The organism is Herbaspirillum huttiense (genome assembly GCF_047300815.1).
GTDB lineage: Bacteria > Pseudomonadota > Gammaproteobacteria > Burkholderiales > Burkholderiaceae_D > Herbaspirillum > Herbaspirillum huttiense_A.
The window spans coordinates 2,956,629-3,011,668 of sequence record NZ_CP178608.1 but is presented as its reverse complement, the minus strand read 5'-3'; the positions used below and the strand labels follow the sequence as shown (position 1 = coordinate 3,011,668).

Genomic DNA, 55,040 nt, shown 5'->3' with positions numbered 1-55,040 from the left:
TGATTCTGGTCACGCATGACGTGAACATCGGGCGCTGGACCGGTGAAAGCGTGGCCTCGGGAGAAATGGTGCTGGTGCGGGTCGATGCCAGCGGCAAGCCGGTATCGCACAAGGTCTACGCCCGGCCCGACTGAGCCCCTGGCCTTCGCGCAGGACAACGGACGCCGCAGCGCTGCATGCCCTGCGGCGTTTTGTGTTAACGTGACCGGCTTCGTCGTCACGTCCGCCCGCGCCCATGCCCATCGTCTACCGTACCGACCTTCGCCTGACCGCCGATCAGTTCATCGACATTCTCTCCCGTACTTCGCTGGGCCCGCGCCGTCCGCTGGATGACCGCGAATGCATGGAGGCCATGGTCACCCATGCCAGCCTGACCGCCACCGCCTGGGATGGCGAACTGCTGGTCGGTGTGGCGCGCTGCGTCACCGATTTCGTCTACGCCTGCTATATGTCGGAGCTGGCCGTCGATGAGCAATACCAGCGCCGGGGCATCGGCAAGGAATTGATCCGCGCCGCCCGCAGCCGCCTCGGTCCGCGCTGCCGCCTGCGTCTGCTGGCTGCACCCGATGCGGCGGACTATTACGGCCATATCGGCTTCGCCCACAGCCCCCGCTGCTGGGAGCTGACGCCCGGGAATGAACTCAAATAACGCTATAAATCATTTATAAAGAATTGCCATGATCGAGATTCAAGCCTATCGCCCGGAACACGCACCGGGCGTGGTCGAGGTCATCCTGCCCATCCAGCAGGAAGAGTTCGGTATTCCCATCACGCTGGAGGGGCAGCCCGACCTGAAGGATATTGCCGGTTTCTACCAGAAGGGCCATGGCAATTTCTGGGTGGCGGTCGATGGCGGCAAGGTGGTCGGCACCATTTCCCTGCTCGATATCGGCAACGCCCAGGTCGCGCTGCGCAAGATGTTCGTGGCGGCCAGCCATCGCGGCAAGGAGCACGGCACTGCCGCGCGCCTGCTGGAAGGGGCCATCGCCTGGGCGCGTGCGCAGGGCGTGCGCCAGATTTTCCTGGGCACCACGGACAAGTTCCTGGCGGCGCATCGCTTCTACGAGAAAAACGGTTTCCGGCTCATCGAGAAGAGCACGCTGCCGCCTGCCTTCCCGGTGATGGTGGTCGATACCCGCTTCTACGCACTGGATTGCTGAAGCGCTTGCAGCGTCACAGCCGGCGTTGGCTGTCGACCCCGAAGTAAAACCATTCATTGCCCGGCAAGGCGCGCGGATTGGGGAAGACGATGTAGCCGTCGCCCGGTGCCAGCACCGCCTGGCCGTCGTGCCGGTGGCCGATCACTTCACCCTGCTGCACGCGGTCGAAGCTGGACCATTCACGGGTGAAGCGGTCCTCGGCATGTTCCATGTCGATCACGTCGACCAGGCGGATCAGCTGGATTTCCGCCACCGGGGGCTGCAGCGGCGCATCGATCATGCCATGCAGCGCCAGCGTCTGCAGGATGGCGCGATAGGCGACTTCCGGCGCTTGCGGATCATCGTGCTGGCCGCATTCCAGGGTCACGCCGTATAAACCCTTGCTGCGTGCGTATTCGGTGGTGCCGACGCCATATTGGCGGTCCAGCAGGTCGGGCGAGACCGCATGGCCTTGCTGGCGGCGGCGTTCGACCCCGCGCACATAGGCCCCCATCCATCCTTCCACCACGCGCTGGCAGCCCAGGTGCGCGACCATGCGCGCTTCGGCGGCAGCATGCGCAAAGGGTTCGACCTCGCCGGCATTGTCTTCCGGGCCGAGCATGGCGAAGGGCATGCCGCCGGTATGGAAGGAGTGCAGGTCGAGCAGGATCTCGTGTTCATCGATCCACGGGCAGAGCACGTTGCAGAGCTGGTCCTCGAAGTTGGCGGGGGCCGGATGCGGACGCAGGTTGCGGTTCAGGTTGCGGTCGCCCTGGCGTTGCCGTTTTTCATACGCCAGCGGATTGGTCACCGGCACCAGCGTCAGCAGGCCGCGCTGCAGGCGCAGTGCTCCGCTGTCGAGTTCACGCTGCAGGCGGGCGATGGCCTGGGTGCCGCAGGTTTCATTGCCGTGCACGGCGCCGAGGATCAGTAGGCGCGGGCCGGGCGTGAAGGCCGCATATTGCAGCCTGCGCAGGGAAGAGGGAGTGAAATCGGACGTCATCGGGTGGCATGTACGGGAAGCAGAAAGGGCAACGATACCCCGGTTCGGGCGGCGCTGCCAGTCGCCGCCGCCCGGGATCAGCGCAGCAGCTCCTGCCAGCCGGGCGTTACGGCCGTCGCCACGGCGTCGTGCGCATGCAGGCTTTCGAAGTGCGACACGCGTACCGAGCAGGCAGCGAAGCGCGCTTCCAGGGCTTGACGCAGTCGGCGCGCGGCATCTTCCACGTACATCAGGTTGGCGCCATTAACCAGCGCAAAGGCTTGCTCATCAGCGCGCCGTACGGCCGTCTGCACGGCCGTGCCCAGTGCGGCTTCGGCGGTATCGATTAAATCCAACAGCGGAAACCGCGCGGCAGCACCGCCGACCGCGATGTTCAGTTCGGCCTCACTACGCTGGCTGTGCGGCGTGGCCAGACTGGCGTGGCGCGCCAGCCAGCCCAGCGCGGCATCGCGGCCGATGGCCTCGTGCTGCGCGAAGTCGGCGGCAAAGGCATCCTGCAAGGCCTGGCGCGACAGTGCCGCCGAGCACGGACAGGTGGAAGAATAGGCGATGCGCACCTGCAAGCGCATTTCCAGCGTGGCATCGCGCAATTGCGCCGTCAGCGTGACCGGATAGCTCTTCCATCCGGTCAGTTCTGGCGTGACCAGCGCGGCTCGTTGCTGCAGCAAGGCGAAGTCCAGCCGCAGCAGGGCGGCGCGCGACTGGCAATCGGCGTGGCTTTCGCGCATCTGGCGCAGCAGTTCATGTACAGCGGTTGGCGTCAGGCGCGATCGAGTGGCGAAGGCGTCCAGCAGCAGGTACAGTCGCGACATGTGGATGCCCTTGGCCTGCGGATCGGGCAGGTCCACCGCCACTTCGGCGCTGGCCGGGAGTGGCGTGCCGTCTGCCAGCCGCAGCGGCAGGGCGATGCCGCACATGCCTACCCATTGCAGGGGCAGGGTGATGCTGGCGGGTTCGTTGCGGGCGACGTCGGGCAGGGTAGTGCGCTGGCTGATGAGGGTCATGCAGCTCACTCCCAGCCGGGGAAAGGATCGGCCATGCGCGCCCAGCCCATCGGACCTTGCGCCATCTCGGCATCAGTCAGCAGGCAGGCCTCCAGCTTGGCCGTCAATGCAGCCTGATCCATCTCCATGCCGATGAGCACCAGTTCCTGGCGCGCATCGCCGACATTGTCATCCCATTGTTCGAGGATGAAGTCGATGGACTCCTGATCCTGCGGCCACTTCTCGCGCGGCACGGCGGCCCACCATTTGCCGGCCAATCCGTGGCGGCAGACGGCTCCGGCCTGCGACCACGACCCCGCATGCGCCGGGCGGGTGGCGAGCCAGAAGAAACCCTTGGAGCGCACCACGCCCGGCCATTCGCTGTTGACCAGGTCGTGGAAGCGCTGCGGATGCATGGGCCGGCGCGCACGCCAGGCGAAGCTGGTAATACCGTACTGTTCGGTCTCCGGGACATGCTCGCCGCGCAGTTCCTGCAGCCAGCCGGGGGCCTGGCTGGCTTGTTCGAAATCGAACAGGCCGGTGTTCAGGACCTGGTCCAGCGCAACCTTTCCGAACTCCGATGTGACGATGCGCGCACGCGGATTGAGCTTGTGCAGGATGGCGTGCAGGCGCTCCAGGTCAAGCGGCGAGACTAGGTCCAGCTTGTTGAGCACGATCACGTCGCAGAACTCGATCTGCTCGATCAGCAGGTCGACTACGGTGCGGCTGTCTTCTTCGCCCATCGATTCGCCGCGTTCCTGCAGGCTGTCCTGGGAGCTGTAGTCCTTGAGGAAATTGAAGGCGTCGACCACCGTGACCATCGTGTCCAGCCGCGCCACATCGGCCAGGCTGGCCCCCTCCTCATCGGTAAAGGTAAACGTCTCGGCCACCGGCAGCGGTTCGGAAATGCCGGTCGATTCGATCACCAGCTGGTCGAAGCGGCGCTCGCGGGCCAGCTTGCGCACTTCCATCAGCAGGTCTTCGCGCAGGGTGCAGCAGATGCAGCCATTGCTCATTTCCACCAGTTTTTCTTCGGTGCGCGAGAGGTCCGCACCGCCATCGCGCACCAGCGCGGCATCGATGTTGACCTCCGACATGTCATTGACGATCACCGCCACGCGCCGGCCTTCGCGGTTGTGCAGGATGTGGTTGAGCAGGGTGGTCTTGCCGGCACCGAGGAAACCGGAGAGCACCGTCACGGGAAGCCGGCGGTCGCCGGGCTGGCGTTGGAGGGAGGTCATGGCGAGCGTGAAATCAGAAAAAGAGTGGGCGGAAGACCGGGGTCATCAGCAAAACTGATGACAGATTTGTCCAGGTAAATGCAACTGAGTTGCGAATATCTCATAAATGCAACCGTGTTGCAAATAATGGGTGCGGTGTTTCTGTGCAACGCGCTCTTGGGAGAGGCTTGCCAGTGGCGCGTCTCGGGTAGGAAAGTCCGGCTTGTGCTAGCATGGCGCCTCGCAACAAGGAGGTTTCATCACATGTCCCAGATCTTCCCGTACAAGGGAAACGCCGTCATCCCGGAGATCAAGAAGCTCGACAACGGCAAATTCATGGCTTGCTTCGTGATTCACGAAGGCAAGGATGGCAGCGGCAAGCTGCGCTACCAGCGCAAGGCGCCCACCAATGAGTTCGATACCGAAGACGAGGCGATCGCCTACGTCCTCGATTTTTCGGGCGACTGGATCGACGAAAATCCCATGTGATCCTGCCGTGCGCCGTTACCACGGCGCCGCAGGTCACAGGCAGGAAGAGCCGCACGGAGATTGATCCGTCGGCTCTTTTTCATTGGGGCTGCGACAAATTGCCACATTCGCAGGCACGGCCGCACGGCCTACAATCGCGAGCCTGTTTCCGTTTTCGGCGCTCCCCGCCCGCAGCCATGACCACCTCCTTCCAGCCCGCCGGCGATGGCACCGCCAACGCCGCCAGCTTGACCGTTCGTACGGGCGACACCCATCGCTCCGCCTTGCATGCCGTGCTGCTGCGCCTGCATTTCTACATTGGCCTCTTCGTCGGCCCCTTCATCCTGGTAGCGGCGCTGACCGGTACGCTGTACGTGCTGACCCCGCAGATCGAATCGCATCTCTATGCCGCCCAGCTCCATCACCAAAGCAGGGGCGAGGCCCGGCCGCTTGCCGAACAGGTGAGCGCCGCGCAGGCCTTCCTGGGGCCGCAGGCGCGGTTGTTCGCGGTGCGCCCGGCCAAGGCGGACGGATGGAATACGCGCGTCATGTTCAGCCAGCCCGGCCTGGGCGATTCTGAAAGCCGGGCCATCTTCGTCGATCCGGTCAGCCTGCAGGTCAAGGGCGACCTGATCGTCTATGGCACCAGCGGCGTGCTGCCTTTGCGCACCACGCTGGATTACCTGCACCGCAACCTGATGCTGGGTGACTTCGGCCGCAACTACAGCGAGCTGGCCGCTTCCTGGCTGTGGCTGGGGGCGCTGGGTGGGGTGTGGCTGTGGTGGCGCGCTCGCCAGCGCCGCGCTGGCAGCAAGGTGCGTACGCCGCGTCCGATGAACGCGCGCCGGCTGCATGCGTTGGTCGGGCTGTGGATCGTGCTCGGATTGGTGTTCTTCTCGGCCACGGGCCTGACCTGGTCGCGCTGGGCCGGTGAGCGCGTGAGCCAGATGCGCACGCAGCTGGGCTGGATCACGCCCTCGGTGTCGACCCAATTGCAAGCAGGAGCCCCGGCCATGTCCATGGGCGAACACGCCGATCACATGGGCGCACATGGCATGCAGATGCCCATGCCGCAGGCTAACGACCCGGCCCGTTTCGACATGGTGCAGCAGATCGCCCGCGCTGGCGGCATCGATGCCGCCGAGATTGAAATTCGCCCGCCGCGCGCGGCCCAGCAGGCCTGGGTGGTGCGGGAGGTGGATCGCTCCTGGCCGACCCAGGTCGATACGGTGGCCATCGATGCCGACCGCATGGCCATTACCAGCCGGGCCGATTTCGCTGATTTTCCGTTGATCGCCAAGCTGATCCGCTGGGGCGTGGATGCGCACATGGGTGTGCTGTTTGGCGTGGCGAACCAGATCCTGATGGCCCTCTTCGGCGTGGCCCTGACCGGGCTCATCGTGCTGGGCTACGTGATGTGGTGGCGGCGCCGCCCGGCGGCAGGGGCCAGCCTGGCACCACTGACGCAGGCGGTGATGCGCCTGGCTCCCCTGCAGCGCCTGACACTGGCGGTACTGGCCCTGCTGCTGGGCTGGAGCCTGCCCTTGATGGGGGCCAGTCTGTTGCTGTTCCTGCTGGTGGATGTGATCCGTTATTCCCGCGCGCGCCGCGTTGCGGCCTGATCATTCACTGAGCAGGCCATCGGCGGTCTGCTCGAACCACTCGCTGCCGCGTTGCACGAAGGTCTGTGAAGCGGCCAGCGCAAAACTTTTCACATCGGGCTCCCAGCCCAGCCGATGCACCACGATCTGGTGCGCCTCCACCTGCAGGACGTTGAAGGAATTGCTCTCGCCGCGTCCCCGGGTGGAGGTGGCCGTGCCTGCCTGCACCACCAGCGCCGAATAGCCGGGGATGTGATAGCGCCCGGCGCTGCTGACGGCTGAGCTGGTATGCACGTGACCGGCCAGCAGCAGGTCGGCACCGCACAGCGCGAAGGCGCGCATGGCTGGCACCGCCTGGCCGACCAGCCCGTGATGTTGCGGGCCTGGCGGCAGGTCGAAGGGATGATGGGTGACGATGATCTTGACCAGGTGATCGCCCACGCCGGCCAGTTCGCGCCGCGCGTGTTCGATCTGCCTGTCGTTCACGCGCCCATCCTGGATGGTCAGCGAGCGCGCGGTATTGATGCCGACCACGGCAATTTCCTCGTCCACGTACAGCGGCTGCAGATCGGCCGTGATGTGCCGCTTGTACTTGCGCAGCGGCTGCAGCAGGCGTGCCGCCACGTTGAAGAGCGGGACGTCATGATTGCCCGGCACCACCAGCTGGGGCTGCGGCAGCGCATTGAGAAATGCACGCGCCTGCTTGAACTGGCTGCTGCGTGCGCGCTGGGTGAGGTCGCCGGAAACAACGACCAGGTCCGGCTTGAGCTCGTGGACCTGGGCAATCAACGGTTCGATGATCTCGGGATCGGTGCGTCCGAAATGCAGGTCCGACAGATGGATGAGGGTACGCATCAGTTCTCCCCCAAGAGCTTCTCGATCAGGCCGGGTGCGCTGGTACCGTCCGCTTGCGGGGTGGCGAGCTGCGGCACGATCACGGTCAAGGAGGCCGCACGGATGCGGTAGTGCAGCGGTGTCTGCATCAGGTTGACCTCACCATCGGTGGCCACGCGCATGCGTTTCTTGTGTGTCTCGATGTGGATCTCGCTGCAGGTCAGCACGTCGAAGTCATGCGCTTCGCGCAGGCGCCCGAACAGCGCGTGCAAGGCCAGGCGCAGCAAGCCCCAGCGGCCGGTGCGGTGGCACACGTAGAGACTGAGCTGGCCGTCGGTCAGCGTGGAGCGCTTGCCGATGTCCAGGCCGCTCATCAGGTATTCATTGTTGCCGATGAAGACGAAGGGCGTGCTGCGCCAGTGTTCCTTGCCGTCGATGGACAGCCGCACGCGCAGGAAGGGATAGCGCCGCAGCGCGCCCATGGCGGCCCAGGTGAAGGCCAGCCATTTGCCACGGCCCAGGCGCGCCTGCTGCTTTTCGCGTTCGCGCACGATGTCGGGATAGAGTCCCAGGCTGGAATTGTTGATGAAGGGCGCGCCATTGACCTCGCCGCTGTCGACCCGGAGCTTGCGTCCGGTGGCGATGTTGGCGATGGCCCCATCGAGATCGAGGGGGATGTTGAGGTCTTTGGCGAAGTGATTCAGCGTGCCCAGCGGCAACACGCCCAGCGCGCTCTGGCAGTGCGGATCGGCCAGCAGGGTCGAGGCCACGGCATTGACGCTGCCATCGCCGCCGCCCACGGCGACCACCGCAATCTTGTCGCGCACGGCGTTGCGGGCGGCCTGCAGCATGTCTTCGCCGCTGTGCGCCAGATGCACCACGGCGTAGAGGCCGTGACGAGCGAACTCTTCGGTGATGTGGGCGGCCAGTTCCTCGGCGTGGCCGCCCCCGGCACGGGCGTTGATGGCGGCCACCACGTCAGGACGGCGTGGGGCGTCGGGCTGGCCATGGCGGGCGGGCAATTCCTGGGTCGTGTCTTGTTCTGTCATCCGCAGGTGAATAGGAAGGTGGTTTCAGAGCCCGTTGGAGCGCGGCGGCGCGTAATAGTGCCGCTGCCAGGTGAAAACCACGGTCGTCCACAGTGCGAACCAGGCCGTGCCCAGCAGCATCGCACCCAGCACGTCGCTCAGGAAATGCGCGCCCAGGTAGACCCGGCTGAAGGCGGTCAGCGCCACCAGCAGCAGGGCTGCGCCGATGACGGCGGCCTGCACGCCGCGCTCGCCGGTCTTCAGGCGCGTACCGATGGCGGCGGTCACCCCCGGCTGGTTGAGCAGGTAGGCGGCCAGCATGGCGTAGAGCAGGGTGGCGCCGATGGTGTGTCCGCTGGGAAAGCTGTAGCTGTGCAACACCAGGATGGGATCGTCAAAGCTGGGACGCAGGCGCGCGAAGAGCTGCTTGAGCGAGAAGTTGCACAGCATGCCGCCGGGCAGCACCAGCACCAGGTCGGTAACCCAGGCCCAGCGCTGCTTGCGGACCATGTGCCACAGCAGCAGTGCGCCCATGACCAGCACGCCGATGGTGCCATGCAGATGGGTATAGCCGAGGACCAGTTCGGTCAGGGGCGAGAAGGCATGCTGGTTGAACCAGTCCGCCAGTTGCTGATCCAGTCGCGTGAGCGCCCCCTTGCTGCTGACTTCGTAGGCGATCAGCCCAAAGAGCAGGACGGTGGCCAGCGCGGCCATCAGGCCCGTGGTGAGCGGCAGTCCGAGGTGATGGTCGCGCGCCACGCGGGCGCGCAGGAAACGCTGGAGGGAGGGGGAGGAAGAAGGCTGTCGTTCTGTCATCCGGCCATTCTAACCTCAGCCCCCCGTGCCCCGGCAAGAACGGGAGGCGCTGGTCAGATCTGATCAGGCGCAGGGATCGTTGCCCAGCGCGATGGCGCGCAGGGCTGGCAGGTCGCACAGCTCGACGTCGCGGTGGTTGACCTCGATCACGCCGGTCTTCTTGAAGTTGGTCAGCAGGCGGCTCACGGATTCCACGGCCAGGCCCAGGTAGTTGCCGATTTCCTCGCGCGTCATGCGCAACTGGAAGCGGGTCGAGGAGTAGCCCCGGCTGGCGTAGCGCGAGGACAGGTTGAGCAGGAAAGCCGCCATCTTTTGCTGCGCGGTCATGCTGCCCAGGGTCAGCATGACGCGTTGCTCGCGCGAAATCTCCAGGCTCATCATGCGATGGAACTGGCGCAGCAGCGTGGGCATGTCGCGGAACAATTCCTCCAGGCGCGTAAAGGGAATCTCGCAGACTTCGCTGTCTTCCAGTGCGACCGCCTCGCACAGGTGGTGGCCGGCACCGATGGCATCCATGCCCAGCAGTTCGCCCGCCATCTGGAAACCGGTGATCTGCTGGCCGCCATTGGTATTGCCCTGGAAGGTCTTGAAATGGCCCAGGCGGATGGCATAGAGCATGTCGAACTTGTCGTTGAGGCGGTACAGGCTCTCATCGCGCTTGACCTTGCGGCGGCGGTTGATGACCTGTTCCAGCCGCTGCATGTCGCCCTGGTCCAGCCCCATCGGCAGGCACAGCTGGTGCATGCTGCAGGCCGAACAAGAGGCGCGCAGTGCGTGCAGGGTGAGCGGGGGCGGCGATTGAATGGGCGTAGGGGCAGGTAAGCTGGACATAAGCGTTGGAGATTCCTCTGTGTTGTGGCGGCGTCGGCTGGCCAAGGCTTGGCGTGATGATATGTGATGCGCCACATTGTCATGCGGCCACGCTGCGATTTTTTTCGTTAATTTTACCACAGTTCTCACCTGTGAAACGCATTCGCAAGGGTGGCAAGCAAAACTTTCATCGGAGCAAGGCGCAACGTGCTTTTCGGTTACGCCAGCCGTTTGCGCATGGCGGACCAGGCTATTTCACCAGTTTCAGGACCGCCCGGAACTGCGGATGCGCGCTGTGCTGCAGCCATTCGTAGGCCACCATCTCCAGCGTGACGGGAACGGCGCCAGCCGCACGCAGGCGTTCGAAGGCCGCATCGCGGTCCACCGCACGGCGCGAACCGCAGGCCTCCAGCAAGGGCAGCACCGTGTAGCCTTGTTGCAGCAGGGAAAGCGCGGTCTGCAGCACGCAGATGTGGGTTTCACAACCGGCGACGATGATCTGCCGCACGGCTGGCGGAATGACTGGCAGCAAACCATCCGCACAGGCATCGAAATGCTGCTTGGACAGGGTCTTGTCGCACAGGCGGGCGATCTCCGGATGATTGGGCCCGAGCTTGTCGGGCGCCTGTTCGGTGGCCAGCACCGGCACGCCCAGCAGGCCGGCAATGCTGGCCATGCGCACCATCTGCGCCAGTACGGCCGGGCCATCATGGATGGCGGGCAGGAGTCTTTCCTGCGGATCGATGACCAGCACGGCGGATTGATGGGCCTGTATCAACATGGGAGTCCTGTTCATGATGGGCTTGGCAGGAATTGAACGTCTTGTGTCATTGACGCCAAGCGGGTGGGAATTCGACAATTTTTCCATCATTGACCCTTCGGAGCAAATCCATGCGCTTCTCCTTGCCTGCCCCTTCCCGTGGCGGTAGCCGCAATGCCGCTATCCTGGCGTTGTGCCAGGGCCTGTTCACCTGCGCCATCTCAATCGACCTGACCCTGACCGCGCTGACCGGCTGGCAGCTTGCGCCAGACAAGGCGCTGGCGACCTTGCCATTCGCCCTCATCACGGTGGCCGGTGCGGTGGTGACCTGGTTTGCGGCTTTCCTGATCCAGCGCGTGGGCCGCCGCTGGTCTTTCGTGCTGGGCGCCGCAAGTTGCTGTGTCGGCGGGCTCATTTCGGTGTGGTCGGTCTGGCATGGGCAGTTCTGGACCTTTTGCGTTGGCACGGCGCTGGTCGGTGTATTTCAGGCGTTTGCGCAGTATTACCGCTTGGCCGCTGCCGATGCGGTCGCTGAAGCGGCCAAGAGCCGTGCCATTTCCACCGTGCTGGCCGGGGGCGTCATCGCCGCCCTGGTCGGCCCGGCGCTGGCGGCCTGGAGCAAGGACTGGTTTCCGGCGGCACTGTTTGCCGGGGCCTATCTGGTGGTGGCGCTCATGGGGTTGTTGTCGGTGGCGGTACTGGTGCTGTTCTATTGGGATCAGGCCGAACCGGTAGCCGTTGCGCAATCGCCATCCGAGCTCGCACCCGCGCGCCCGCTGTCGGCCATTGCGCGTACGCCGGTGTTCATGGCTTCGGTCGCCAACAACGTGGCCGGGTCCATGGTGATGATGTTCATCATGACGGCCGCACCCCTGGCGGCGGTGGCCTGCCATCACGGCATCGATGATGGCGCGGCCATCATCCAGTGGCACCTGATGGGCATGTACGCGCCCTCTTTCTTTGCAGGGCGCCTGATCCAGCGCTTCGGCCTGGGGCCGGTGCTGCTGGCAGGGCTGGGCATGAACCTCGGCTGCGCCGTCATTGCCATGCTCTCGACCACGCTGCCCGCTTTCTACGTGGCCTTGCTGCTCTTGGGCGTGGGGTGGAATTTCATGTTCGTCGGTGGCACTACCTTGCTGGCGCAATCCTATACCCCTTCGGAGCGCGCCAAGACCCAGGGGCTGGCCGAGCTGATGCGCTATGCCGCCACAGCCCTGGCTACGCTGGGTGCCGGTCCCTTGCTGGCCCGCTTCGGCTGGGAAACGCTCAATGCGGCCATCCTGCCGGTGCTGCTGGGGTCGGCGCTGGTCACGCTGCGCTGGATGTGGGCCCAGCGTGCTGCGGGCACGGCGCTGGCAGCGGGCCTGCGCTAACATCGGAGGATGATTCCAATGACCCCCGAGCTTGCCGCGCAGGCCACACCGGCCCCGCGCAATGTGGTGCTGCTGGCTTACGCCGGCATGAACCTGCTGGATCTTGCCGGCCCCATGCAGGTGCTGGCGACCACCAACCGGCTGCAGGGCCGTGAAGTCTATCGCCTCCATGTGGCCTCGGCAGAGGGCGGGGCGGTGACCACCAGCGCCGGCCTGCCGGTGTTCACGCTGGCCCTCTCTGCGCTGGATGCGCTGCTGTGCGCGGAGGAACTGCACACCTTGATTTCGCCCGGCGGCAGCGTGGGTGAGGACTTTTGCATCGATACCGCCCTGGTAGCGTGGATCCGCCAGGCCGCGCCGCTGGCCCAGCGCGTCTGTTCGGTCTGCACCGGCGCTTTCCATCTGGCCGAGGCGGGCGTGCTGGACGGCTTGCGGGTGACGACGCACTGGGACTCGGCGCAAGACTTGCAGCAGCGTTATCCCGCCCTGGAAGTGGATGGCGAGCCCATCTACATCCGCCAGGGCCGCATCTGGACCTCGGCGGGCGTGACCGCCGGTATCGACCTGACACTGGCGCTGGTCGAACAGGACCTGGGGCACGCCGCCGCCATTGCGACGGCCCGCCAGCTGGTGATGTTCATCAAGCGGCCGGGCGGACAATCGCAATTCAGCACGCCGCTGGCCTCGCAGGCGAGCGGGGCGGGGCGCTTTGCCGAACTGCATGCCTGGATCGCCGGCAATCTGGAAGCGGATTTGCGGGTGGAGAACCTGGCGCGCCAGGCCAACATGAGTCCGCGAACCTTCGCGCGGCTGTACGTGGCCGAGACCGGCCGCACGCCGGCGCGCACGGTCGAGCTGATGCGCCTGGAAGCGGCGCGCCGCGCTTTGGAAGAAACCCGCCTGCCGCTCAAGCGCATCGCCAGCCAGTCCGGCTATGGGGAAGAACAGAACCTGCGGCGGGTCTTCCTGCGCCAGCTGGGGGTGAGTCCGGGGCAATACCGCGAGCGTTTTGCAGCCTTGTGACCGCTACTGGCCTGCACCCCGCAGGAAACGCTGCTGGTGGTGGCGGACTCCTTCACTGATGCGCTCCCAGGTGCGGGCCGGGAAGTCATCCGGCAGTTCGCCTTCGGCCACCGCCAGGGCATTCTCCGCGCCTTGTACCAGCGCCAGCATGGCTTGCCACACCGGTTCCCCGCCGTTTTGCAAGGCCAGTTGCCGCCAGTGGCGGGCTTCGATGGTATGGAAGTGGCGATGCGGATTGCGTCCGCGCAGCAGCATGGCCGGACCCGCCTGCCGTGCGCGGAACTGATTCGGGCCTTTGCCGAAGTAGGGCCACATTGACAGCACGTCATATAGCGGCGTCATCTCGTAACGGCCGCCCGCATGCAGGTGCAGCGAGAAATTCTTGGCATGGCCGTCGGTGGCCGCCAGCAGGAAGAAGGCCAGTTGCGCCAGCAGGAAATACGTCTTGTCGCCGCCCCGGCTGCTGGCGTTGAGCAGGCCCAGGCACTGGTTCAGGCCGGGCCCGCCCTGGCTTTCATACTTCATCGTCGGTGGCAGGCCGAAGGCCTGGCAGAAATCTTCCTGCGGCAGGCGGGCGATCCACCCTTCCTTCATCCTGACGCGGTCGAAACGCTCCACCGCCAGCACCGTATGACGCCCGAAATGTTCCACCCGTGCCGGAGCCACCGGCAGACCCATCGCTGCCAGTATGCGCGAGCACAGCCATTCGTTGTAGACCGAGTCCCCCGCATCGACCCGCTGCATCACGCCACCGATGAGGCCCAGCGGTAGCTTGATGATGTGCGTGGTCGGCGTGGCACCGAGGGGACGGCACCATTTGCCGCGATGCCAGGTCAGTGCCGTCTTTTCCTGTGCACCTGCGATCGAGATGCGCAGCGCATCTTCCTGGGCGCTGGCCGGGGGTGAGGACAAGGGCAGGGCATACAGCAACTGTTCGAGCATCGCTTCATCCAGGCGCTCGCAGTGGATGCTGCGCCAGCCTTGCGGTTCCTGATTCGGTGGCAGCAGTTGCAGGGCGCCCACACAGTCGCGTCCCAGGGCCTGCAACAGGTCGAAGACATCGGTGGAGGGCAGACGATAGCGCTGCCGCAGCCGTTCCCGAATATCGGCGTTGTCGGGGAGCAGGTTGTCGAAGTAGTTGCGCACGCTGTCGCCACGCAGCTCGCCCGAGGCGGTCAGCGGCAGGGACAGAGAGAGCGGACGGAAATGCGAGGAGCGCACCCACGTTGGCGCATAGCGGAAGCGGTGCACCTGGCGTTCCACGCTCCAGGTGCCGACCAGCTCACCGTTCATCCAGGCATGCAGCATTACCAGGAGCCCTGTTTGCGGGCGGGGATGAAGGCTCCCCCCGGCTCAGCGACGCCGTGGATCGGCTTGTCGGCCGCATGGACATGCAGCTTGAGACCAGCCCCCAGCGTCGACAGGAGCAGCAGCATCTGCTCCACGCTGACGGCGCCCGGATTGGCTTCGATCTCGGCAATGCGCGCCTGGCTGATGCCGATGCGTTCGCCCAGTTGCGCCTGGGTCATGTGCTGCTGCTTGCGCAAGGCACGCAGATGCTCGCGCAACTGGATGGAGAGGCTGATGGGAAAATCGTTGGCCATGGAAATTTCCTCGGGGCAATAATGCAGCAGCACCGGTGTGCATAGCGGAGGGCCGGGCTGTGCGGCTGTAGAGGAAAATATAGGGCAAAAGCGATAAAACTACAATATAAGAAATGTCTTGTTTTTGGTATTTATCGTTCAAATCCTATAAATTGACATTATCTGCTTTGGCTTGTATTCATGTTGCCGACGGGTCGCCTGGCGACGACGGCGTCAACGCAGTCAATGCCGCCAGCGAATCCAGCCACCACGACAGGGCGGGGCCCGCCGGATGGTCGGGTTTGTAGACGCACTGGATCGGCAGTTCCGCCCCTTGCGGCGGATGGTGGATGGTACTGATGCTCACCAGCCGGCCGCTGTCCAGGTCACTCCTGACGACGTGCAGCGGCATGTTGCCCCAGCCCATGCCGGCACGCAGCAGGGCGTGTTTGGTGCCCAGATCACTCATGCGCCAGGTCAGCCGCGAGTGCACCGAGAAATCCTGGCGCGCAGTGAGCTCGCTGCGGTCCGACAGCACCAGCTGGGTTTGCTGCTGCAGGAGCTTTTCGGAAATCCTTCCCTTTACCTTGGCCAGCGGATGGTCCGGTGACACCACCGCCACCAGTTGCACGCTGGGCAGCGTAATGCGCAGCAGGTTGGGCGGCGTGGTGGGCAACGTCCCCAGGATGCCCAGCATCGAGCGTCCATCAATGACGCGCTCGGCCACCGCCCCCAGCGCTTCGACTTCCAGCCGCACCGTCACCGCCGGAAAAGCCTGGCGAAAACGCTGCAACAGGTCCACCAGGCAATCGGTAGGGAAGAACACATCCACGGCCAGCGATACTTCCAGCTCCTGCCCGCGCGCATAGGAATTGGCCCGCACCTGCAGCGAATCGACGTGATCGAGCACCTGCCGCGCATCGGCCAGCAGTGCCACGCCGGGACTGGTCAGCTGTGGCCGGTAGCCACTGCGGTCGAACAGCAGCACACCAAGCTGGTCTTCCAGTGTCGCCACGGCGTAACTGACGGCCGATTGCGCCCGCGCCAGCTTGCGTGCGGCCGCCAGGAAACTGCCGCTGTCGGCCACCTGCACGAAAACCCGCAACTGATCCAGCGACAGGCGCTCAATATTCATATTGCCCTCAAGGTGCAGTGAAGTGATGAAGTGCCAACTATATCTAAAATTCAGATCATGATTATAAAAAGATAATCAGTTTTAGCAGACATCGAACTTGCCTATTCTGTCGTCACTGGCTGCAGCGAATGCCACCAACAGCAGAGCACAGCGAGAGCCGGTTAGATGATTGGCATCAGGCAACAACAGATTCAAGGCAACACGGCATCACAATTCAAACATCGTCGTTCACCCAAACACAGAGAGGCTTACCATGATCACCAACTTCACTACCTTCCGTATCGGCCGCGTTCTGCTGGCTTCCTTGTTCGTCATTTCGGGCATCTTCAAGATCGTCGGCTTTGCCGGCACCGTCGGCTACTTCGATAGCCTGGGCCTGCCGGTCCCGACCCTGGCCGTGCTGGTCACCATCCTGGTCGAAGTCGGCGGCGGCCTGCTGCTCATGAGCGGCCGTGGCGTGCGTCCGGTGTCGCTGGTGATTGCGCTCTTCACCGTCGGCGCGACCCTGTCGGCCCACCATTTCTGGACGCTCGAAGGCGCTGCCGCCCAAGGCCAGATGATTCACTTCCTCAAGAATGTCGCCCTGATCGGCGCGCTGCTGCTGGTGTCCTCGATCGACCCCCAAGCCCAGCCGGAAGAAAGCCGTTAAGCCCGATAGCGTCCTTGCGCATCCATCGACCATGATTCACCGGCCCGCACCCACGAAGTGCGGGCCTCTTCAGGAGAAACAAGCATGAGCACCCCCTACACCCGTCAAATCGAACGCCTGGTCAACGGCATCCCTACCCAGGATGGCGCCGGCGTGAGCCTTACCCGCGTGCTGACCCACGACCTGCAGCGCCGCCTGGACCCGTTCCTCATGCTCGACGCCTTCCACTCGGATGAGCCCAGCGATTACCTGGCCGGTTTCCCCGACCACCCGCACCGCGGTTTTGAAACCGTGACCTACATGCTGGCCGGCCGTATGCGCCACCGCGACAATGCCGGTAACGAAGGCTTGCTGGAACCGGGCGGCATGCAGTGGATGACCGCCGGCCGCGGTCTCGTCCATTCGGAGTTGCCGGAACAGGAAAACGGCCTCATGAGCGGCTTCCAGCTGTGGGTGAACCTGGCGGGCAAGGACAAGATGACCGATCCCGGCTATCAGGACATCCCCTCGGCGGGCATCCCCGAGACCGAGCCGCAACCGGGCGTGAAGGTCCGCGTATTGGCCGGCACCGCCTTTGGCGTGGCAGGCGCCATCAGCCGCGAGACCACCGAGCCGCTGTATCTGGACCTGAAGCTCGAATCCGGCGTGACGCTGGACCTGCCAATCCCGGCCACGCACAATGCCTTCCTGTATGTCTACGAAGGCAAGCTGGCCGTAGGCGCCGCAGGCAGCGAGACCCGCACCGCCGAGGCTGGCCGCATGGCCGTGCTCTCCAACGCCGTCGGTTCGGCCGGGGTGACCGTTCGGGCCGAGCAGGGCAGCCGCTTCCTGCTGATTGCCGGCAAGCCTTTGAATGAGCCGATTGCCCAGTGGGGCCCGTTCGTGATGAATACCCGCGAACAGGTGGAAGCCGCCATCGACGATTTCCGCGCCGGCCGTTTCTGAGCACACCTACCCTATGAACCCCAGCAGGCGGGCCGCCTTCCAGGCCCGCCGCACCAGGAGAGCACCATGAGCAACATTCTTCACCAGATCCACGGCCTGACCCGCGACATCGGTTTCCCGGTCCGGCGCCTGCTGCCGGCGGCGGCTGCACGCACGGTCGGTCCCTTCGTCTTTTTCGATCATATGGGACCGGTGGAATTCGATGCCGGCACGACCGAAGGCGATGTCCGTCCGCATCCCCACATCGGCCTGGCCACCGTGACTTACCTGTTCTCGGGCGCCATGATGCACCGTGACAGCCTGGGCGTGGTCCAGCGCATCACCCCGGGGGCGGTCAACTGGATGGCCTCGGGACGCGGCATCGTCCATTCCGAGCGCATCCCCGACGACATCCGCGAGCAGAAAGTGCCGGTGCATGGCCTGCAGATGTGGGTGGCCCTGCCGGCCGAGCAGGAAGACAGCGACCCGCTGTTCCGTCATTACGCCTCGGAGGACATGCCTGAGGCGCAAGTGGGCGGCGCCCGTCTGCATGTGCTGGCGGGATCGGCTTTCGGCGTGAGCTCGCCGGTGGCCACGGCCAGCCCGACGCTGTATGTGGCGGGCAGCACCACGCAAGGCGCCGAACTGGAGATTGCTGCCGAGGTGCAGGAGCGGGCGGTCTACGTGGTACGCGGTGAGGTGACGCTGGACGGCGAGCGCATGGAGCCAGGTACGCTGGCCATTCTGGCCCCGGGTGCGGCGGTTGCGCTCAAGGCCGTGGGAGAAACGGTCTTCATGATCCTGGGCGGCGCACCGCTGGATGGTCCGCGCTTCGTCTGGTGGAATTTCGTGGCGACCTCGCGCGAGAAGATCGAAGCGGCCAAGCTGGCGTGGAATGGACGTGACAAAAACGTGTTCCCGGATATTCCCGGCGAGACTGAGTGGATCCCGCTGCCGGCGCATTGATCAGCGCCCGAAGTACGACAACCAAAAAACCGCCTGCGGCATTGCTGCGACAGGCGGTTTTTTTTATCGGCCGTTGCAGCCGTTCATGCGCAGACCAATCAGATCAGCCCGATGATGCGCCCCATCTCGGTGATGTAGGGGCTGTCTTTGAGCACCTGGTTTTCCAGGCTGTCGGCGGCTCGGCGCAGGGAGTGCCAGGTATCGCCGACCTGTCCCGCATGCGGCTGCGGTTGGCTCAGGTGCTGGCGCAGACGGGCGATGTCGTCGCGCAGCTGGTCGGCTTCGGTACTACCAGCGGGCAGTTTCTGCAATTCCGCCTCGAACTGGCCGACCATGTCCAGCAGGCGCTGGTGGTCGAACGCTGGGGTTTGCATGGGCTCGCTCATGGATTCTCCTTCGGTGATGGACCGGCTCCATCATAGGCGCATCGCGCCCGGGCCGGCAAAAAAAGCACCGGGTTTTTGCCCGGCATCAAGTTCTGCTGTTTGGGTGCGCACACGGGGCACAAGTTCCGGCAGCGATGCGCGGCGGCCATGCTTTGTTACACTGGCGGCTGTTTTTGCGCGGCGCTTCCTGCGCCGCGCTCGCTGATCCCCTGATTCATGACCTCACACGACGATACTCCCGCTTTCATCACCTGGACCACCGGTGCCACTTCACATCAGCTGCGCTGGCATTCCGAGGCTGGCAATGCGCCCCCCAAGCGCGTCGTCGAGGCGGACGACCAGATGGCCGCCGATGCCGCCTACAAGCTGGCCTGCGAGGGTAGCGGCCTGCTCTGGCGCGGCGACTTCCAGAATGCACGCCAGCTGTTGCAAGCCCTGGGCCGACGAGTGGACCGCGCCCGCGAGCGCGCCCAGGCCAAGAGCCAATCCAAACCCGCCACCGCCGAGAGTCCGGCACAGGCCTTCCATCATCATCGCCAGATGCAGGCGCAGCGCGCGCGCATCCTGGGCATGCTGCTCATTCCCGTCGAGCCCGGTTTCGTGGTGCCGCTGCGCCGTGCGCCGGACGTGCAAGCCGCCTGCCGCGACGCCTATGCACCGGCGCTGCAGGGCACATCCTTTGCGGTCTCGCTGCGCGAGCTGCAGGGGCTGATCGGTGCGCACGAGTGGCGCAAGAAGGGCGTGGAGATCGGCGCGCTGGGTGGCCGCATCCACCCGTGGTATGGCGTTTTCTCGCCGGTGCGTGGCGAATACGTGGACCTGGTGGCCAAGGCGCCGCTGCCATCGACCGAACTGGCCTTTGACATCGGCGTGGGTAGTGGCGTGCTCTCCGCCGTGCTGGCGCAGCGCGGCGTGCGCAAGATCATTGCCACCGACATGGACCCGCGCGCGCTGGCCTGCGCACGCGAGAACCTGCAAGGGCTGGGTGTCTTGCCGCAGGTGGACTTGCAGGAGACCGACCTGTTCCCGCCGGGACGCGCGCCGCTGATCGTCTGCAATCCGCCCTGGCTGCCGGCGCGTCCCAGCTCACCCATCGAACATGCGGTCTACGATCCGGACAGCCGCATGCTGCTGGGCTTCCTGAAGGGGCTGGCCGAGCACCTCACACCACAGGGCGAAGGCTGGCTGATCCTCTCGGACTTCGCCGAACACCTGGGTTTGCGCGCACCCGGCATGCTGGCCGAGGCGATTGCCCAGGCCGGTCTGGAAGTGGTGGCACGGCACGACATCAAGCCGCGCCATGGCAAGGCGATTGATCGCGATGATCCGCTGCATGCGGCGCGCAGCAAGGAAACCACCAGCCTGTATCGCCTGCGCGCCCGCGCCTGAACGCACCTCATGCCAGCAAGGAGACACCATCCATGAACATGATCCGATGCCTGCCGCTGCTGCTGGGCGTGCTGCTCCTGCCGGCCACGGCCCAGGTGACCACCCGCGACCTGGGCGGCCATTACGGTCCGCAGCAGGGCGTCCCCGTTCCGATACCGGTCCCTGTCCCGGTGCCGGATGCGCTGAACCGCAACCCGCCACTGAGCGAACCCATCACCACCTCCGGCAACAGCTGCGCCTGCCAGGTGGCCGAGACCAGCGGCAGCGCCTGCATGATCTTCCTGCGCACCAATGCGGCCGACTGGATCGCCCGCAATGCGCCGCAGACGCCCCTGCGCTCGTCGGCCAGCGGGCGTTACTACGACGCCTCCTTCGCGCTGGCGGCCAGTGCCTGCGCGGCACGCAAGGTGGCACCGGGCAGTGTGAAGGTACATTGGCTGGATCGCCGCAATGCGATCCTGGAATGGAAATAGGGCGCTGATCCGCGCGCAGGGCTTCAGGCTGGCTCCTGCCAGGCCGGGAAATCCAGCAGGACCGCAAAATGCCCGTCGGGCAGATAGGCAAAGCGCATCTCGCCCGCATGCGCGCGCATGACTTCTTCCACGATGGACAAGCCCAGGCTCGCCCCCATGCGGTTCTCGCCGCGCGGGGCGAAGGGCTTGCGCAATCGCTCCCAATCCTCGGCCGCAATCCCTGGTCCGTCATCAATGAAGCTGAGGCGATGGCGCTGGCCATCGCTGTCCAGCCGCACATGCAACAGCCCCGGCGCGCCGTATTGCAGGGCGTTGTCGAGGATGTTCTTGATGGCCTCGCCCAGCGCAATCGGGTCGCCCTGAATCAGGCAGGGCAGGGGCGGCACATCCAGCGCCAGGTCGTGCGGCGTGCGCGCGCGATTGGACAGCACTTCCGTCATCTGCGAGCGCACCAGGTCGGCCAGATCGATGCGTTCCTGCAGGCGGCTGTCATTGCGATGCTGGACCATGGCGTGATTGATGAGCTGGTTCACCAGCGCGCCCAGGTGGCGCGTGCGTTCGCGCAGCAGGGCCAGGTGGCGCTGGCGCTTCTCTTCGCTGGGCTCGGTGGCCAGCAACTCCATCTGCGCCACCAGGGCGGTGACGGGCGTACGCAACTGATGCGCGGCGTCGCCGATCACGCGGCGCATGGTGGCGCGGTGGACCACCAGCCTCTCCATGAAGGCATTGATGGCCGAGACCAGCGCATGGGTCTCGGCAGGCACGGTTAACGACAGGGGGGAAAGATCGTTCAGGTCCCGCTCACGGATGGCCGCCTCGATGCGCTTCAACGGCGCCAGTGCCTGGTACAGGGTGAACATTGCTGCCAAAATCGTCAGCGCGCTCATGGCCACGATCACCACCAGCGCCTTGCCGCCCAGGCTTTGCGCAAAGGACATGCGTGCATTGTTGGTCTGCGCCAGCACGATGACCGCCCAGGGATGAGGGCTGTCGACGGGCATGCGGCGGCCGATGATGGCCATGCGCACGGGCGTACCGAGATAGTCCCCATCCCTCAGCAGCGGGCCTTGTTCCAGCTCGCTCCAGGGAATCTCCGGACGGAATTCGGCATCGCCCGCAATCACCCGTCCGCGCGGATCGAAGACCGCATAGATCGCATGGTCCCCGGTGCCCAGCATCGACAGCGCCGCCAGCGGCACATCGACATTGACTTCGCCGTGGTCGTACCAGGTGTTCTCGGCGATCTGCAAGGCACTGCCGGCCAGGATGCGGTCATAGGCCTGGCGTGCGGCCAGCTGGGTCGAGATCCAGATGGCGATGAGCAGTACGGCGGCGCTCACCAGCAGCACCGCGCCCACGCGCACCACCAGCCGCGTGTAGAGCGAGCGCCCGGCGACGACGTGCGGCGAGCGGCCCAGCATCAGTGCAGGGCGCCGGCCGGGGTGGACGCGGAAGGCTCACCAGCGGCCGGGGCGTGCAATACCAGCTGATAACCGAGGCCGCGCAGGGTGCGGATTTCGAAGGCGGCGGCGGCCAGTTTCTTGCGCAGGCGCGCCACGTATTGCTCGACCGTGTTGGCGTTGGGGGTGTCGTCGACGGTGAAAAGGCGATCCATCAGCTCATCCTTGTTAAAGATGCGCCCCGGCCGTGCGGCAATGATTTCCAGCAGCGTCACCTCGCGCCGGGTCAGCTCGATGGGCTGGCCGTCCAGCGTGGCGGTGCGGCTCTTGCGGTCGATGCACAGGTTGGCACAGTGCAGCAGGTTGGTCGATTCGCCGCCGCTCCGGCGCAGGAGCACACGAATGCGCGCGTCCAGTTCACGGAAGTCGAAGGGCTTGACCAGGTAATCGTCCGCGCCCAAGTCGAGTGCGCGCACGCGCTCTTCGATCTCGCCGCAGGCGGTGAGCATGAGCACCGGCGTGTGCTGGCCGCGGGCGCGCAATTGCTCCAGCAGGGCGAAGCCATCGGTTTGCGGCAGCATCACGTCCAGGATCAGCAGGTCGAAGGCCTCGCCCAGGCGGCGCGCGGCGTGGCCGCCGTGGCTTTCCCATTCGACGGTGTGGCCGATGCGGGCCAGGTGGGAAACGATGGCCTCGGCCACGTCGGCAGTGTCTTCGACCAGCAGGATGCGCATGGGATCTCCAGTGTTGTTTTCCGATGCCGCAGCTGTTGGACGCTGCTTGGGCAGGGCGCCATTGTATGCCCGAACCCCTCGCGAAAAAAAGACGTCAGGATTTAGTCAGATTCGTTACAGCTTGGCGGCCTAGCATCCGTTCCAGCATCAATAATTCTTATAAATCATTTGGAGACTGGCATGAGCGACCCTGCCCAAGCTGCGGCTATCCTCGACCCATCGCGTCCGCTGTTGGAAATCGACCGCGTTACCCTGCAATACAAGACCACCGATTCACTGGTCACCGCTACCCAGAACGTCAGTTTCAACGTCCATCCGGGCGACCGCTACATCCTGCTGGGCCCCTCAGGCTGCGGCAAATCGACGCTGTTGAAGGCCATCGGCGGCTACCTGCAGCCGACCTCTGGGGCGATTCGTCTCAAGGGGCGGGAAGTGCATGAGCCCGGTCCGGACCGCATGATGGTGTTCCAGGAATTCGACCAGCTGCTGCCCTGGAAGACGGTGCGCCAGAACGTGGAGTTCGCACTGCACGCCAGTGGCCGCCTGCAAGGCAAGGCTGCCGCCGAGCGCGCCGAGTACTACATCAGCAAGGTCGGCCTGGCCAAGTTCATCGACAGCTATCCGCACATGCTCTCGGGCGGCATGAAGCAGCGCGTCTCCATTGCCCGTGGCATGGCCATGGAGCCGGACGTGCTGCTCATGGACGAACCCTTCGCCGCGCTGGATGCACTGACCCGCCGCAAGATGCAGGATGAACTGCTGCGCCTGTGGGACGACACCCAGTTCACGGTGCTCTTCGTGACCCACTCGATCGAAGAAGCGATCCGCGTGGGCACCCGCATCCTGCTGCTCACCCCGCACCCGGGCCAGGTTCGCGCCGAACTCAACAGCATCGACCCCGGCCAGCTGGGAACGGCTGCCCAGGCCGAACTGGAAACCCGCATCAACGACATGCTGTTCGCTCATCACTGAGCCGCGCCGGAGACCTCATCATGCAAACCAATCTGCCCTTCGTCCGTCCGGAAATCCTGGTGGACCCCAATCCCGATGCCTCTGCCGAAGTGCAGCGGCCGCTGTCGGCCTTCGAGTCCCTGTATCGCATGGGCTGGCTGCGCAAGACCGTGATCCTGCTGGTACTCGCCCTGATCTGGGAAGTCTATGGCCGCTGGCTGGACAATGCCTTGCTCTTCCCCAGCTTCAGCGAGACGGTGCAAGCCTTCCTTTCCGGCATCGGCAGCGGCGTGCTGCTGCAGCGTGCGGCCGTGTCGATGCAGACGCTGCTGGTCGGCTATGGCCTGGGCATCCTGCTGGCCGGGCTGCTGACGACTGTGGCCATCAGCTCGCGCATCGGCAATGACCTGCTGGAAACGCTGACCTCGATGTTCAACCCGCTGCCGGCCATTGCGCTGTTGCCGCTGGCGCTGATCTGGTTCGGACTCGGTACCGGCAGCATCATCTTCGTGCTGGTGCACTCGGTGCTGTGGGCGGTGGCGCTCAATACGCATGGCGGCTTCCGGGCGGTGTCCAACACGCTGCGCATGGTCGGCCAGAACTATGGCTTGCGCCGCTTCTCGCTGGTGAAATCGATCCTGATCCCGGCCGCTTTCCCCAGCATCCTCACCGGCCTCAAGGTGGGCTGGGCCTTCGCCTGGCGTACGCTGATCGCAGCCGAGCTGGTCTTCGGCGTCTCCTCGGGAGCGGGCGGCCTGGGTTGGTACATCTTCGAAAACCGCAACCAGCTGGAAACGGCCAATGTCTTCTCGGGCCTGTTCTTCGTGATCATCATCGGCCTGGTGGTGGAGAACCTGATCTTCGCCCAGATCGAGAAGCGCACCATCCGCCGCTGGGGCATGCAGCACTGAGCTGCGGGGCCGTGGACCTTGTACGCATACAAGGTCCTGGCAAGCCATACATCAAGACACAACGATCCATACAAGACCGATAAACTGACGACCTTCAGGAGACAAGCATGCAACGACGTACCTTTACCAGCCTCATGATGGCCAGCGCCCTGGCGCTGTCCGCCGTATCCGGCACCGCCCGCGCCGAAGCGCAGGAAGTGCGCATCTCGCACGGCTATGGCTTGCTGTACCTGCCGCTGATGGTGATCCGCGACCAGAACCTCGTGGAAAAGCACGCCAAGGCCATGGGCCTGGGCGAGGTCAAGACCAAGTGGGTGCTGCTCGACGGCGGCAACGTCATCAATGACGCCATGCTGGCCGGCAACCTCGACATCGCCGGCACCGGCGCGCCGGGTTTCGTGACGCTGTGGTCCAAGGCGCATGGCATTCCGCGTTCGGAAGTGGTGGGACTGGGCGCACTGTCGACTTCGCCGCTCTGGCTCAATACCAACAACCCCAACGTCAAGTCGCTGAAAGACTTTACGCCCAAGGACAAGATCGCCATCCCCGGCATCAAGACCTCGCTGTCGGCCGTGCTGTTGCAGATGGCGGCCGCCAAGACCTTCGGCATCGAGAACTACGCCAAGCTGGACCCGTTGACGGTGAGCCTGTCGCATCCGGAAGCGATGGCGTCCCTGGTCTCGGGCAAGACCGAGATCACGGCGCACTTCACTTCGCCGCCGTTCTCCTACCAGGAAGCCAAGGCGCCAGGCGTCACCCGCGTGCTCAATTCCACCGACGTGCTGGGCCACATCACCATCGACGTGGTCTTTGCGCTCAAGTCCTTCACCGACAAGAATCCCAAGCTGACCCAGGCCTTCATGGCGGCGCAGGAAGAGGCCAATGCCTACATCGCCAAGAACCGCAAGGGTGCGGCCGAGATCTTCCTGCGCGTCTCCAAGCTCAAGCTGCCCCAGGAAGAAGTGGAGCAGATGCTGGCGGACCCGGGCACCGAGTTCACGAGCACGCCGGTGGACATCATGCAATACGTGATCTTCATGAGCAAAGCCGGCACCATCAAGACCAAGCCGGCGGTGTGGCATGACATGTTCGTGCCGGTGTTCAAGGAGCGCAAGGGAAGCTGACGGGTGAGCCCGGGTGCGGAGCCGGCAGTCTGCCAGGGTCCGCACGCTCCTGCTTGCCGTGCAGGATCAGTCGCAGGAATTGGCCCGCTGTACCGGCAGCGGGTGATAGTTGGCGCCGAGCTCGACCAATCGCATCGTGCACATCTTGTTGCGCACGTCCAGCTGCATGCGGGCCTCGTAATCCTTTCCGGCTTCGGGCACGAAGCTGCCCGCGATGAAGCAGGACAGCGACGATTCGCTTCCGGTGACCAGTGCCAAGGTAAAGGGCTGGCCAGCGGCAACCGTCAGCTCCGCAGCTTCATCCATCTTGGCCGGGGCATCGGGCATCCCCAGAGATCGTCCGCGATAGCCGTTGCTGCCGACGATCCCGCCGATCACGGTGCCCGCACCGGGTGAGCTCCAGTCGATGCAGCTCTTGCCGGGCACCGCCTTGATGAAGGCCCCGCCGCCAATGACCCTCAATCGGGCTCGCGCTCCCTCCGTGGGTTCTGCCACTGGCCTGAATTGCGTGCCGATGCCGGCGCATCCGGAAAGCGCCGAGATTGCCAATAGGCCAAGCGACAGCAGCAAGCTGCGCGAACGTGATGCAGTCATGGATTTCCCCTGAGTTTGATGAGGTGGGACCGGGTCCCTATTCGAATAATATTTTTCCGGGGAAACATTATACCTGCGCCGGGTGACTTGCCAAGCGGCAAGCTTTCGGCGGCCTGCGAGCGGCAGGGGCCTTCGTCTCCAGCCGGGCTGGGCGGGCCAAGTTGTCTGCAACGTAGCCAGAGCGTTGTGCGCTCTCCTTGCAAACATCAGATAATGGCCAGCTAGGATTCAAACATTGCCATCGATCTCTCTGTGTCTTCTGCATGTCCCTCAATACCGCCCTCCACTGGATCATCGATGAAGACCGCCTCTTCACCGACATGGCCGATTCGCCCGACAACCCCTGCACCGCCTGTGGCGGCTGCTGCGCGCACTTCCGCGTGTCCTTCTACTGTGGTGAACTCAGCGATGGCCTGGGTGGCATGGTGCCGGTGGAGCTGACCAGCAAGGTCAACGACACGCTGGCCTGCATGAAGGGGACCGAACACGGCCATGGCCGCTGCATCGCGCTGGTGGGGGAACTGGGACGGCCAGGTGTGGGTTGCCGCATCTATGCGCAGCGCCCCAGCACCTGCCGCGAATTCTCACCCTGGGAGGCGGACGGCCAGCCCAATCCCGAATGCCAGCAACGGCGCCAGGCCTTGGGCTTGCCGGTGCTGGCGGCATTGCCGCCGGAGCAGGCGGCGCCCGTGCTGCCCGCCTGAAACCTCAGCCTGGTGGCGCTTGGCTGCAGAGCGCAGCCAGCGCATCCCCCAGTGATTCGGGTCGGCCCTCGAAAAGGGTCTGCATGGCCTTGGGATCGGCCAGCAACGCATAAAGCGCGCTGCGTGCCGCATAGTCGGTGGCCAGGCGCACGGCCGCCAGGATGTAATCGTCCAGCGTGGCGGCGATGGTCCAGTCGGGCAAGCCCACGCGGCGAAACAGCCCTTCATCGATATGTTCGAACACTTCCGGCCCGGTCTTGCAGATGCCGGGCAGGCCCACGGTGAAGGCGTCGATGATGCCGTTGGTATTGCCGAAGGGCAGGGGCGAGAGAAACATGTCGCACCGGTTGAAGATCGACAGGTACTGCTGGTAAGGCTGGTGCGGATAGACCTGCGCACCCGGCACGTAACGCAGGATCAGCCGATGCAGCTGCGGATAGAGCAGCCCCTGCGCCTGCCCCACCAGAAAGTGCAGGCGCACTTGGCGTGCGCGGCCGTCAGGTTCCTGCGCCGCCAGCTCCACGATGCGCTGGCACGCCGACAGGAAGCGCGGGTTCAGCTTCATGGTGGTGGCGGCAATGGCCACGTTCACCACCGGCTGGTCGGGCCGCTCCAGGCGCGGCACGGCAAAGGGAATGGCGGTGGGACGATAGGGCTGGCCGTCGGCTGGCAGGCGCAGCAGCTGTTCGCTGAAGCAGGCCGGGTCGCCGACGAAATCGTCCTCCACGCTGATGTAGTCGATGCAGGGCGAATGCGTGGTCGCAGGATGCCCGAGCGCGGCCACCTGCAGCGGCGCCACGCGCAGGTTGGCGGCAAACATGGTGATGGGGAACATGCCCACGCTGGGCATGTAGAACACCCGCGGCCGGCGCGCCCGGGCAATCTCGCGCACGGTGCGCAGGCTGGCCATCAGGTCGGCCGGCTGCTCCAGCGTGATGAATTCATCGAAGACGGCCCGGCCCAGTTCATCCGTATTGGCCGCATAGCCCATGGCGACCACGTGGAAATGGCGGCGCGCGGCTTCCAAGGTCTTGGAGTGGGTGCGATAGATCGAATGCCCGCCCGAAAACCATTCCAGCAGCACCAGCATGACCGGCTTGCCATCGACCCGCGCCTCACCCGTTTGCGCCAGGTCGTGCAGGCCTTCGGCATGCAGCTTCTTCTGCAGCAGCTGGTTGATGGCGCCCTTGATGCGATGGCGCTGCGGCAGGTCGGCGTAGCTGCAATGCATGTACACGTCGTGCAGCACCCCGACCGGCAAGCCATCCAGCGACTCCAGTTCATGCAGCCGGTCCGGCAGCCACTGCAGCAGTGCTTCGCGCTTGGAGTGTGCCGCCGGTGTGCCGAGAAAGCGCGGCGACATCAGGGCCAGGAACAGGGCGGCGGCCAGAGGCTTGTTCTGCGCCCACAGCGCTTCCACGTCCAGCACCAGTTCCGACTCGGGGGAATAGAGCAGGCAGAACTTCACCAGGTCCAGCGGCTTGACCTCGAACACCTCCGACTGCGGGCCGCCGAAGTTGAGCGAGCGCAGGATGTGATCGGCATTGATGAAGTGGCTGGCGCCAAAGAGCGCGGAGAGCCAGCGCTGGAAGTTGATCAGTTGCCCGAAACCGTTGGGACTGAGATGAAAGCCCGGATCCGAGAGCAAGGCCGAGATGGCGCTGGTGACGCGGGTCAGCATGTGCTGTTCCAGCTCGGCCTGGGTCACTGCCGGCGAGACCTGCAGGGAAAACTTGCCGCTCAGCTGGCCGTACTGGCGATCGATCAGCTGCAGCAGGCGCACCAGCTCGCGCGCGGCCGGCTCCTGCTGGCGTGCGTAGCAAAGGTACTCGAAGTTTTCCAGGGAGAAAATATCGTCTTGGCGTGCCGTCATCGTTATTTCTCATTCTCGGGCTTGGACTGCGGGCATTGTGCCGTCTCTGCCGCCGCACTGCCAGTGATTTGGCAAGGGCCGGCGCGGTTCTGCGCCAGGGCAGGGAAGATCATGGCCAGCGCCAGCGGCGAGCGGTAAAGCCTGGAGGCGCCATGGGCGGCATCCGGAATCACCTGTTGCGGGTGCTGCACCTGGACTTGCCACCGCTTGGCCAGGAACTGTTCGTCGTCCAGATAGGCCAGTTGCCGCGCCAGCCGCGTCGGTCCCTGCAGGGCGGCCGCGCAGGATCGGTCAAGGTAACGATGCGCCGGATCAACATCGCGCCCGCCCACCAGGTAGCGTACGTCGCGGCCCGCATAGCGGACAAAGAGCTGGCGTGCGTCCAGATGCTGCCGTGCCAGGTAGTCCGGCGCCTGGCCCAGTCCATAACGGTAATCATCGTAACCGGCACAGGCGCCCGTGGCCGGGATGGCCAGGCCTGCGCCCTGCGGACGTTCCGGGCTCAGGTAGAGGTAGGACGAGGGACTGGAAAGCACGTAGCGCAGATGGAGCCCCGCCTGCTGCAAGATTTCCGGCACCGGGCTCATCAGTGCATGGCGCTGCATCAGCTGGGCACCGGCGGAGTGCCCGATCAGCACGATCTCGCGCAGGTCGGGAAAGCGCCGTGGGTCCGCCAGCCAGCGCAGCAGGTCGTCCATGGCCGCAAAGCTGGTAACCCCCTTGACGCCCCGGATCGAGGCCTCCCCCTGCATCCACGCATCGCCGCCCCAGACCGGCATGCCGGGCAAGATGCCGGGATCCTTGTGCGCCATGAAATTCGGCGCCAGCAGCAGGGTATTGCCTGGCGTCAATTGTGCCCGCTGCAGCAGGTCTTCTCCGAGGGCAAAGTAAGCGTCGGCATTGCGCTTGACCCCATGCACGATGATGACCGCGCGCACCACGTGGCTGGGCAACTGGCCCAGATCAGCGTTGGCAAAGACGGCCATGGCATAGGGGACGGCGCCGATGGTCAACGCCTGGCGCGAGGGTGGGGTCGTGGATTGGGCGGGGACCGTCGTCGACGGCAGAAACAGGGCTGCGGCGAGCAGCAGGGCGGTGAAAGAGGGTAGACGGGCCATTGGCGTGCCATAGGTTCAAGTGCAGGCTTGCATGCGAATGCATATCGCCAGAATATACCGCTTCCTGGCCCGGCCGGCGCCTTGGGCCCCTCCATGAGCAGCCTGGAGCCTGCGCGGCCGAAGGCTCAGTGCCGGGTCCGCGCCTGCAGCATGGCCGAGGGCGTCTGTCCGAAGAGCTTCTTGTAATCGCAGGAGAACTGGCTGAAATTGGCAAAGCCCCAGGCAGCCGCAATGTCGCCGATGCTGCCCACGGGCTGGCTGCCGTCGCCATGGCAGAGGGCGCGGCGCACACCGTTGAGGCGCAGCGAGCGCAGGTAGCTCATGGGGCTCATGCCCAGCACATCCTCGAAGCAATACTGCAGCGTGCGGCGGCTGACATGGACCGCCTCGCACAGCATGGGTACGGTGACCGGACTGTCTTGGTGGGCCAGGGCGAATTCGCGGGCGTCGTTGACGATGCGGCGGCGGCGCAGGAAGCTGGCACCGGCTTCGGCCTCGATCTCTCCCACGTCCAGCATGGCCAGCAGCGACACCAGCACGGCTTCCTGGCGCAACTGCAATGCGGCATGGTGGTGCGGGGCGCTGGCCTGAGCGGCCAGTGCCAGCAGGTCGTGGATGTGCTGGCGGCAATCGGCCAGGCCCTGGTGATCGACCTTGAGCAGTTCGGCCTGCCCCAGGCGCTGCCAGTCCGGCTGGCAGCCCAGGCGCGCGGCGCTGGCCTGCAAGGCATCGCGCTGGACCACGATGCCGTAGATCTGGTGCGCATCGGGCGTGACCAGTTCGAATTCGCAGGCGCCGGGTCGCGTCATCATCACATCCTCGCCGACCTGGCGGCCATTGATGCGCATGCCGCTGGTATGCGGCTCGATGCCGAACCAGTAGGCGTCGGGCCACACCTGGCAGGACTGGCGTACCGCGCGGCTGCTGGCTTCGCGGAAGATCTGCAGGCCGCTGCTGTGCCACTCCTGCAGCACCCCTTCGAAGGTCCCGCAGGTGATCTGGTCGTAGCGCTGCTCCCAATCGGTCAGGTTGTGCGCATGCTCATCCACATCGCGTGCGATGGCGGTGCGCAATGCCCGCTGGCTGTGCGTGGCAGGTGTGTCAGCTTGGGACAGTGCGAGAGGGGACATGGACAGGCTCCTTGATCGACTGGCGGCCGGCCGGCCGCGCAGTTTTGCCGAATTTCGATAACGCCGCCGAAATTGCCGTTGCTATATTTCGCAGGCCGGGCAGCGCTATGCGTGAAATCAAGCAAGCGCCATGCCCACCAGTCCTTTCACAGGGGCCGCCATGCAGCGGCTCCGACCTCGCGCCAAAGGGAGAAACCAATGAATGCAAGCTCTTCAGGGCAGGGCCATACGCTCAAGCCCGTCCTGTCCACCCTGCAGCTCTGGGCCATTGCGGTCGGGCTGGTGATCTCCGGCGAATACTTCGGCTGGAGCTACGGCTGGGCCAGCGCCGGTACGCTGGGCTTCACCGTCACGGCGCTGTTCATCGCGGCCATGTATGCCACCTTCATCTTCAGCTTTACTGAACTGACCACTTCCATTCCCCATGCGGGCGGGCCGTTTGCCTACAGCAAGCGCGCCTTCGGCCCCGTCGGCGGCTATCTGGCCGGGGCGGCCACGCTCATTGAATTCGTCTTTGCACCCCCGGCCATCGCGCTGGCCATCGGTGCTTACCTGAATGTGCAGTTCCCCGATATCGACCCCAAGCTGGCGGCGCTGGGGGCCTATCTCTTCTTCATGACGCTCAACATCGTCGGGGTGCAGATCGCGGCCACCTTTGAATTGTTCGTCACGCTGCTGGCGATCTTCGAGCTGCTAGTCTTCATGGGTGTGGTGGCGCCGGGCTTCTCGCTGACCAATTTCACCAAGGGCGGCTGGTCCGGCAGTGATGGCTTCAGCATGGCGGCGGTGCCGGGCATGTTCGCGGCGATCCCGTTTGCGATCTGGTTCTTCCTGGCCATCGAAGGCGTGGCCATGGCGGCTGAAGAGGCCAAGGATCCCAAGCGTTCCATTCCCATCGCCTACATCACCGGCATCCTCACGCTGGTGGTGCTGGCCATCGGCGTGATGCTCTTTGCCGGTGGCGCAGGCGACTGGACCAAGCTCTCCAACATCAACGACCCGCTGCCGCAGGCGATGAAACTGATCGTCGGCGACAACAGCAACTGGCTGCATATGCTGGTGTGGCTGGGACTGTTCGGGCTGGTGGCGTCCTTCCACGGCATTATCCTGGGCTACTCGCGCCAGATATTTGCGCTGGCCCGCGAAGGCTACCTGCCGGCGTATTTCGCCCGCGTCCATCCGCGTTTCAAGACCCCGCACCGAGCCATCCTGGCCGGCGGCGTGGTCGGGATCGCCGCCATCTACAGCGATGAACTCATCAAGATCGGCGGCCAGACGCTGACCGCCAACATCGTCACCATGTCGGTGTTTGGCGCGATCCTCATGTACATCCTGTCGATGCTCTCGCTGTTGCGTCTGCGCCGCACCGAGGCGGGCCTGGAGCGGCCTTTCCGCGCGCCGCTGTATCCGTACTTCCCGGCCTTCGCGCTCTTCGGTGCGCTGGTGTGCATGGCCACCATGATCTATTACAACCCGCTGATCTTCGGCATCTTCGTGGCCTTGCTGGCACTGGGCTATGCCTGGTTCCTGGCGACGGCACGCCAGCGTGCCGAAGGGGCGGCGGCAGTTGCGGAATTCTGAACGATATAAAACTTTTATACCGATAACTCCATACCGATAATTCGACTGGGCCATCATGAACAACAATCACAAACCGACGACCGACACCACCGCACCCGCCCTCAAGCGCCGTGGCTTCCTGGGCGGCCTGCTGGCTGCCGCAGCCGGTGGCGCACTGGCCACCATCGCCACGCCCGGCCAGGCGGCAGCCCGCGCTGAAGTCGCGCTGGACCGCGCCAAATGGGCTGCCCGCAATCACGACATGGTGGCGCGATGATCGCCGAGCATGGCAAGCTGGCACCGGGCTACCAGAGCGGCAAGCGGCCCTATGCTGTGTTCGACTGGGACAACACCAGCATCATGAATGACTGCGAAGAAGCGCTGCTGATGTACCAGATCAATACGCTGTCCTTCAAGCTGACACCGGCCGAGTTTGCCGCCATCACGCGCCAGAACGTGCCGCCCGGCCCCTTCAGCAAGGACTTCAAGAATGCCGCCGGCAACATCGTGGACCTGGAGGCCATCTGTGCCGACCTCGATGCCGATTACGCGTTTCTGTACGCCAACTACAAGGGCATGGCCGGCAGCAAGAGCCTGGAAGAAATCACGGCCACGCCGGAGTTCCAGGACTTCCGCGCCAAGCTCTACTACCTCTATGAAGCCGTCAACGACACCCATGGCGTGGCCGTCGGTTATCCGTGGGTGATCTATTTCTTCGCCAACATGAGCGTGGCCGAGGTGAGCGCGCTGGCCGAAGCCTCCAACGATGCGGCCCTGGGCGCGGCGCTGGCCAAGGTCAAGTACACCAGTCCGGCAGACCGCGCGGGCAAGGCGGGCGTGGTGAGCGTGTCGCACTTCCATGGCATCCGCCTGTGCACCGAAATCGCCACATTGATGGACGCCTTGCGCCGCAATGGCATCGATGTCTACGTCTGTACCGCCTCGCTGGAAGATGTGGTGGCCGTCTTCGCCACGCATCCCAAGTATGGCTATGGCGTGGGCCGCGAGCAGGTGATCGGCCTGCGCCTGGAGCGCAATGGCCAGGTCTTCCGCAACGCCTACCTGAAGGAGTGGCCATTGACCTGGGGCCCCGGCAAGACAGTGGCCATCAAGCAGGTACTGGTGGCGCAGAAGGGCTACGGACCGCTGTTCGTGGCAGGCGACAGCGATGGCGATTACGATATGCTGCGTGACTTCCCCGAGACCCGCTACGGCCTCATCGTCAATCGCATGAAGAACGGCAAGATCGGTGAGCTGTCCAAACTCGCGGCTGACCAGATCAGTGCCGCCAAGCCGCGCTTCCTGCTGCAGGGACGCCAGGAGTCGACCGGCAACTGGCTGCCGGCCGAAACCAGCATCAAATACGGCAAGACCGCACCGCAACTGCTGACCAGCTGATCGGGCAGCAGCGGGGCATGACGCACCGCTGCCCGAGCGCGCAGCGGTGACCAAGGAGGAGCATCATCATGGCCGAACACCGTTTCCGGCACAGTGTGGGTAGCGCCAGCTACGTGTTTCGCGATCTCAAGGAAGTGATGGCCAAGGCCAGCCCGGCGCGGTCCGGCGATCTGCTGGCCGGTGTGGCGGCGGGCAGCGCTGAGGAGCGCGCCATTGCCCAGATGGCGCTGGCGAACCTGCCGCTGAAGACTTTCCTCGAAGAGCCGCTGATCCCTTACGAAGAGGATGAAATCACCCGGCTGATCATCGACAGTCACGACCGCGCCGCCTTTGCCCCGATTGCGCACCTGACGGTCGGCGACTTCCGCAACTGGCTGCTGGCCGATGACACCGACAGCACGGTACTGGCCGCCGTGGCGCCCGGTGTGACGCCGGAGATGGCAGCGGCCGTCTCCAAGATCATGCGCAACCAGGACCTGATCCTGGTGGCCAAGAAGTGCCGCGTGGTCACCGCCTTTCGCAATACCATCGGCTTGCCCGGGCGCTTGTCCACCCGCCTGCAGCCCAATCACCCCACGGATGACGCCAGCGGCATCGCCGCCAGCATGCTCGATGGCCTGATGTATGGCAACGGCGATGCGGTCATCGGCATCAATCCCGCTACCGACAACGTGCCGCAGGTGGTCAAGCTGGTCGGCATGATGGCCGATGTGATCGCGCGTTACGAGATCCCGACGCAATCCTGCGTGCTCACTCACGTCACCAACACGATTGCCGCCATCGAGCGTGGTGCGCCGGTGGACCTGGTGTTCCAGTCGATCGCCGGGACCGAGGCGGCCAATCGCGGCTTCGGCATCGACCTGGCCATCCTGGGCGAGGCGCGTGAGGCTGCGCTGTCCCTGCAGCGCGGCACGGTCGGCGACAACGTGATGTATTTCGAAACCGGCCAGGGCAGTGCGCTGTCGGCCAATGCGCATCACGGCATCGACCAGCAGACCTGCGAGGCGCGCGCCTATGCGGTAGCCCGCGCCTTCAAGCCCCTGCTGGTCAATACGGTGGTGGGCTTCATCGGGCCGGAATACCTGTATGACGGCAAGCAGATCATCCGCGCCGGACTGGAAGACCATTTCTGCGCCAAGCTGCTGGGCCTGCCCATGGGCTGCGACGTGTGCTACACCAACCATGCCGAAGCGGACCAGAACGACATGGATGTGCTGCTGACCTTGCTGGGCGTGGCGGGCTGCACCTTCGTCATGGGCATTCCCGGTTCGGATGACATCATGTTGAATTACCAGACCACTTCCTTCCACGATGCGCTGTATGCGCGGCGGGTACTGGGTTCGCGGCCAGCCCCGGAGTTCGAGGCGTGGCTGCACAGGATGCAGATCTTCAATGCGGGCGGCCAGGATCAGGCATTCCGCCTGCATGCCGACATGCCCCCCGGTTTCCGCGAGACCTTGTTGCGCCTTCAATGACCATGGACGACAAAGAAGCCATTTCACCGCAAGGTGCAGAAAACGTCAGCCCCGGTGCAGAAAACGTCACGGCCAATCCGTGGGAGGCATTGCGCCGCTTCACTGCTGCGCGCATCGCCCTGGGACGCACTGGCGTGAGCCTGCCGACCGCGCCGCAACTGGCTTTCCAGCTGGCGCACGCGCAGGCGCGCGATGCCGTGCACCTGCCGCTGGATGTGGCTGCGCTCAAGGAACAATTGCAGCAGCACGGGCTCTGCACGGCCGAAGAGGTGATCGATGTGCAAAGCGCGGCAGCAGACCGGCTGGTCTACCTGCAGCGCCCGGACTTCGGGCGCAGGCTGTCGGAAACATCGCGCCGGCAACTGCTTGAGCGTTTCGGCACCGCGCCGCAACGGCGCTTCGATGTGGGCTTCGTGATCGCTGATGGATTGTCCGCGCTGGCCATCGTGCGCAATGCCGCGCCTTTCCTGGCGGAGGTGATGCAGCGTATTGCGCCGGAAGGATGGTCGATGGCACCGCCCGTGATCGTGCAGCAGGGACGGGTGGCGGTGGCCGATGAAATCGGCGAATTGCTGGGCGTGAAGCTGGTGGTGATCCTGATCGGCGAACGTCCGGGGCTGAGTTCACCGGACAGCATGGGTCTCTACCTGACCTGGATGCCCTCGCGCGGGCTGACCGACGCCAGCCGCAATTGCATCTCCAATGTGCGGCCGGAAGGGTTGGCTTATCCGGAAGCGGCCTACAAGCTGCATTACCTGATGGCGCAGGCGCACCAGCGTGCCCTGTCCGGCGTGGCCTTGAAGGATGAGACGGCCAGCGAGGGTGAGGAACTGGATGTGCGACGCAACTTTTTGCTTGGCGGGGATTGAGTCGACTTATCTGAAAGTCTGAAAGGGAAGCCTTATCGGGAAAAAGGAAAAGGCCGCGAACTTTCATTCGCGGCCTTTCCTTTTTTGCGCGGGGGAGGGCGATGCATCCACCCTCCCTCAAGCATCGACGCTTTACACCGATTCCAGCGCCTGGTTCAGCGTGGCGCTCGGACGCATCACGGCGAAGGTCTTCTCACGATCCGGCAGGTAGTAGCCGCCGATGTCGACTTGCTTGCCTTGCACCGAGTTCAGTTCTTCGACGATCTTCTGCTCGTTCTCGGACAGTGCCTTGGCCAGCGGGGCGAACTGCTTGGCCAGTTCGGCATCGTCCTTCTGGGCGGCCAGTTCCTGGGCCCAGTACAGGGCCAGGTAGAAGTGGCTGCCACGGTTGTCCAGCTCGCCGGTCTTGGTCGAAGGCGACTTGTTGTTGTCCAGCAGCTTGCCGGTGGCAGCGTCCAGGGTCTTGGCCAGGATCTTGGCGCGGGCGTTGCCGGTCTTGATGCCCACGTCTTCGATGGAGACGGCCAGGGCCAGGAATTCACCCAGCGAATCCCAGCGCAGGTGGTTTTCACCGACCAGCTGTTGCACGTGCTTGGGGGCCGAGCCGCCGGCACCGGTTTCGAACATGCCGCCACCGGCCATGAGCGGGACGATCGACAGCATCTTGGCCGAGGTGCCCAGTTCCATGATGGGGAACAGGTCGGTCAGGTAGTCGCGCAGGATGTTGCCGGTCACCGAGATGGTGTCCAGGCCGCGGATGACGCGTTCCAGGGTGTAACGCATGGCGCGCACTTGCGACATGATCTGGATGTCGGCACCGGTCAGGTCGTGATCCTTCAGGTAGGTGTTGACCTTCTTGATCAGTTCGGCTTCGTGCGGACGGTACGGGTCCAGCCAGAAGACGGCCGGCATGCCGGACAGACGGGCACGGGTCACGGCCAGCTTGACCCAGTCACGCACGGCGGCGTCCTTGACCTGGCACATGCGCCAGATGTCGCCTTCTTCCACGTTCTGCTCCAGCAGCACCTGGCCATCCAGGGTGACGATGCGCGCCACGCCGGCCTGGGCGATTTCGAAGGTCTTGTCGTGCGAACCGTATTCTTCGGCCTTCTGGGCCATCAGGCCGACGTTGGGCACGGTGCCCATGGTGGTCGGGTCGAAGGCGCCGTTGGTCTTGCAGAAGTTGATGATTTCCTGGTAGATGCGGGCGAAGGTCGATTCCGGCAGCAGGGCCTTGGTGTCTTCGGTCTTGCCGGCAGCGTTCCACATCTTGCCGCCAGCGCGGATCATGGCCGGCATGGAGGCATCAACGATCACGTCGTTGGGGGCGTGCAGGTTGGTGATGCCCTTGGCGGAATCCACCATGGCCAGGCGCGGGCGCTTGGCTTCATCGGCCTTCAGGTCGGCCAGGACTTCGGTCTTCTTGTCTTCGGGCAGGGTGTTGATCTTCTCGTAGACGCCGGACATGCCGTTGTTCGGGTTCACGCCGATTTCGGCGAACAGCTTGGCGTGCTTGGTGAAGGTGTCCTTGTAGTAGGTGCGCACGGCGTGGCCGAAGACGATCGGGTGCGAGACCTTCATCATGGTGGCCTTGACGTGCACCGACAGCAGCAGGTCGGTGTCGAAGGCGTCCTGCATCTGCTCTTCGTAGTAGGCACACAGTGCCTGCTTGCTCATGAACATGCTGTCGATGATTTCACCGGCTTGCAGCGAGATCTTCGGCTTCAGGACGATGGTTTCGCCGGACTTGGTGACCAGGTCCATCTTGACGTCCACGGCCTTGTCCAGGGTCAGGCTCTTTTCGCCGGCGTAGAAGTCGCCGCCGTGCATGTGCGCCACGTGGGTACGCGAGGCCATGGACCACTTGGCCATCGAGTGCGGGTGCTTGCGGGCGTAGTTCTTGACGGCGTTGGGCGCGCGGCGGTCGGAGTTGCCTTCGCGCAGCACCGGGTTCACGGCGCTGCCGGTGACCTTGGCGTAGCGCTTTTGCAGGGCCTTTTCTTCTTCGGTGCTCGGGTTTTCCGGATAGTCCGGCAGCTTGTAGCCGCGTGCTTGCAGTTCGCGGATGGCCGCTTGCAGCTGCAGGATCGAGGCGCTGATGTTGGGCAGCTTGATGATGTTGGCGTCGGGGCTCTGGGTCAGTGCGCCCAGTGCGGCCAGGTTGTCGGGGACTTTCTGTTCATCGGTGAGGTACTCCGGGAATTCAGCCAGGATACGCGCAGCCACCGAGATATCGCTTTCGACGACGTCGATGCCAGCCGCGGCGGTGAACTTCTTGACGATGGGCAAGAGCGAGTGGGTCGCCAGATAGGGTGCCTCGTCGGTCAGCGTATAGATGATGGTCGGTTTGCCAGTAGTCACGATGATGTCCTTGCGTTGGTGTGTTGATGTGCGTTGGTGCGATCCCCGCAGCGCCGGATGGACCGCCCTGGCTCTGTCGGCCTGGGCTGGCGCCACCTCCTTGTCGGCTGTGCTGCGTGGAAATTCGTCTCCCGGGGCGGCATGGCTGGCGTACTGCTGCCAGAAGGCCGCGGCAAAAAACAGCAGTAGTTTACTCCTAAGCGGGGCGAAATGCTTCAACTCTTATATAAGACTTGAAGAAATTTTTGCTTTTCCAAGGATTGCTGCCCCGTTCTCAATGCCTTGGCATGACTCTGCTATTGTCGTGGACACACTTTTTGTCGGTGTCCGGCAAAATGCCGTACAATTCATTTCATGGGAAAACGCATGACGCCAGCTGTCGCCACTGCTCGACTGGAAGCCCGGATCAGCCCGGAGCTTCAGCAATTGCTCAAACGTGCCGCCGAGATTGAAGGACGCACCTTGACCGACTTTGTCGTCGCTGCCGTCCAGGAAGCGGCGCAGAAGGCGGTCGAGCAGGCCGAAGTCATCCGTTTGTCCTTGCAGGACCAGCAGCGCTTTGCCGAGGCGCTTCTGGCTCCGCCACCACCTTCGGCGGCACTGCAGCGCGCCATGGCGCGTCATGACAAGTTGCTGCGCAGAGAAGAATGACGCGCCCGCCGTTGCTCGTGACGGCGCTCGATCCCGCCCTTCACGACCGTAGCCGCTTCGACTGCGGCACGCCTGCCTTGAACCGCTATTTGCGCGAACAGGTGACCCAGGACGTCCGGCGTCGCGTAGCTGCCTGCTTGGTCGCAGTGGACGACGATCAGCGGGTGGCCGGCTATTACACGCTGGCCAGCGCCAGCGTGCCGCTGGCGGGCCTGTCCGATGAGCTGCGGCGCAAGTTGCCTCGCTATGGCGCCATTCCCGCCATCCGTCTCGGACGTCTTGCGGTCGACCGGGAGTTCAAGGGCCGGGGTCTCGGTGGCGCTTTGCTGGTCAATGCATTGCGCCGGGCCGTCGCGGCGGAGATACCGGGCGCGGTTCTCGTGGTTGATGCCAAGGACCCGCAAGCGTCAGCCTTTTATCGCCATCATGGTTTCATCTCCCTCCAGGATGCACCGCTTACGCTGTTCTTGCCCCTCGCGTCGGTACGTTAAGCAAGCAGCATTTCTCCAGCAGCCCGTAAGAAAGGGGCGGCAAATCTGCGGCCTATTCCAATAAAGCGCTTCAACTCATCTATAAGAGTTGAAGAAATTTTTACTTTTGGCTTGGATGTGAGCCGCCGCGTTTGTTCCTTCCGTGGAATCTTTTAACCTATTTGGTTTAATCACCTGACAGGTTAGAATTCCGATGGAGAAGCACACCGCACATTGCAAGCTGCCCCTGCTCAGGTCGTTGATCGAGTCCGGTAGGGTGAGGGTGACCGCTACGGCCTTTCAGGGTGCGCGGGCTTGCGGCATCGACGATCTGGAAGGCATCTGTGCGGTGATTCTCGGGCTGTCCGTCCGTGATTTCCATAAAAGCATGACCACGCACGCCGACCATCGCATCTGGCAGGATGTTTACCACCCTCGGCTTGCCAGCGGCGTCAAGGTGTATCTCAAGCTGAGCGTGGTGGATGATGTGCTTGTCGTTTCCTTCAAGGAGCTATGAAATGAAATGTCCTTGCTGCGGTGCAGCTGAGCTGGTCCACGAAACGCGCAATCTGCCCTACACCTACAAAGGGCAGAGCACCCTCATTGAAGCAGTGACGGGAGATTTCTGTCCGGCCTGTGGCGAAGTCCTGCTCGATCGTGAACATGGCGACCGCTACAGTGCACAAATCGGCAAATTTCAGCGCACGGTCAACGCCACCTATGTCGACCCGGCCTATATCACGCGGGTCAGACGCAAGCTTGATCTGGACCAGCGTGAGGCCGCCGAGTTGTTCGGCGGCGGCGTCAATGCCTTTTCCCGCTACGAGAACGGGAAGGCCAAGCCGCCGCTTTCACTGGTGAAGCTCTTCAGGCTGCTGGATCGCCATCCCGGTCTGCTTGAAGAAATCAGGACTACCTGAGAATCTCGGGTTCGATCACGGACGCTGACCAAACAAAAAAGGGCCGCATTTCTGCGGCCCATCCCAATAGCTAGTACAAGAACCTGTCTCAGGCTGTCACTGCCTGCCGTGCCGCCTTGTTGCGATACAGGATCAGGGTGGCGATCAGACCGCACACGGCCGCCGTGCTCATCCAGAGCCCTGGAGCAGCCTTGTCGTGGGTGATTTCGATCAGGCCGGTCGCAATGGCCGGGGTGAAGCCGCCGAAGACGGCGGTAGCCAGGCTGTAGGCCAGCGAGAAGCCGGCGGTGCGCACGTCGGCCGGCATCACTTCGGTCAGGGCCACCACCATGGCGCCGTTGTAGCTGGCGTACAGGAAGGACAGCCACAGTTCGACGATCAGCATCTTGGCGAAGCTGGCGTCATGCACCAGCCAGTTCACGGCCGGATAGGCGGTCAGGATGGTCAGGACGGTGAAGGTCACCAGGATCGGGCGACGGCCGATGCGGTCCGACAGCGCGCCCATGATGGGCAGCCAGATGAAGTTGGACAGGCCCACGCACAAGGTCACGATCAGGCTGGCCTCGGTGGAGAGCTTCAGCACGTTCTTGCCGAAGGTCGGGGTGTAGACCGTGATCAGGTAGAACGACACGGTGGTCATCGACACCAGCATCATGCCGGCAATGACCAGCTTCCAGTTCTCGATCATCGACCGGAAGATCTGGCCCGTGCTCGGACGATGCTTGCGGCGCATGAACTCTTCGGTTTCCTGCAGCGAGCGGCGGATCACGAACAGCACCGGCACGATCATGCAGCCGATGAAGAAGGGCACGCGCCAGCCCCAGTCACCGACCTGGGCCGGTGTCAGGTTGGTCGAGAGTGCATAGCCGATGGCTGCGGCCACGATGATGGCCACCTGCTGGCTGGCCGACTGCCAGCTCACATAGAAACCCTTGTTGCCGGGCGTGGCCATTTCGGCCAGGTAGACCGACACGCCGCCCAGTTCCACACCGGCCGAGAAGCCTTGCAGCAGGCGGCCGATGAGCACCAGTAACGGGGCCAGCACGCCGATGGTGGCGTAGGAGGGGACGAAGGCGATGAGCATCGTGCCCAGTGCCATCAGCGCCAGGGTCACGATGAGGCCCTGGCGGCGGCCGACGCGGTCGACATAGGCGCCCAGGATGATGGCGCCCAGCGGACGCATCAGGAAGCCGGCGCCGAAGGTCATGAAGGTCAGCATCAGCGAGGCAAACTCGTTGTCGCTGGGGAAGAAGGCCTTCGAGATGTGGGTCGCGTAGAAACCGAACAGGAAGAAATCGAACATTTCCATGAAGTTGCCGCTGGTGACCCGCAGCACGGTGGAAAACTTCGATTGCGAAGAAGTGGATGTCGTCATGATATGTGCCTCGTTATCTGTTGGGCGGACCGTGTTGATTCCGGTCTTGCGCCTGTCTCGATCTGCCATGCGGCAGCTTGTGTCAGGATCTTTTTTGTGGGGACAGCTATTGCGCCGCCGATTCTATGCTCGAAAGTGTTCCATGAGACCCACTTGCGGCACTGCGCAAGCAAATATCGGTTTTTTCGATAGCTGGATGAAAGCTTCAGCGCCCATTCCCGTCGCAAAAAGCTGTTCGCATGACAAGCTGCGGTGTATCAAGGCGATCCGGAGTGAATTATGGTGCAATGCGGCATTGCGCATGACTTCACGCCGCACTGCTCATCCATGAAAGGTTCGTATGAAAACCGCCGTCTTCAGCGCCCGCCGCTACGACCAGACCCTGCTCACCCGCGCCAATGCCGCCTGCGGGGCAGCCCATGAACTGGTATTCCTGCAGGATCGCCTCGATATCGCCACCGCACAGTTGGCCGGTGGCTGCCAGGCCGTGGCCGCCTTCGTCAATGACGACCTGGGTGCCGCCGTGCTGGAACGCCTGGCCGCGCTCGGGGTGCGTTTCGTCACCACCCGTTCTACGGGCTTCAATCACATCGATACGCAAGCCGCACGGCGGCTGGGCATCACGGTGGCACGCGTGGCCGATTATTCACCTTACTCGGTGGCCGAGTTTGCCGCAGGCCTGCTGCTGGCGGTGAACCGCAAAATAGCGCGCGCCAGCATGCGCACGCGCGAAGGCAATTTCGAGCTGGAAGGATTGATGGGTTTCGACCTGCACGGCAAGACCGTGGGGGTGATCGGCACCGGCAAGATCGGCGCGCTGTTCGCCCGCATCATGGCCGGGTTCGGCTGCACGGTGCTGGGCAGCGACGTGCATCGCAATCCCGAATTCGAGGCGCTGGGCGGGCGCTACGTCAGCCGGGATGAACTCTTTGCCGCCAGCGACGTGATCTCGCTGCATTGCCCGCTGACCGACGCCACGCGCTACCTGGTCAATGCCCAGACCCTGGCCGGCATCAAGCCTGGCTGTATTCTGGTCAATACCAGCCGGGGCGGGCTGGTCGATACCGAGGCTGTGATTGCGGCCTTGAAGAGCGGCCACCTGCGCGGCCTGGCCATCGATGTCTATGAACAGGAGGCCAGCCTGTTCTTCCAGGACCTGTCCTCGACCATCATCACCGACGACGTGATCCAGCGCCTGGTGTCCTTTCCCAATGTGATCGTCACCGGTCACCAGGCCTTCTTCACCGAGGAGGCCATCGGCCAGATCATGCAGACCACCATCGCCAACCTGAATGATTTCGCCGCTGGCAACAGCCTGGGCGAGCGGCTGGTGGCCTGATCAGCGCGGATGCCGGCCGGCGTCGAACAGCGAGCCCAATTGCTCGCCGATGCGCGGGCGCAAATGTTCATGCACGCGCTGGATGATGTGTTCGGCATCGTCGGCGCCATAGGTCTGCGCCAGCTGGCGATGCATGTCGAAATGCAGGTAGAGCAGCCCGCGCAGGCTCTGGAAAGCGGTCGGATGAGCCTGGCCGCAGACCAGCTCGTTGTTGTCCATCACCTGGTTCAGTACGCCCGGATCAAACAGGCGTACCTGGCAGATCACGGCGCAGCGGACGATCTCCAGGTCCAGTGCTTCCAGTTCCTGGGTCAGTTCATCGGGAGTGTGGCGCTCGGCGCTCAGTTTTTCGCTCATGGCGGTCTTTCGGCGGAGGAGGGGGAGCGCTCAGCATAGCATTTGCTGCATTGCGGAAAACTTGTCGAAGATCAATTCAGGATGGATTGGTCAGAAATCGATCTGCAAATGTTATAAATGGTTTTCGCGGCGCGTTTTGAGGCCCGGCCAGGCGGACACAGGGCCCACCTGCCGGTCGTTCAACAGGTTCAGGCGGCTTCCACCATCGGATAGAAATCACGGTTCTCGCGCCCGATGCGGTCGAACAGCAATCTCAGGACGCGATTAGCGTCAGCACGGAAGGCTTCAGGCTGCTCGGCAATGGATTGCGCGTCATTCCAGCGCCGCGAGAACTGGCCGTACTGGGCTGAAATTTCCTTCATCTCTTCCTGATAAAGCCTGGCCTTGGCGGCCAGGGCGGGTGCGGCCTGCTGCATGGAAGGATAGAGATAGCGGTCCTCCACCGACAGGTGCAGCTTGATGACCGAGCTCATGGCGATGACTTCACGGGCAATCGCTGGCGCCTCTTCGGCGATGCCGTTGGCGCACAGCGTGCGCAGGGTGCTGACGTGGCCGATGATGTCGGCGTGTTCGCGGCGATATTTGTCCAGATTCATGATGCTTCCTGTTCCAGTGCAAAGAGGGGAGCCCAAAGCTCATTCCAGTGCGGCTGCGGGGCCGAAAAATTCATATCGGCTCTGTGCGGCCGGGATGCCGAGATCGGCGAGCGCACGCTTGATGGCTTTCATGAAGGGCTTGGGGCCGACGAAGTAGGCGTCCACATCGCGGGTCGCCGGCAGCCATTGCGCCAGCAGCGCCGGATTGATGAAACCGGTAGCGTGCGGGGCCGGGTCGGCAGCACGGGCCTGCTCATAGCAGAAGTGCGGATGCAGTTGCGGATGCCGGGCCGCCAGCTCTTCCACCTGGCCACGGAAGGCATGCACGCCACCATGGCGCGCTGCATGGATGAAGTGCACCGGACGGCCGGTCGGCAAAGCTGCGGCCAGCATGGTCATCATCGGGGTGATGCCCACGCCGCCGCTGATGAGCACCAGCGGCTTGTCGCTGCCTGTGAGGGTGAAGTCGCCCGAGGGCGGGAACAGTTCCACCACCGAACCCACGTGGATCTCATCGTGCAGATGGCGCGAGACCTTGCCCTGGGCTTCACGCTTGACGCTGATGCGGTATTGCAGCGGCTGGCCGTCCTGGCGCAGCGGGGCCGACAGCGAGTACTGGCGGCGCTGTTCCAGCCCGTCCACCACCATGCGCAGGCCGATGTACTGGCCCGGCTCGAAGTCCAGCAGCGCGCCACCGTCCTGGGGCATGAAATAGAAGGAAGTGATCTCTTCGCTTTCGGCCTCCTTGCGCGTGACCACGAAATTGCGCGCCCCGCGCCAGCCGCCCGGTGCGGCGGCCTTGGCGTCGTATTGCTGGCGTTCGGCGCCGATGAGGATCTCGGCCAGCTGGCCATAGGCAGCCGCCCAGGCATCGATGACGGCATCGGTGGCGATCTCGGCGCCCAGCACTTCACGGATGGCGCGCAGCAGGCAGTCGCCGACCATGGGGTAGTGCTCGGGCAGCACCTGCACGGCCACGTGCTTGTTGATGATCTGCGCGGCCAGCGGACCCATGGCTTCCAGGCGATCGATGTGGCGGGCGTACATCAGCACGCCATGGGCCAGCGCCCGCGGCTGGTCGCCGCTGGCCTGGTGCGCGCGGTTGAACAGGGGATGCACCTGCGGATAGTCGCGCATGAGCATCTTGTAGAAATGCGTGGTCAGCGCCTCGCCGCCCGATTCGAGCAGGGGGACGGTGGATTTGACGATGGCGAGTTGGGCATCGGTAAGCATGCTGGACCTTTCTGGAGAGTGGATGGGCCGGTGGATCCGGGTACCCTCCTTATTACAAAAGGCGTGCCACGCGTAGAAACCAATAAAATCAATGACTTGCTGATGATCCGTGTGCATATGACCTATGTCATAATGACTTTTATTTTCATTAGATGGAGTCAAAATGACTTCAAAAGCCCTGCTCGATGCCTTGCTGCCGCTGGTGGCCGACCTCTCGCGCCAGATCGATGACCGGGAGCGCTACCGGCGCCTGCTGCAGACCTTGCGCACGCTGTTTCCCTGCGACGCGGCCGCGCTGCTGCGCCTGGAAGGGGATCTGCTGGTGCCGCTGGCCATCGACGGCCTCTCCAGCGATACCCTAGGCCGGCGCTTTCGCATCGCCGACCATCCGCGCTTCGGGGTCCTGCTGGCCAATGCCGCACCGACCCGCTTTCCTGCCGATTCGAGCCTGCCGGATCCCTACGACGGGCTGGTCGACGGCTTGAATGACGTCCACTCCGGCGCGCTGGAGGTGCACGACTGCATGGGCTGCGCGCTGTCCGTCAATGGCCGTCCGTGGGGGCTGGTCACGCTCGATGCCTTGGGGGAGGGGCGCTTTGACGGGGTGGACATGGCCTCGCTGCAGGCCTTTGCTGCCCTGGCGGCGGCCACGGTCAACGTGGCCGAACGCATCGACGACCTGGCACAAGCCGGAGAACAGGCGCGCCAGCGTGCCGAGGCCTACCGGCTGGGCTTGGAGGAAAGCCAGGGCAAGCGCGAACTGATCGGGCAGAGCCAGGCCCAGCGGCAACTGATGGACGAGATCCGCATGGCCGCTCCCAGCGACATGACGGTCCTGGTCACCGGCGAAACCGGTACCGGCAAGGAACTGGTGGCCCATGCCCTGCATGCCGCCTCACCCCGCGCCCACAAGCCCATGATCAGCCTCAATTGCGCGGCCTTGCCCGATACCCTGGTCGAAAGTGAATTGTTCGGCCACGTGCGCGGCGCTTTCTCGGGCGCCGTCGCAGACCGGCGCGGCAAGTTCGAGATGGCCGATGGCGGCACGCTGTTCCTGGATGAAGTGGGCGAGTTGCCACTGGCGGTGCAGGCCAAGCTGCTGCGGGTGCTGCAGAGCGGACAGTTGCAGCGCGTCGGCTCGGACCGGGAGCACCGCGTGGACGTGCGCCTGATCGCCGCCACCAACCGCGACCTGGCCGAGGAGGTCAAGCGCGGCCATTTCCGGGCGGATTTCTATCATCGGCTCTCGGTCTTCCCGATCCGCGTGCCACCGCTGCGCGAGCGCGGGCGTGACGTATTGCTGCTGGCGGGCTATTTCCTGGAGCAGAACCGGGCACGGCTGGGCCTGTCCAGCCTGCGCCTCTCAGCCGATGCGCAGCGCGCGCTGCTGGACTATGACTGGCCCGGCAACATCCGCGAACTGGAACACCTGGTCGGCCGCAGCTCCTTGCGGGCGTTGGCCGCGCAGCCGGCGCGGCCGAGCATCCTGACGCTTGATGCCGCAGCGCTGGAGCTGGAGCATCCGCCCGCCGTGGCATCGGCGCCGGCGCGCGAGGCAGATACGCTCGCGCAGCCTGAACCAGGGCCGGCAGGCGAAGGGTTGCGCGAAGCCGTGGAACGTTTCGAACGCAAGCTGGTGGGGGAAGCGCTGGCGCGGAATGAGGGAAATCTCGCCGCTACTGCCCGTGAGCTGGGCCTGGACCGGGCCAATCTCAACCGGCTGGCCAGGCGCCTCGGGTTGAGGTAGCCACGGGACGGCGGTTTCCGGGCGGATGAAGGAAAAGAAGAGAAAACGGCCGGAATCGCTCAGGGCAGGCGCCCATCATGATTCCGGCCGTAACGGGCATGAAGTTTCAGGCCTCACGCCCCACCTGAGGAGACACTCAGGACGGTTGACGTTCCGCGTCCAACTCCGCCAGCTGGCCGCGAATGCGGATGGCAGTCAGGTTGCGGGCCGCAGCGGCGTCGTCATTGACATGTTGCAGGTCTTCAGGCGGTGCGCTGATGACCTTCACGGGGTTGCCTGCGGGAGCAGGGGCGATAAGGCCGGGGTTGAGTTGCGACATGATGATCTCCAAGCGATGAAAATCTCGTGCAGGCCCGCCGGTAATGCTGCCGGGCGGGCAGGGCAGCCATGCGTGATATGAACGTTTTGGCAAGCCAGATGATGCAATATTAGCCGGTTTGGGTGCGCTGCAACAGGTATCGGGCGGCTTAAATTTTTGTAGGAAGACGCGCAGTGTTGAAGCCTGGCAATCCTTGTGTGGCAGCAATGAGGAGCGCGGCAGGGGAGGAGTTTGCTGCGGAGCAAAAATAACGCGGACGCCTTTGCGGCTGTGCGATCAGCTCATCGCGTGCTGTCCTACGCAAGCTGCTGGCATTGGCCGATGCCAATCGCCGAAGCGAGGGTCTAGCCTATGCGTTCGCCTCATCCTCGGATGAGCCAACCTTACCGGAAGGAGTCTCCATGACCGAGCGCAAGCAAGATAATTCCAGCACCTACAAGATCATCGAAGTGGTCGGCAGTTCGCCCAACGGCACTGATGACGCCATCCGCAACGCCCTCGCCGACGTCGTCAAGACCGTCAAGAACGTGGACTGGTTCGAAGTTACGCAGTGCCGTGGCCATGTGGAAAATGGCAGCATCGGCCATTTTCAGGTCGGTCTGAAGATTGGCTTCCGCGTCGAGACCTGAAGCGTTCTCTCGCAAGCGGTTGCCACGGATGAGGCATGGCGGTGCGCAGTGAACTCCGCCATATGATGGCCAGGTCATGCCGTATCGGCTGACCACCTTGCGAAATTGAGAAATCATTTGGCAATTTCTGCAGCTCATCTGGCAGCGCAACGTAGCCAGCTCTACCGTGACCGATCAACGCAGGCCGGCAAATGGGTGCCGGCCTTTTGTTTTTTTCTTTCATTCTGCCGGGCTCCCGCCCGGGCATTTTCGCCGCGCTGCAACAGTAGGATTCATCCTACGCCATCTCAGGCCGCTGTCCGATAGTGAGCGGCTCAACTGGTCCGTATAACGTAATCATCGGCGCTCAAAAGACTGTCCAGTCCACATAAAAACAAGGACAAGTTTTCGCCTTGGCCAGCAGATCAAGCGGCGGCCAGGACGAAAACCCATGCGATGCGACGAGCCAAGAGTGCTTTCCATCTCAGGTGCTTTCACACATTAGGGGTCCATCTTGCAAGCTCGAGTTCTGTTAGTCAGCTCAGAGGCCGTACCGCTGGTCAAGACCGGTGGCCTGGCCGACGTGATTACGGCGCTGGCGGTATCGCTGCGCAAAGTCGGCATCGATGCCAGCATCCTCATGCCCGCCTATCCGGAGGCGGTGCGCAACCTCGGCGACACGGTACAGATCGGCTTGAAGCACGGTCTGCCCGGGGGCGCCGGCCGGCTCTTGCGCGGCACCATTCCCGGCACCGACGTGCCGGCGCTGCTGCTGGATACGGCGCGCTTCCGCCAGCGCGGTGCCAATCCCTACGTCGATACCGATGGCGTCGAGTTCAGCGACAACGCGCTGTGCTTCGCCGACCTGTCGCACGCGGCCGTAGCCATCTGCGCCGGCGAGACCAGCCTGCCGGTACCGCATGTGGTACACGCCAACGACTGGCATGCCGGGCTGATTCCCTGCCTGCTGAAGTTGCGCGGCCTGGATCATGTCGGCACCATGCTGACCATTCACAATCTGGCCTTCCAGGGCAATTTTGCGCTGGAGTCGGCCGAGCAGATCGGCATTCCACAGCATCTGCTGACCGGTGACGGCGTCGAGTATTGGGGCAAGCTGTCCTTCCTCAAGGCGGGTATCCGCTTCTCCGACTGCGTTTCCACCGTCAGCAAAAATTATGCGCATGAGATCATGACCCCGCGCTTCGGCTGCGGCATGGACGGTATTCTGTCCTTCCGCAAGCTGGACCTGCGCGCCATCCCCAATGCCATCGATGCCGAACTCTGGAATCCTGCGGATGATCCGCTGATCGCCCGCAACTTCAGCGTCGGCAACATGAAGGGCAAGGCCGCCTGCAAGCGTGACCTGCAGAAGCTCTTCGGCTTGCCGGTCGATCCCTTTGCGCCCGTCATGGGCCTGGGTTCGCGCATCTCGCACCAGAAGATGGCCGACGTCGTCATCGAAGCGCTGCCCGGCATCATGGCACGCCATCCGCGCCTGCAGGTGGTGATCCTGGGATGCGGCGACCACGATTACGAAGCAGCCTTCCTCGAGCTGGCCGAGCGCTATCGCGGCCGCATCGCCGTGCATATCGGCTACGACGAGCGTCGTGCGCATGCCCTGCATGCCGGCAGCGACATGCTGCTGCACCCGACCCGTTTCGAACCCTTCGGCCTCACGCCGCTGTACGCGATGCGCTACGGCGCCGTCCCCATCGGCTCGCGCGTGGGTGGCCTGGTCGATACCGTGTGCGATGCCGATCTCGATCCGCAGCACGCCACCGGTGTGCTCTTCGAGGGCGAGACTGCCGCCGACATGCAGCATGCAGTGGCGCGCGCCTTCGCGCTCTACAGCGACACCGAGCGCTGGCAGAGCGTGCAGCGCAACGCCATGAGCATCGACTGCGACTGGGCCGGCCCGACCCGCGCCTACATCGAGGCCTATGCCCACGTGGCCGACATGGCAGTGCGTCCGCTGTTCGCGCCACGTCCGCCGGCCGTCGAACGGCCCGCCGCTCAGGCCCATGCACAGCATGAGCGCGCGGTCAGTCCGGCTGCCGCCATTGCTGCGGCACTCGCGGGGGTAGTGGGCGTACCGGTGTCAGTGGCCGCCGCCTGAGCGACACCTGCGCGGGCCTGCTGAGCGCCTGGCCTGCGCGCTATTCCGATCTGATCCTCACCCGGTCCATGTGGACCGGGCAGTGGAGGTGTTTGCCGGCGCGCCGCTGCAACGCGCCGGTTTTTGCACCGGTTTTTGATTTCACTGTTCACTGTTTTGCGCTCTGTTTTGCGCCATTTCGATCAACCCGATAACAACAACAGGAGTGTGCATGTCCGGCATGTCTGTCACGGCGTACAGGGCTTCCACGAAGTCCATGGAAGAGGCTTCCGACGCCAGCTCGGCGCCCCCCGGTTCCGCTTCGGCGCAACCGTCTTCCCCCTCTCATCCCACTGATTTCCCGGAACAAACTGCCTTGTCCCTTTCCTTTGAAGAGCAGGGCCTGCTCGAAGCCTTGCTGGCCGGCCGCCTGACGCAGCCCTTCGGCTTGCTCGGCCCGCGCTATGCCAGCCAGTCCAGCGGCGTGTCCTCCATCCGCGCTTTCCATCCTGGTGCGGCGGCGGTGCGAGTGCGCTGCCGCCACAGTGGCGCGTTGCTGGGCGAATTGCAGCAGTTCGAGTTGCATGGCCAGCCCAGCGGCTTCTTCAGTGGCGTGGCCACTGGTCTCGATCAGCGCCGCCATCAAGTGCCCTATGTGCTTGAAGTGGACTGGGCGATCCCGGACGGCAGCCGCAGCGTACAAAGCACGGAAGACCCCTATGCCTTTGGCCTCCTGCTCGGGGAACTCGACCTGCACCTGCTGCGCGAAGGCCGCCACCGCCAGCTCGCCGATTGCCTGGGCGCACGTCCGATGGAGATGGACGGCGTCCCCGGCACGCGCTTCGCGGTATGGGCGCCGAATGCCGAGCGCGTTTCCGTGGTGGGCGACTTCAACCAGTGGGACGGCCGTCGTCACGTCATGCGCCTGCGCCACGAGTCCGGCGTGTGGGAGCTGTTCATTCCGCGTATCGGTCCCGGCGATGTTTACAAATACGAGATCCAGGGTCGCGATGGCGTGCTGCTGCCGCTCAAGGCCGACCCTGTCGCGCGCGCGACCGAACCCCCGCCGGCCACCGCTTCGGTGGTCGCCGATGCCCGTCCTTACCTGTGGCAAGACCAGCAGTGGATGGCCGAGCGTGCGCAGCGCCAGTCGCTGTCGGCGCCGATGTCCATCTATGAACTGCATCCTGCCTCCTGGCGCCGCGTGCCCGAGCAGGCACACCGCAACCTGAGCTGGGATGAGCTGGCCGATCAACTGATCCCTTACGTGGTCGGCATGGGCTTCACCCATATCGAACTGATGCCGGTGATGGAACACCCCTTTGGCGGTTCCTGGGGCTACCAGCCCATCAGCATGTTTGCGCCCAGTGCCCGCTTCGGCAAACCGGAGCGTTTTGCCGCCTTCGTCGACCGCTGCCACCAGGCCGGTATCGGTGTCCTGCTGGATTGGGTGCCGGCGCATTTCCCCAGCGACCAGCATGGCCTGGCGCAATTCGACGGCACCGCCCTTTACGAACACGCCGATCCTCGCGAAGGCTTCCATCAGGACTGGAATACGCTGATCTTCAACCTCGGCCGCAATGAAGTGCGCGGTTTCCTCATCGCCAGTGCCCTGGAATGGATCGAGCATTTCCATATCGATGGCCTGCGGGTCGATGCGGTGGCCTCGATGCTTTACCGCGACTACAGCCGCAAGTCGGGCGAGTGGGTGCCCAACATCCACGGTGGGCGCGAAAACCTGGAGGCCGTGGCCTTCCTGCGCGAACTCAATACCGTCGTGGCCCAGCGCTGCCCGGGCGTACTGATGATCGCCGAGGAATCCACCTCCTGGCCGGGCGTGACCTCGGAAGTCAAGCATGAAGCCGACCACCACGGGCTCGGTTTCAGCTACAAGTGGAACATGGGCTGGATGAACGACACCCTGCGCTACATGCAGCATGACCCGCTGTTCCGTCGTTATCACCATCACGACATGACATTCGGTTTGCTATATGGATTCTCGGAAAACTTCATCTTGCCGATATCGCACGATGAGGTGGTCCACGGCAAGCGCGCGCTGTTGAACAAGATGCCCGGCGACGAATGGCGCCGCTTCGCCAACGTCCGCGCGTACTACGGTTTCATGTGGACGCACCCCGGCAAGAAGCTGCTGTTCATGGGCAGCGAGTTCGGCCAGCCTGACGAATTCGATCACGACAAGTCGCCGTACTGGCACCTGCTCGACGAACACGGCGGCCATCCCGCCGGTCACCGGCAATTACGCCAGCTGGTCAGCGACCTGAACCACCTGTATCGCAGCGAACCGGCCTTGCACCAGCGCGACTGCCGCGCCGACGGCTTCTCCTGGGCCGTGGGCGACGACAGCGTCAACAGCGTGCTGGCGTATTTCCGCTATGCCGATGAAGGTCCGCCGGTGCTCATCGTGGTCAACCTGACCCCGGTACCGCGCACCAACTACCGTATTGGCGTGCCGTCGATCGCGCCCGGCCATCATGGTGTCTGGCGCGAAGTCCTCAATACCGATGCCGCCATTTATGGCGGCAGCAACAGCGGCAACATGGGCCAGGTGCAAGTGCAGGAATTCGGCTGGCATGGCCATCCGGCTTCCATCGAACTGAACCTGCCCCCGCTATCCACCCTGATCCTGCGTAGAGAGTCCTGATAATGAGCGTCGCCTTTCCTGATCGCCTGATGCCAGGCTTGCCTTACCCCCTGGGCGCCAGCTCCGATGGCCTGGGGGTCAATTTTGCGGTGTTCTCGGCCAATGCCACCCGCATGGATCTCTGCCTGTTCGACCCCTCCGGCAAGCGCGAGCTCAAGCGCATCACGCTGCCCGAATGCACCGATGAAGTGTGGCACGGCTACCTGCCTGGCGCAGCCCCGGGCCTGGTCTACGGTTTCCGTGCCCACGGTCCTTACGAGCCCACCAAGGGCCATCGCTTCAATCCCAACAAGCTGCTGCTGGATCCGTATGCCAAGCGCCTGGTCGGCCAGGTCCGCTGGACCGATGCGCTCTATGGCTACCGCCTGCACTCGGCCCGCGCCGACCTGTCCTTTGACCGCCGCGACAGCGCCGCCGCCATGCCCAAGGCCATGGTCACCGATGACGCCTTCGTGTGGGAACACGATCGGCTGCCACAGGTGCCATGGAACAAGACGGTGATCTACGAGGCCCATGTCAAGGGCATCTCCAAGATGCGCGATGACCTGCTGCCGCATGAACGCGGCACCTTCGCCGCCTTGTCCGATCCGGCCTTCATCGACCACCTGCTGCGCCTGGGCGTGACGACCCTGGAGCTGATGCCGGTGCACGCCTTCCTGCAGGACAGCTTCCTGATCGAACGCGGCCTGTCCAATTACTGGGGCTACAGCACGCTGTCGTATTTCGCGCCCGAACCGTCCTACATGTCCATGGGCGACCCCAACGAATTGCGCATGGCCGTGCGCCGCCTGCACAGCGCCGGTATCGAGGTGATTCTCGACGTGGTCTACAACCACACCAGTTGCGGCAGCGAACTGGGACCCACGCTGTCTTTCCGTGGTCTCGACAATGCCAGCTACTTCCGCCTGCTGCCGGGGCAGGAGCGCTATCACATCAACGATACCGGCTGCGGCAATACCCTGAACCTGTCGCATCCGCGCGTCTTGCAGATGGTGATGGATTCGCTGCGCTACTGGGCGCAATCTTTCCATATCGACGGCTTCCGTTTCGATCTTGGTTCCACCTTGGGCCGCGAGCCGCACGGCTTCGATCCGGGCTCGGGCTTCTTCGATGCGCTGCTGCAGGATCCGGTGCTGTCCAAACTCAAACTGATCTCCGAACCGTGGGATATCGGCCCCGGCGGCTACCAGCTGGGCAATCATCCGGCGCGCTTCGGCGAGTGGAATGACAAATTCCGAGACGACCTGCGCAAGTTCTGGAAGGGCGACGAGGCCATGCGCGGCGGCTTTGCCCAGCGCATGATGGGCTCGGCCGAACTGTTCGAACACAATCGCCGCAAGCCCTGGGCCACGGTCAACTTCATCGCTTCGCACGATGGGTTCACGCTGCGTGACCTGGTCAGCTACAACGGCAAGCACAACGAGGCCAACGGCGAGAACAACAACGACGGCCACAACGACAACGCCAGCTACAACTGGGGGGCCGAAGGCGAGACCGATGACCCGGCCATCCAGGCCACCCGCGCTTGTGTGCAGCGGTCCATGTTGGCCTCGACGCTGCTGGCGCAGGGCACGCCGATGCTGCTGGCCGGTGACGAATTCAACCGCAGCCAGGGCGGCAACAACAATGCCTATTGCCAGGACAACGAGATCTCCTGGATCAATTGGGAACAGGCACGCTCGCCCGAGGGCGCCGCGCTGACTGCCTTCGTCGGCCGCGTCACCGCCATCCGGCGCGACTTCGATGTCCTGCGGGCCAGCTACTTCCTGCATGGCAACCAGATGGTGGCCGATGGCTTGCCGGACGTAGCCTGGTTCGACGAATCGGCACAGCCGGTCACCAGTGAAGACTGGAACAACCCGGTGGCGCGCGCCATCACCCTGCAACTGGCGGGCAAGCGCCT

General features: G+C 64.1%; 53 protein-coding genes and 1 pseudogene (2 of these 54 cut by a window edge). 30 read left to right on the top strand and 24 right to left on the bottom strand.

The features are described from left to right. From ACLRDN_RS13885 to ACLRDN_RS13875, 3 genes are all read left to right on the top strand, one after another. Window positions 1–134, top strand: partial view of a histidine phosphatase family protein gene (locus tag ACLRDN_RS13885; protein ID WP_413456757.1) — the final stretch only. The gene continues 445 nt to the left of window position 1, outside the view; 134 of the gene's 579 nt are visible here — the last part of the coding sequence; its start codon lies beyond the left edge, outside the window; its stop codon occupies window positions 132–134. A gap of 101 nt (window positions 135–235) precedes the next feature. Continuing rightward, window positions 236–649: a GNAT family N-acetyltransferase gene (locus ACLRDN_RS13880; protein ID WP_413456756.1), complete on the top strand. Its 414-nt coding sequence runs from the start codon at window positions 236–238 to the stop codon at window positions 647–649. Between the two features lie 28 nt (window positions 650–677). Then, complete coding sequence (locus ACLRDN_RS13875; protein ID WP_413456755.1) at window positions 678–1,160, top strand: GNAT family N-acetyltransferase; 483 nt, start codon at window positions 678–680, stop codon at window positions 1,158–1,160. A gap of 13 nt (window positions 1,161–1,173) precedes the next feature. Here ACLRDN_RS13875 and ACLRDN_RS13870 read toward each other — a convergent pair whose 3' ends face one another. From ACLRDN_RS13870 to zigA, 3 genes are all read right to left on the bottom strand, one after another. Continuing rightward, a complete protein-coding gene (locus ACLRDN_RS13870) occupies window positions 1,174–2,142 on the bottom strand; it encodes a succinylglutamate desuccinylase/aspartoacylase family protein (protein WP_413456754.1) in 969 nt (322 codons plus the stop codon). A gap of 77 nt (window positions 2,143–2,219) precedes the next feature. Then, window positions 2,220–3,146 (bottom strand): GTP cyclohydrolase FolE2, encoded by a 927-nt coding sequence (gene folE2 / locus ACLRDN_RS13865; protein ID WP_413456753.1) that lies wholly within the window; start codon window positions 3,144–3,146, stop codon window positions 2,220–2,222. Window positions 3,147–3,151: 5 nt separating this feature from the next. Continuing rightward, the gene (gene zigA / locus ACLRDN_RS13860; RefSeq protein WP_413456752.1) at window positions 3,152–4,366 is read right to left on the bottom strand and encodes a zinc metallochaperone GTPase ZigA; all 1,215 of its coding nucleotides are present in this window, start codon (window positions 4,364–4,366) and stop codon (window positions 3,152–3,154) included. A 243-nt stretch (window positions 4,367–4,609) separates the two neighbouring features. On the opposite strand from zigA, the gene ACLRDN_RS13855 reads away from it, so the two are divergent. Further along, entirely contained in the window at window positions 4,610–4,834 is a 225-nt protein-coding gene (locus ACLRDN_RS13855) for a hypothetical protein (RefSeq protein WP_145601926.1), read from the top strand. A gap of 176 nt (window positions 4,835–5,010) precedes the next feature. After that, window positions 5,011–6,435, top strand: coding sequence for a PepSY-associated TM helix domain-containing protein (locus ACLRDN_RS13850; RefSeq protein ID WP_413456751.1), 1,425 nt, complete (start codon window positions 5,011–5,013; stop codon window positions 6,433–6,435). Here ACLRDN_RS13850 and ACLRDN_RS13845 read toward each other — a convergent pair whose 3' ends face one another. The 5 genes from ACLRDN_RS13845 to ACLRDN_RS13825 form a co-directional block, all read right to left on the bottom strand. Further along, complete coding sequence (locus ACLRDN_RS13845) at window positions 6,436–7,269, bottom strand: metallophosphoesterase family protein (protein ID WP_413456750.1); 834 nt, start codon at window positions 7,267–7,269, stop codon at window positions 6,436–6,438. Then, complete coding sequence (locus ACLRDN_RS13840; RefSeq protein WP_413456749.1) at window positions 7,269–8,297, bottom strand: diacylglycerol/lipid kinase family protein; 1,029 nt, start codon at window positions 8,295–8,297, stop codon at window positions 7,269–7,271. Before ACLRDN_RS13840 ends, ACLRDN_RS13845 begins: the two co-directional genes overlap by 1 nt. Before the next feature lie 24 nt (window positions 8,298–8,321). After that, on the bottom strand, window positions 8,322–9,092 hold the full coding sequence (locus ACLRDN_RS13835; protein ID WP_413456748.1) for a phosphatase PAP2 family protein: 771 nt from the start codon (window positions 9,090–9,092) through the stop codon (window positions 8,322–8,324). Between the two features lie 63 nt (window positions 9,093–9,155). Further along, window positions 9,156–9,923 (bottom strand): fumarate/nitrate reduction transcriptional regulator Fnr, encoded by a 768-nt coding sequence (gene fnr, locus ACLRDN_RS13830; protein ID WP_413456747.1) that lies wholly within the window; start codon window positions 9,921–9,923, stop codon window positions 9,156–9,158. A 229-nt stretch (window positions 9,924–10,152) separates the two neighbouring features. Further along, complete coding sequence (locus ACLRDN_RS13825; RefSeq protein WP_413460398.1) at window positions 10,153–10,683, bottom strand: isochorismatase family protein; 531 nt, start codon at window positions 10,681–10,683, stop codon at window positions 10,153–10,155. 110 nt (window positions 10,684–10,793) lie between these two features. Here ACLRDN_RS13825 and ACLRDN_RS13820 point away from each other — a divergent pair, with 110 nt between their 5' ends. After that, window positions 10,794–12,035, top strand: a complete 1,242-nt coding sequence (locus tag ACLRDN_RS13820) for an MFS transporter (protein WP_413456746.1) — start codon at window positions 10,794–10,796, stop codon at window positions 12,033–12,035. Between the two features lie 9 nt (window positions 12,036–12,044). Further along, the gene (locus ACLRDN_RS13815) at window positions 12,045–13,058 is read left to right on the top strand and encodes a GlxA family transcriptional regulator (RefSeq protein WP_413456745.1); all 1,014 of its coding nucleotides are present in this window, start codon (window positions 12,045–12,047) and stop codon (window positions 13,056–13,058) included. 3 nt (window positions 13,059–13,061) lie between these two features. Here ACLRDN_RS13815 and ACLRDN_RS13810 read toward each other — a convergent pair whose 3' ends face one another. The 3 genes from ACLRDN_RS13810 to ACLRDN_RS13800 form a co-directional block, all read right to left on the bottom strand. Continuing rightward, window positions 13,062–14,372 carry a HipA domain-containing protein gene (locus ACLRDN_RS13810; RefSeq protein ID WP_413460397.1) on the bottom strand — a complete coding sequence of 437 codons (1,311 nt, stop codon included), beginning with the start codon at window positions 14,370–14,372 and terminating at the stop codon, window positions 13,062–13,064. Beyond that, window positions 14,366–14,662, bottom strand: coding sequence for a helix-turn-helix transcriptional regulator (locus ACLRDN_RS13805; protein WP_413456744.1), 297 nt, complete (start codon window positions 14,660–14,662; stop codon window positions 14,366–14,368). The genes ACLRDN_RS13810 and ACLRDN_RS13805 overlap by 7 nt, the downstream gene beginning before the upstream one ends. Window positions 14,663–14,840: 178 nt before the next feature. Beyond that, a complete protein-coding gene (locus ACLRDN_RS13800) occupies window positions 14,841–15,776 on the bottom strand; it encodes a LysR family transcriptional regulator (protein WP_413456743.1) in 936 nt (311 codons plus the stop codon). Window positions 15,777–16,029: 253 nt separating this feature from the next. Here ACLRDN_RS13800 and ACLRDN_RS13795 point away from each other — a divergent pair, with 253 nt between their 5' ends. The 3 genes from ACLRDN_RS13795 to ACLRDN_RS13785 all read left to right on the top strand — a co-directional run bounded on the left by ACLRDN_RS13795 (window position 16,030) and on the right by ACLRDN_RS13785 (window position 18,315). After that, on the top strand, window positions 16,030–16,425 hold the full coding sequence (locus tag ACLRDN_RS13795; RefSeq protein WP_413456742.1) for a DoxX family protein: 396 nt from the start codon (window positions 16,030–16,032) through the stop codon (window positions 16,423–16,425). A gap of 84 nt (window positions 16,426–16,509) precedes the next feature. Further along, window positions 16,510–17,370 carry a pirin family protein gene (locus ACLRDN_RS13790; RefSeq protein WP_413456741.1) on the top strand — a complete coding sequence of 287 codons (861 nt, stop codon included), beginning with the start codon at window positions 16,510–16,512 and terminating at the stop codon, window positions 17,368–17,370. 66 nt (window positions 17,371–17,436) lie between these two features. Next, window positions 17,437–18,315 carry a pirin family protein gene (locus ACLRDN_RS13785; RefSeq protein WP_413456740.1) on the top strand — a complete coding sequence of 293 codons (879 nt, stop codon included), beginning with the start codon at window positions 17,437–17,439 and terminating at the stop codon, window positions 18,313–18,315. 98 nt (window positions 18,316–18,413) lie between these two features. Here the strand turns inward: ACLRDN_RS13785 and ACLRDN_RS13780 are convergent, their stop codons facing one another. Continuing rightward, window positions 18,414–18,701 (bottom strand): hypothetical protein, encoded by a 288-nt coding sequence (locus ACLRDN_RS13780; RefSeq protein ID WP_413456739.1) that lies wholly within the window; start codon window positions 18,699–18,701, stop codon window positions 18,414–18,416. Between the two features lie 216 nt (window positions 18,702–18,917). Here ACLRDN_RS13780 and ACLRDN_RS13775 point away from each other — a divergent pair, with 216 nt between their 5' ends. After that, the gene (locus ACLRDN_RS13775; protein ID WP_413456738.1) at window positions 18,918–20,090 is read left to right on the top strand and encodes a methyltransferase; all 1,173 of its coding nucleotides are present in this window, start codon (window positions 18,918–18,920) and stop codon (window positions 20,088–20,090) included. Window positions 20,091–20,122: 32 nt separating this feature from the next. Further along, on the top strand, window positions 20,123–20,563 hold the full coding sequence (locus ACLRDN_RS13770) for a hypothetical protein (RefSeq protein WP_413456737.1): 441 nt from the start codon (window positions 20,123–20,125) through the stop codon (window positions 20,561–20,563). 23 nt (window positions 20,564–20,586) lie between these two features. On the opposite strand, the gene ACLRDN_RS13765 is transcribed toward ACLRDN_RS13770, so the two are convergent. Further along, window positions 20,587–21,984 (bottom strand): sensor histidine kinase, encoded by a 1,398-nt coding sequence (locus tag ACLRDN_RS13765; RefSeq protein ID WP_413456736.1) that lies wholly within the window; start codon window positions 21,982–21,984, stop codon window positions 20,587–20,589. Then, window positions 21,984–22,697, bottom strand: coding sequence for a response regulator transcription factor (locus tag ACLRDN_RS13760; RefSeq protein ID WP_413456735.1), 714 nt, complete (start codon window positions 22,695–22,697; stop codon window positions 21,984–21,986). The genes ACLRDN_RS13765 and ACLRDN_RS13760 overlap by 1 nt, the downstream gene beginning before the upstream one ends. A 180-nt stretch (window positions 22,698–22,877) precedes the next feature. On the opposite strand from ACLRDN_RS13760, the gene ACLRDN_RS13755 reads away from it, so the two are divergent. The 3 genes from ACLRDN_RS13755 to ACLRDN_RS13745 all read left to right on the top strand — a co-directional run bounded on the left by ACLRDN_RS13755 (window position 22,878) and on the right by ACLRDN_RS13745 (window position 25,683). Then, window positions 22,878–23,669 carry an ABC transporter ATP-binding protein gene (locus ACLRDN_RS13755; protein WP_034335871.1) on the top strand — a complete coding sequence of 264 codons (792 nt, stop codon included), beginning with the start codon at window positions 22,878–22,880 and terminating at the stop codon, window positions 23,667–23,669. A 20-nt stretch (window positions 23,670–23,689) separates the two neighbouring features. Then, a complete protein-coding gene (locus ACLRDN_RS13750) occupies window positions 23,690–24,559 on the top strand; it encodes an ABC transporter permease (RefSeq protein ID WP_413456734.1) in 870 nt (289 codons plus the stop codon). Window positions 24,560–24,666: 107 nt separating this feature from the next. Further along, window positions 24,667–25,683 (top strand): ABC transporter substrate-binding protein, encoded by a 1,017-nt coding sequence (locus ACLRDN_RS13745; RefSeq protein ID WP_413456733.1) that lies wholly within the window; start codon window positions 24,667–24,669, stop codon window positions 25,681–25,683. A 66-nt stretch (window positions 25,684–25,749) separates the two neighbouring features. Here the strand turns inward: ACLRDN_RS13745 and ACLRDN_RS13740 are convergent, their stop codons facing one another. Then, a complete protein-coding gene (locus tag ACLRDN_RS13740; RefSeq protein ID WP_413456732.1) occupies window positions 25,750–26,277 on the bottom strand; it encodes a hypothetical protein in 528 nt (175 codons plus the stop codon). Between the two features lie 320 nt (window positions 26,278–26,597). Between ACLRDN_RS13740 and ACLRDN_RS13735 the strand changes: the two genes are divergently transcribed. After that, a complete protein-coding gene (locus tag ACLRDN_RS13735) occupies window positions 26,598–26,981 on the top strand; it encodes a YkgJ family cysteine cluster protein (RefSeq protein ID WP_255589659.1) in 384 nt (127 codons plus the stop codon). Between the two features lie 4 nt (window positions 26,982–26,985). Here the strand turns inward: ACLRDN_RS13735 and ACLRDN_RS13730 are convergent, their stop codons facing one another. The 3 genes from ACLRDN_RS13730 to ACLRDN_RS13720 all read right to left on the bottom strand — a co-directional run bounded on the left by ACLRDN_RS13730 (window position 26,986) and on the right by ACLRDN_RS13720 (window position 31,102). Next, a complete protein-coding gene (locus ACLRDN_RS13730; RefSeq protein WP_413456731.1) occupies window positions 26,986–28,854 on the bottom strand; it encodes a peptide transporter in 1,869 nt (622 codons plus the stop codon). 2 nt (window positions 28,855–28,856) lie between these two features. Further along, entirely contained in the window at window positions 28,857–29,972 is a 1,116-nt protein-coding gene (locus ACLRDN_RS13725) for a hypothetical protein (RefSeq protein WP_413456730.1), read from the bottom strand. A gap of 125 nt (window positions 29,973–30,097) precedes the next feature. Then, the gene (locus tag ACLRDN_RS13720) at window positions 30,098–31,102 is read right to left on the bottom strand and encodes a helix-turn-helix domain-containing protein (protein ID WP_413456729.1); all 1,005 of its coding nucleotides are present in this window, start codon (window positions 31,100–31,102) and stop codon (window positions 30,098–30,100) included. 198 nt (window positions 31,103–31,300) lie between these two features. On the opposite strand from ACLRDN_RS13720, the gene eat reads away from it, so the two are divergent. The 4 genes and pseudogenes from eat (at window position 31,301) to eutC (ending at window position 36,404) form a co-directional block, all read left to right on the top strand. Further along, a complete protein-coding gene (eat, locus tag ACLRDN_RS13715) occupies window positions 31,301–32,683 on the top strand; it encodes an ethanolamine permease (RefSeq protein WP_413456728.1) in 1,383 nt (460 codons plus the stop codon). A 55-nt stretch (window positions 32,684–32,738) separates the two neighbouring features. Next, a pseudogene (locus tag ACLRDN_RS13710) lies at window positions 32,739–34,060 on the top strand (HAD family hydrolase). Between the two features lie 68 nt (window positions 34,061–34,128). Then, window positions 34,129–35,535: an ethanolamine ammonia-lyase subunit EutB gene (locus ACLRDN_RS13705; protein WP_413456727.1), complete on the top strand. Its 1,407-nt coding sequence runs from the start codon at window positions 34,129–34,131 to the stop codon at window positions 35,533–35,535. Continuing rightward, window positions 35,532–36,404 (top strand): ethanolamine ammonia-lyase subunit EutC, encoded by an 873-nt coding sequence (eutC, locus tag ACLRDN_RS13700; RefSeq protein WP_413456726.1) that lies wholly within the window; start codon window positions 35,532–35,534, stop codon window positions 36,402–36,404. The genes ACLRDN_RS13705 and eutC overlap by 4 nt, the downstream gene beginning before the upstream one ends. A gap of 132 nt (window positions 36,405–36,536) precedes the next feature. Here eutC and ACLRDN_RS13695 read toward each other — a convergent pair whose 3' ends face one another. Continuing rightward, the gene (locus tag ACLRDN_RS13695) at window positions 36,537–38,765 is read right to left on the bottom strand and encodes an NADP-dependent isocitrate dehydrogenase (RefSeq protein WP_413456725.1); all 2,229 of its coding nucleotides are present in this window, start codon (window positions 38,763–38,765) and stop codon (window positions 36,537–36,539) included. 366 nt (window positions 38,766–39,131) lie between these two features. Between ACLRDN_RS13695 and ACLRDN_RS13690 the strand changes: the two genes are divergently transcribed. The 4 genes from ACLRDN_RS13690 to ACLRDN_RS13675 all read left to right on the top strand — a co-directional run bounded on the left by ACLRDN_RS13690 (window position 39,132) and on the right by ACLRDN_RS13675 (window position 40,806). Further along, window positions 39,132–39,416, top strand: a complete 285-nt coding sequence (locus tag ACLRDN_RS13690) for a DUF1778 domain-containing protein (RefSeq protein ID WP_413456724.1) — start codon at window positions 39,132–39,134, stop codon at window positions 39,414–39,416. Further along, complete coding sequence (locus ACLRDN_RS13685) at window positions 39,413–39,907, top strand: GNAT family N-acetyltransferase (RefSeq protein ID WP_413456723.1); 495 nt, start codon at window positions 39,413–39,415, stop codon at window positions 39,905–39,907. Before ACLRDN_RS13690 ends, ACLRDN_RS13685 begins: the two co-directional genes overlap by 4 nt. Before the next feature lie 193 nt (window positions 39,908–40,100). Next, on the top strand, window positions 40,101–40,403 hold the full coding sequence (locus ACLRDN_RS13680) for a type II toxin-antitoxin system MqsR family toxin (protein ID WP_413456722.1): 303 nt from the start codon (window positions 40,101–40,103) through the stop codon (window positions 40,401–40,403). Window position 40,404: 1 nt separating this feature from the next. Continuing rightward, the gene (locus ACLRDN_RS13675; RefSeq protein ID WP_413456721.1) at window positions 40,405–40,806 is read left to right on the top strand and encodes a type II toxin-antitoxin system MqsA family antitoxin; all 402 of its coding nucleotides are present in this window, start codon (window positions 40,405–40,407) and stop codon (window positions 40,804–40,806) included. Window positions 40,807–40,894: 88 nt separating this feature from the next. Here ACLRDN_RS13675 and ACLRDN_RS13670 read toward each other — a convergent pair whose 3' ends face one another. Continuing rightward, a complete protein-coding gene (locus ACLRDN_RS13670; protein WP_413456720.1) occupies window positions 40,895–42,181 on the bottom strand; it encodes an MFS transporter in 1,287 nt (428 codons plus the stop codon). Between the two features lie 340 nt (window positions 42,182–42,521). Between ACLRDN_RS13670 and ACLRDN_RS13665 the strand changes: the two genes are divergently transcribed. Then, window positions 42,522–43,520, top strand: a complete 999-nt coding sequence (locus ACLRDN_RS13665; protein WP_413456719.1) for a 2-hydroxyacid dehydrogenase — start codon at window positions 42,522–42,524, stop codon at window positions 43,518–43,520. Here ACLRDN_RS13665 and ACLRDN_RS13660 read toward each other — a convergent pair whose 3' ends face one another. The 3 genes from ACLRDN_RS13660 to hmpA form a co-directional block, all read right to left on the bottom strand. Beyond that, entirely contained in the window at window positions 43,521–43,877 is a 357-nt protein-coding gene (locus tag ACLRDN_RS13660; protein ID WP_413456718.1) for a hypothetical protein, read from the bottom strand. Window positions 43,878–44,065: 188 nt separating this feature from the next. Next, the gene (locus tag ACLRDN_RS13655) at window positions 44,066–44,473 is read right to left on the bottom strand and encodes a hemerythrin domain-containing protein (RefSeq protein ID WP_413456717.1); all 408 of its coding nucleotides are present in this window, start codon (window positions 44,471–44,473) and stop codon (window positions 44,066–44,068) included. A gap of 39 nt (window positions 44,474–44,512) precedes the next feature. Then, window positions 44,513–45,706 (bottom strand): NO-inducible flavohemoprotein, encoded by a 1,194-nt coding sequence (gene hmpA, locus ACLRDN_RS13650; protein WP_413456716.1) that lies wholly within the window; start codon window positions 45,704–45,706, stop codon window positions 44,513–44,515. Window positions 45,707–45,869: 163 nt separating this feature from the next. On the opposite strand from hmpA, the gene norR reads away from it, so the two are divergent. Beyond that, the gene (gene norR / locus ACLRDN_RS13645) at window positions 45,870–47,453 is read left to right on the top strand and encodes a nitric oxide reductase transcriptional regulator NorR (RefSeq protein WP_413456715.1); all 1,584 of its coding nucleotides are present in this window, start codon (window positions 45,870–45,872) and stop codon (window positions 47,451–47,453) included. 136 nt (window positions 47,454–47,589) lie between these two features. On the opposite strand, the gene ACLRDN_RS13640 is transcribed toward norR, so the two are convergent. After that, window positions 47,590–47,772 carry a hypothetical protein gene (locus ACLRDN_RS13640; RefSeq protein WP_413456714.1) on the bottom strand — a complete coding sequence of 61 codons (183 nt, stop codon included), beginning with the start codon at window positions 47,770–47,772 and terminating at the stop codon, window positions 47,590–47,592. 401 nt (window positions 47,773–48,173) lie between these two features. Here ACLRDN_RS13640 and ACLRDN_RS13635 point away from each other — a divergent pair, with 401 nt between their 5' ends. The 4 genes from ACLRDN_RS13635 to glgX all read left to right on the top strand — a co-directional run. Beyond that, a complete protein-coding gene (locus tag ACLRDN_RS13635) occupies window positions 48,174–48,401 on the top strand; it encodes a dodecin (protein WP_413456713.1) in 228 nt (75 codons plus the stop codon). A gap of 493 nt (window positions 48,402–48,894) precedes the next feature. Further along, window positions 48,895–50,496 carry a glycogen synthase GlgA gene (gene glgA, locus ACLRDN_RS13630; RefSeq protein WP_413456712.1) on the top strand — a complete coding sequence of 534 codons (1,602 nt, stop codon included), beginning with the start codon at window positions 48,895–48,897 and terminating at the stop codon, window positions 50,494–50,496. 211 nt (window positions 50,497–50,707) lie between these two features. After that, complete coding sequence (gene glgB, locus ACLRDN_RS13625) at window positions 50,708–53,137, top strand: 1,4-alpha-glucan branching protein GlgB (RefSeq protein ID WP_413456711.1); 2,430 nt, start codon at window positions 50,708–50,710, stop codon at window positions 53,135–53,137. A gap of 2 nt (window positions 53,138–53,139) precedes the next feature. After that, window positions 53,140–55,040, top strand: the 5' portion of a protein-coding gene (glgX, locus tag ACLRDN_RS13620) for a glycogen debranching protein GlgX (protein ID WP_413456710.1). The gene runs 367 nt beyond the window's last position; only the first 1,901 of its 2,268 coding nucleotides appear in the window; the start codon lies at window positions 53,140–53,142; its stop codon lies off the right edge, out of view.

What these genes read in the sequence shown, in the direction of transcription:
- folE2 (WP_413456753.1), bottom strand. Translation starts at nt 3,146, where the DNA reads ATGACCCTCATCAGCCAGCGCACTACCCTGCCCGACGTCGCCCGCAAC.
- ACLRDN_RS13875 (WP_413456755.1), top strand. Translation starts at nt 678, where the DNA reads ATGATCGAGATTCAAGCCTATCGCCCGGAACACGCACCGGGCGTGGTC.
- ACLRDN_RS13805 (WP_413456744.1), bottom strand. Translation starts at nt 14,662, where the DNA reads ATGGCCAACGATTTTCCCATCAGCCTCTCCATCCAGTTGCGCGAGCAT.
- ACLRDN_RS13850 (WP_413456751.1), top strand. Translation starts at nt 5,011, where the DNA reads ATGACCACCTCCTTCCAGCCCGCCGGCGATGGCACCGCCAACGCCGCC.
- ACLRDN_RS13725 (WP_413456730.1), bottom strand. Translation starts at nt 29,972, where the DNA reads ATGGCCCGTCTACCCTCTTTCACCGCCCTGCTGCTCGCCGCAGCCCTG.
- ACLRDN_RS13720 (WP_413456729.1), bottom strand. Translation starts at nt 31,102, where the DNA reads ATGTCCCCTCTCGCACTGTCCCAAGCTGACACACCTGCCACGCACAGC.
- ACLRDN_RS13815 (WP_413456745.1), top strand. Translation starts at nt 12,045, where the DNA reads ATGATTCCAATGACCCCCGAGCTTGCCGCGCAGGCCACACCGGCCCCG.
- ACLRDN_RS13765 (WP_413456736.1), bottom strand. Translation starts at nt 21,984, where the DNA reads ATGCTGGGCCGCTCGCCGCACGTCGTCGCCGGGCGCTCGCTCTACACG.
- ACLRDN_RS13820 (WP_413456746.1), top strand. Translation starts at nt 10,794, where the DNA reads ATGCGCTTCTCCTTGCCTGCCCCTTCCCGTGGCGGTAGCCGCAATGCC.
- glgB (WP_413456711.1), top strand. Translation starts at nt 50,708, where the DNA reads ATGTCCGGCATGTCTGTCACGGCGTACAGGGCTTCCACGAAGTCCATG.
- ACLRDN_RS13790 (WP_413456741.1), top strand. Translation starts at nt 16,510, where the DNA reads ATGAGCACCCCCTACACCCGTCAAATCGAACGCCTGGTCAACGGCATC.
- ACLRDN_RS13705 (WP_413456727.1), top strand. Translation starts at nt 34,129, where the DNA reads ATGGCCGAACACCGTTTCCGGCACAGTGTGGGTAGCGCCAGCTACGTG.
- ACLRDN_RS13655 (WP_413456717.1), bottom strand. Translation starts at nt 44,473, where the DNA reads ATGAATCTGGACAAATATCGCCGCGAACACGCCGACATCATCGGCCAC.
- ACLRDN_RS13870 (WP_413456754.1), bottom strand. Translation starts at nt 2,142, where the DNA reads ATGACGTCCGATTTCACTCCCTCTTCCCTGCGCAGGCTGCAATATGCG.
- hmpA (WP_413456716.1), bottom strand. Translation starts at nt 45,706, where the DNA reads ATGCTTACCGATGCCCAACTCGCCATCGTCAAATCCACCGTCCCCCTG.
- ACLRDN_RS13795 (WP_413456742.1), top strand. Translation starts at nt 16,030, where the DNA reads ATGATCACCAACTTCACTACCTTCCGTATCGGCCGCGTTCTGCTGGCT.
- ACLRDN_RS13855 (WP_145601926.1), top strand. Translation starts at nt 4,610, where the DNA reads ATGTCCCAGATCTTCCCGTACAAGGGAAACGCCGTCATCCCGGAGATC.
- ACLRDN_RS13780 (WP_413456739.1), bottom strand. Translation starts at nt 18,701, where the DNA reads ATGAGCGAGCCCATGCAAACCCCAGCGTTCGACCACCAGCGCCTGCTG.
- ACLRDN_RS13750 (WP_413456734.1), top strand. Translation starts at nt 23,690, where the DNA reads ATGCAAACCAATCTGCCCTTCGTCCGTCCGGAAATCCTGGTGGACCCC.
- ACLRDN_RS13665 (WP_413456719.1), top strand. Translation starts at nt 42,522, where the DNA reads ATGAAAACCGCCGTCTTCAGCGCCCGCCGCTACGACCAGACCCTGCTC.
- ACLRDN_RS13685 (WP_413456723.1), top strand. Translation starts at nt 39,413, where the DNA reads ATGACGCGCCCGCCGTTGCTCGTGACGGCGCTCGATCCCGCCCTTCAC.
- ACLRDN_RS13755 (WP_034335871.1), top strand. Translation starts at nt 22,878, where the DNA reads ATGAGCGACCCTGCCCAAGCTGCGGCTATCCTCGACCCATCGCGTCCG.
- norR (WP_413456715.1), top strand. Translation starts at nt 45,870, where the DNA reads ATGACTTCAAAAGCCCTGCTCGATGCCTTGCTGCCGCTGGTGGCCGAC.
- eat (WP_413456728.1), top strand. Translation starts at nt 31,301, where the DNA reads ATGAATGCAAGCTCTTCAGGGCAGGGCCATACGCTCAAGCCCGTCCTG.
- ACLRDN_RS13735 (WP_255589659.1), top strand. Translation starts at nt 26,598, where the DNA reads ATGGCCGATTCGCCCGACAACCCCTGCACCGCCTGTGGCGGCTGCTGC.
- ACLRDN_RS13775 (WP_413456738.1), top strand. Translation starts at nt 18,918, where the DNA reads ATGACCTCACACGACGATACTCCCGCTTTCATCACCTGGACCACCGGT.
- ACLRDN_RS13785 (WP_413456740.1), top strand. Translation starts at nt 17,437, where the DNA reads ATGAGCAACATTCTTCACCAGATCCACGGCCTGACCCGCGACATCGGT.
- fnr (WP_413456747.1), bottom strand. Translation starts at nt 9,923, where the DNA reads ATGTCCAGCTTACCTGCCCCTACGCCCATTCAATCGCCGCCCCCGCTC.
- ACLRDN_RS13825 (WP_413460398.1), bottom strand. Translation starts at nt 10,683, where the DNA reads ATGTTGATACAGGCCCATCAATCCGCCGTGCTGGTCATCGATCCGCAG.
- ACLRDN_RS13760 (WP_413456735.1), bottom strand. Translation starts at nt 22,697, where the DNA reads ATGCGCATCCTGCTGGTCGAAGACACTGCCGACGTGGCCGAGGCCATC.
- ACLRDN_RS13740 (WP_413456732.1), bottom strand. Translation starts at nt 26,277, where the DNA reads ATGACTGCATCACGTTCGCGCAGCTTGCTGCTGTCGCTTGGCCTATTG.
- eutC (WP_413456726.1), top strand. Translation starts at nt 35,532, where the DNA reads ATGACCATGGACGACAAAGAAGCCATTTCACCGCAAGGTGCAGAAAAC.
- zigA (WP_413456752.1), bottom strand. Translation starts at nt 4,366, where the DNA reads ATGACCTCCCTCCAACGCCAGCCCGGCGACCGCCGGCTTCCCGTGACG.
- ACLRDN_RS13845 (WP_413456750.1), bottom strand. Translation starts at nt 7,269, where the DNA reads ATGCGTACCCTCATCCATCTGTCGGACCTGCATTTCGGACGCACCGAT.
- ACLRDN_RS13800 (WP_413456743.1), bottom strand. Translation starts at nt 15,776, where the DNA reads ATGAATATTGAGCGCCTGTCGCTGGATCAGTTGCGGGTTTTCGTGCAG.
- ACLRDN_RS13680 (WP_413456722.1), top strand. Translation starts at nt 40,101, where the DNA reads ATGGAGAAGCACACCGCACATTGCAAGCTGCCCCTGCTCAGGTCGTTG.
- ACLRDN_RS13730 (WP_413456731.1), bottom strand. Translation starts at nt 28,854, where the DNA reads ATGACGGCACGCCAAGACGATATTTTCTCCCTGGAAAACTTCGAGTAC.
- ACLRDN_RS13640 (WP_413456714.1), bottom strand. Translation starts at nt 47,772, where the DNA reads ATGTCGCAACTCAACCCCGGCCTTATCGCCCCTGCTCCCGCAGGCAAC.
- ACLRDN_RS13660 (WP_413456718.1), bottom strand. Translation starts at nt 43,877, where the DNA reads ATGAGCGAAAAACTGAGCGCCGAGCGCCACACTCCCGATGAACTGACC.
- ACLRDN_RS13745 (WP_413456733.1), top strand. Translation starts at nt 24,667, where the DNA reads ATGCAACGACGTACCTTTACCAGCCTCATGATGGCCAGCGCCCTGGCG.
- ACLRDN_RS13840 (WP_413456749.1), bottom strand. Translation starts at nt 8,297, where the DNA reads ATGACAGAACAAGACACGACCCAGGAATTGCCCGCCCGCCATGGCCAG.
- ACLRDN_RS13635 (WP_413456713.1), top strand. Translation starts at nt 48,174, where the DNA reads ATGACCGAGCGCAAGCAAGATAATTCCAGCACCTACAAGATCATCGAA.
- ACLRDN_RS13690 (WP_413456724.1), top strand. Translation starts at nt 39,132, where the DNA reads ATGACGCCAGCTGTCGCCACTGCTCGACTGGAAGCCCGGATCAGCCCG.
- ACLRDN_RS13670 (WP_413456720.1), bottom strand. Translation starts at nt 42,181, where the DNA reads ATGACGACATCCACTTCTTCGCAATCGAAGTTTTCCACCGTGCTGCGG.
- ACLRDN_RS13675 (WP_413456721.1), top strand. Translation starts at nt 40,405, where the DNA reads ATGAAATGTCCTTGCTGCGGTGCAGCTGAGCTGGTCCACGAAACGCGC.
- ACLRDN_RS13880 (WP_413456756.1), top strand. Translation starts at nt 236, where the DNA reads ATGCCCATCGTCTACCGTACCGACCTTCGCCTGACCGCCGATCAGTTC.
- ACLRDN_RS13835 (WP_413456748.1), bottom strand. Translation starts at nt 9,092, where the DNA reads ATGACAGAACGACAGCCTTCTTCCTCCCCCTCCCTCCAGCGTTTCCTG.
- ACLRDN_RS13770 (WP_413456737.1), top strand. Translation starts at nt 20,123, where the DNA reads ATGAACATGATCCGATGCCTGCCGCTGCTGCTGGGCGTGCTGCTCCTG.